Below are 57,671 nucleotides of genomic sequence, written 5' to 3' on the forward strand. Positions count from 1 at the left end.
ATTCTAAAGCTGCCTTAAACGCAACTAAACCTTCTAACTTAGCCATGTCAATCCCGTAACAATCAGGATATCTTATTTGTGGCGCCGAGGAAACGATTACTATTCTTTTTGGATTTAAACGATCCATCATTTTAATAATACTCATTTTAAGCGTAGTTCCACGTACAATACTGTCGTCAATAATCACCAAATTATCTGTTGGTTTTATCACCCCATAAGTAACATCATATACGTGAGCCACTAAATCATCACGACTACTGTCTTCTGTGATAAACGTTCTGAGTTTTGCATCTTTAATGGCCACTTTCTCGGTACGGATTTTTACGGAAAGTAATTCTTGTAAAGAATCCTTGGTCAATGTATTCCTGTTTTCAAGAATGTAGTTGTTCTTTCTTTGGTTCAGGAAATCTTGAGCTGCTTCTACCAATCCGTAGAATGAAGTCTCGGCAGTATTAGGAATATAAGAAAAAACGGTGTTGTCTGTGTCTTCGTCAATCGATTTCAAAACAGCTGGCAAAATAAGTTTTCCTAATGTTTTTCTTTCCTGATATATTTCAGCGTCACTTCCTCTGGAAAAATAAATACGTTCAAACGAGCATGCTTTTTTAACCGTTGGCGGAAGGATTTCCTGCATAGAAACCGTTCCATTTTTCTTGATTATTAAGGCATTTCCTGGCTCTATTTCCTGTACTTTTTCAAAAGGCACATTGAATACGGTTTGTATCACCGGTCTTTCAGAAGCCACTACAACAATTTCATCATCTTGATAGAAATAAGCCGGACGTATTCCTGCAGGATCTCTGAATACAAAAGAATCACCATGTCCTAAAAGTCCTGCCATCGCATAACCACCATCTAGATTTTTAGAAGCTCTGGTCAAGATTCTCGCTACATCTAATTTTTCGGCTATTACTGCTGACGCATCTCTTTTAGTTAATCCGTCATTTTTACATTCCTGATATAGATCAGTTACCGCATCATCTAGAAAATGACCGATTTTTTCCATTACAGTAACTGTATCCGCCATTTCTTTTGGATGCTGGCCCAATTCTATTAAACTTTGAAAAAGTTCTTTTACATTAGTCATATTGAAATTACCCGCCAAGATCAGATTTCTGTGCATCCAGTTGTTCTGACGCAAAAATGGATGAACGCTTTCGATACTGTTTTTACCAAATGTTCCATAACGAACATGCCCCAAAAACAATTCGCCGATGTAAGGAATATTTTCTTTTTGAAGAGCGACATCATCCGCATATTCAGGATGAGCGGCCATTTCTTCATTTATTCTGTCATTTATTTGTGCAAAAACATCTTGAATAGGTTGCGCATGATTAGAACGTACTCTACTGATGTAACGTTCTCCCGGCTCCATGTCTAGTTTTATACTTGCAAAACCTGCCCCATCCTGTCCACGATTGTGTTGTTTTTCCATAAGGAGATACATTTTTTGTATTCCGTAGAAAGCAGTTCCGTATTTCTCCTTGTAAAATTCAAGCGGTTTGAGTAGTCTAACTAGTGCTATTCCACATTCGTGTTGTAAAGCGTCGCTCATTGTGTTGTTGTTTGTAGTTTTGTTGTAGTTTTCCTCTCCCATGCCCTCTCCAAAGGAGAGGGAAACGAGGCTTAATTACTTCGTTAATTTATCTTATTAACCAGAAAAACCTCGTTTCCGAGGTTTCAAAACATTATAATTCTATATCAAATTGTGTTAGAGATTTAAATTGTTGCAATCTTGACAACACTTCTTTTTTCTCTAAATCAACCATTCTTTCGGTTCCAAATTTCTCTACACAAAATGAAGCTAAATTCGAACCGTGTATAATTGCATTTTTCATGTTTTCGAATGAAACATTTTCACTCTGTGTAATAAATCCAGCGAATCCTCCTGCAAAAGTATCTCCTGCACCTGTTGGATCAAAAACTTCTTCTAACGGTAAAGCCGGAGCAAAGAACACTTCTTTGTTATGAAACAAAAGCGCACCATGTTCCCCTTTTTTAATAACCACGTATTTTGGTCCCATTCCTTGAATTATTGCAGCCGCTTTCACTAATGAATACTCTCCTGAAAGCTGTCTTGCTTCTTCGTCGTTTATTGTAATAACATCTATACGTTTTATTACTTCCAATAACTCTGCCAAAGCGCAATCCATCCAAAAATTCATAGTATCCAATACTACTAATTTGGGCTTAGTTTCCATTTGATCTAAAACACTGCTTTGTACTAATGGATGCAAGTTTCCTAACATTACTACATCAGCATTTTTAAAATTTTGAGGCACTTTTGGTTGAAAATCACCCAAAACATTAAGCTCAGTAGCCAATGTATCTCTTGAATTCAAGTCATTATGGTAAAGACCACTCCAAAAAAACGTTTTTCCGCCTTTAACTACTTCAAGTCCAGAAATATCAATATTTCTATCTGTTAATAAATCTAAATATTCTTGTGGAAAATCATCGCCAACTACAGAAACTATGGCAGATTGTAAATTAAAAAAAGAAGCCGAAAGTCCTATGTAAGGTGCAGCTCCACCTAAAATTTTATCAGTTTTGCCAAAAGGCGTTTCTATGGCATCAAAAGCAACGCTTCCAACAATCAATAATTTATTCATTTATATGAGTTTCGAATTAAGGCGCAAAGATAGTTTATAAGTTATAAAATTGCAAAGACTAATAATCGTAAAGTTTTGCCAATTTATATGCCTGAAAATTTGACACTTACAACAACTTATCGGCTTCTTTTTCATAAAATTCATCAACAGAAAGTTGCTTTTGCATCGAAGCCATAACGGCTAACTCGTCACACCTTTCGTTTTGAATATGGTTGTTATGCCCTTTTATCCATTTGAAGTTTACTTTATGCTTTCTGTAAATAACCAAAAAACGTTTCCACAAATCAGCGTTTTTCCGGTCAACAAACCCCTTTTTTTCCCAACCCAAAACCCACTTTTTCTCCACAGAATCGACCACATATTTCGAATCTGAAACCACTAAAACTCGAGTATTAGGATTTTTAAGCTTTTCTAATCCTACAATGACAGCTAATAATTCCATTCTGTTATTTGTGGTCAGACGAAAACCTTCGTAGAATTCCTTTTTATAGGGCTTTCCTACCCATTCCATAACAACGCCATAACCACCGCGTCCTGGATTTCCTTTGGCTGCGCCATCCGTATATATATGTACGTCGTGTTCCATTTTAGATTTTTAAACTAGATGCCCTTTTTGATTATTAGATTTTTTGTGATGCTATAGTAGCTTTTCTATGAAGTCTAATTTTCTAACAATCTCTCAATTACTTGCGGAAAATATTCTTGTTCTAATTCATGTATTTTATGAGCCACTTCCTCCGGAGTTTCATCTCCTGACAAAACAATATTTTTTTGAAAAAGAATATTCCCTTCATCATAATTTTCATTCACAAAATGAATGGTAATACCGGTCTCTTTTTCTTTGTTTTCAACTATTGTTCTGTGAATATTCATACCGTACATTCCCTTGCCTCCATATTTAGGTAACAATGCCGGATGTATATTTATTATTTTATCAGAGTATGCTTCAATGATATTCTGTGGGAATTTTAACAAAAAACCAGCCAAAACGATTAGATCAGGGCGAAATGCGTTTATCTTTTGTAATATTTTACTTTCAATTAAATCGTTTTTTGAAAAAATTACGACAGGAACTTGATAGTTTTGTGCTCTTTCAATTACTTTTGCATCTGGGCGGTTTGTAAATACAGCAACAACGGTTCCTATTTTTGTTTCAGTAAAATATTTTATAATATTTTCAGCATTAGTACCCGATCCAGAAGCAAAAATGACAATTTTTTTCATAATTCAACCCATTTATATTATGCAAAAAAAGGAATAAAAAATGAAATTAAATAACATTCAGAAGCCTTTGTCAAATATATTTTATAAATTAGTTGTCACATTTATTAACTTATTGGTTGTTTTAAAATAAAGTTTTTTATTTTTGCCAACAAATTAAATTCTAAAATTAAAGATTATGTCAGACATTGCATCAAGAGTAAAAGCGATTATCGTAGACAAATTAGGTGTTGACGAAAACGAAGTTGTAACAGAAGCAAGCTTCACTAATGATTTAGGAGCTGACTCATTAGACACTGTTGAGCTTATTATGGAATTCGAAAAAGAATTTGACATTCAAATTCCAGACGATCAAGCAGAAAACATCGCTACTGTAGGTCAAGCAATCTCTTATATCGAGGAAGCTAAAAAATAATAAAGTACACACCCGTTTGCAATCTTGTATACGGGTGTTATTATTTTTTTTAAAATTAAATTCGCGATTGAAATTCAATCAAAAATATATTTATTGTAATACCCATGGCTCTTTTGTAATAATAATACACTGAAGAAAGCGTGGGTTTTATTTGTTTAAAGATAACAAAATAAAAAATTATGGTATTAAGAAGAGTTGTTGTTACAGGTTTAGGTGCGCTTACTCCTATTGGAAATAACATTCAAGAATATTGGAATGGGCTTATTAACGGTGTTAGCGGTGCTGCACCAATTACTTATTTTGATGCTTCAAAGTTTAAAACACAATTTGCATGCGAATTGAAAAATTTTAATGCAGAAGATTTCTTAGATAGAAAAGAAGCCAGAAAAATGGACCGCTATGCACAATATGCCATGGTTTCATCCGATGAAGCGGTACTTGATGCTGGTTTTAATTTCGAAAAATTAGATAAAGACAGAGTTGGAGTTATCTGGGGATCGGGAATTGGTGGATTAGAAACGTTTCAAATCGAAATGTTGAACTTTGCAGCCGGTGATGGAACACCAAAATTTAATCCTTTCTTTATACCAAAAATGATTTCCGATATTGCCGGTGGTCATATTTCAATAAAATACGGATTTAGAGGTCCAAACTTCACAACTGTTTCAGCCTGTGCTTCTTCTACAAATGCTATTATTGATGCTTTCAATTATATTAGATTAGGTCATGCTGATGCAATGGTAACCGGCGGCTCTGAAGCTGCGGTGACAATAGCGGGTATGGGTGGCTTCAATGCCATGCATGCTTTATCTACCAGAAATGACGACCCTAAAACTGCTTCAAGACCAATGGATAAAGACCGAGATGGCTTTATTTTAGGTGAAGGAGCTGGCGCATTAGTACTTGAAGAGTACGAGCATGCCATAGCCCGTGGAGCTAAAATTTATTGCGAAATAGGCGGTGGCGGAATGTCTGCTGATGCTTACCATATTACTGCACCACATCCTGATGGATTAGGCGCTAAAAATGTAATGTTAAACTGTTTGAGAGACGCTGGCTTACAGGCAACCGATGTGGATGGTGTAAATATGCACGGAACTTCCACACCTCTTGGCGACTTGGCAGAATCTAAAGCAATATTGCATGTTTTTGGAGAACATGCTTATACTATGAATTTAAATTCAACTAAATCCATGACTGGTCATTTACTTGGAGCAGCTGGAGCGGTAGAAACAATTTCTTCAATTCTTTCGTTGAAACATGGAATAGTACCACCTACAATCAATCATTTTACCGATGATGAAAACATCGATTCTAAATTAAACTTCACGTTTAATAAAGCTCAGAAAAGAGACATGAATGTAGTTATGAGTAATACTTTCGGTTTTGGAGGTCATAATGCTTGTGTATTGGTAAAAAAATTAGAAATCTAATTATATGCGTATAATTAGAAAAATATTTTCAAAATCCCGTTCTCTAGAAGACGGGATTTTTTTTGATTCTATCCAGAAAATCTTGGGTTTTGCTCCAATAAACCTAGATTATTACAAAAAGGCATTCACCCACCGTTCCTCTAATCGCTTGGATGTTTTAGGAAATCCGATTAATTACGAACGTTTAGAATTTTTGGGAGATGCCATGCTAAGTTCTGTTATTGCTGCCCATTTATTCAGCAAAGCACCTGCAGGAGACGAGGGTTACCTAACCAAAATGCGTTCTAAAATTGTAAGCAGAGAACACCTGAACGAATTAGGAAAGGATCTGAATTTAATCCAGTATATTGAAAGCAAAGTGCCATTACAACATTTTGGAGAAAACATACACGGAAACATATTTGAATCATTAGTTGGAGCAATCTACCTCGACCGAGGTTATGTTTATTGTGAAAAATTTATTCAAAAAAGAGTTGTCGTTCCTTATGTTGATATTGCCAGACTCGAAGGAAAAGTGATCAGTTATAAAAGCTTAGTTATAGAATGGTGTCAAAAAGAGAAAAAAATATTTCATTTTGATATTTTTGAGGACAATGCGATTGATGGACAACGTTTGTTTGGTGTTAAACTGAGCATCGATGATAAAGTAATTGCAAAAGCCAGAGCCACTTCTAAAAAGAAAGCAGAAGAAAAAGCATCCCAACGCGCCTATTTTGCATTCCAAGAAAAGATGGATAGAAAATAATATCAATTTTATTAAAACTATAACGTTTTCGTTTATAAATTAACGCAAACATCTCATTTGAAGAGGATAAAACTTCAATAGAAATACTATATTTACATCATATTTTGCACGAAATGGGTATTCATAAATTGGATCTTGGCGAATTTGACGAAATAGATTATTATCTTATTGCTATTCACACTTCATTAGAAGACTATCGTTTGGCTTATCTTATTAATCAAAATCTTCCGATTAATCTAAGTAAAAGCGAGAATGAAATTCAAATTAATATAAAAGAAGGAGAAACAAATTTCTCAAGATTTTATTATTATGATATTGAAAATGCAATATCCTGGAATTTGATTCAAAATAAAAGCGAGGTCATCCAACAGAGAGAAGGAAATAGCCCCAATTTATTTTCAAATATAATCATGGAGGTGGCAACAAAAGTCTTTTTACTTCCTGAGTTGAAAAAAGTAGATTATTTCTTAAAAATAGAAAATACCGACGGTATTATAGACGTATCTAAAATACAAACTATACTAAACAAAATTGATCCTATTTCGGCCATTTATACGGTTGAACCGAATCAAATCAAATCAAAAAACAATTTAATTTTTTAAAACAAATGCTTACAAACAAAAAAACGAAAATTGTAGCCACACTGGGGCCTGCCTGTAGTACAAGAGAAATCATAAAAGACATGATTGACGCAGGTGTAAATGTTTTTAGAGTGAATTTTTCCCATGCTGACTATGAAGATGTAAAAGAGAAGATTAATTTAATACGAGGTTTAAATGAAGAGTTTGGGTACACCACTGCAATTCTTGGAGATTTACAAGGTCCTAAACTTCGAGTAGGTGTTATGGAAGAGGGCGTTGTAGTTCATGATGGGGATTTAATCACATTCACTACTGCCGAAGACATTATAGGAACTGCCAAAAAAGTATTCATGAAATACCAAAACTTTCCAAATGATGTGAATCCAGGGGAAAGAATTTTGCTGGATGATGGAAAACTTATTTTCGAAATCATTGAAACTGATAAAAAATCAGAGGTTATCGCAAAAGTAATTCAAGGTGGGGAATTGAAATCTAAAAAAGGAGTTAATCTTCCTAACACAAAAATATCTTTGCCTGCAATGACCGAGAAAGATATTGCGGATGCTATTTTTGCCATTGGACAAAATGTAGATTGGATTGCACTTTCATTTGTTAAAACACCACAAGATTTGCAAGAATTACAGGATTTAATTGCCAAACATTCTGATTATAAAATTCCAATTATTGCCAAAATCGAAATGCCAGAAGCATTAGAAAATATCGACAAAATTGTTGCTTACTGTGATGGTTTGATGGTAGCTCGTGGTGATTTAGGTGTTGAACTTCCTGCACATGAAGTGCCCCTTGTTCAAAAGGAATTGATTCGCAGAGCAAAAACAGCAAGAATACCGGTAATTGTAGCTACGCAAATGATGGAAACAATGATTACCAGCTTAACACCAACTCGTGCAGAGGTAAATGATGTTGCCAATTCAGTTATGGATGGCGCAGATGCAGTGATGCTATCTGGTGAAACCGCTACAGGGAATTATCCGGTTCAGGTAATCCAGAAAATGACTCAAATCATTGAAGCTGTTGAGGATTCTCCGTTAATTCACGTTCCACAAAATACGCCACAAATCAAAACAAAACGTTTTATTACAAAAACAATTTGTCATCATGCTGCAACTATGGCCAATGTGATCAAAGCAAAAGCGATTTGTACCTTGACCAATAGTGGCTATACGGCATTTCAAATCTCAGCTTGGAGACCAAATGCACATATTTTAGTATTTACATCGAATAAAAGAATCCTTACCCAACTGAATTTATTATGGGGAGTGAAATCTTTCATGTACACCAAAGATGTTAGTACAGATGATACCGTAACGGACATAAACGAAATTGTGAAACAAAAAGGTTTTGTAAAAAAAGGAGATTTCCTTATCAACTTAGCAGCAATGCCAATTAAAGATAAAGGAATGGTAAACACCTTAAGAGTTTCTGAAATAGAATAGTAAAACTATCTAAACAAATATAAAACCCGTCTCGTTAGATAAATGAGACGGGTTTTTTTTCAGAAAAAAATTAAGAATAAATAAACATTCTTCTGTAAAATAAAATTTATATTTGATGCATAAAAATCTTATCAACTATGAGTTTCAATTCGCAAAATCCATTTTTAAATAATAAATCTTTTTCATCAGCAGTATCCAGAAAAGACGAAGTTCACAATGCCACATTAATTGATCACAATCAAGAAATGACTCTGGCAGGAACAATCAACAAAAGTATCATCCTTTTTTTACTTCTTACTGCCTCCGCGTTGGTGATTTGGTGGATGGCTTTTAATGGTATGAACCCAATAGTTCCAGCAATAGGCGGTGCCGTTGTAGGTCTTGTTTTGGTTCTTATATCTGCTTTCAAACCACAATATTCCCCTTATTTGGCTCCAGGATATGCTCTGTTTGAAGGATTATTTATTGGCGGAATTTCAGCAATTTTCGAGACCATGTATCCCGGAATCGTAATACAAGCGGTTGGAGCAACTTTTGTAACTTTTATGGTTTGCCTGGGATTGTATAAATATAAAATTGTAAAAGTTACGGAGCAATTCAAATCGGTAGTGGTTGCAGCTACACTTGCCATTGCCACTTATTACCTGATCTCTTGGTTATTTTCTATGTTTACCAGCTTTGTACCCGTTCATCATGGTAATTCGATGATGAGTATTGGAATCAGTGTTTTTGTGATTGTAATCGCTGCTTTAAATCTATTTCTAGATTTTGACAGAATCGAAAAAGGAACAGAACAAAAAATGCCAAAATACATGGAATGGTATGGCGCAATGGGCTTGATGATAACCTTAGTTTGGTTGTATATTGAGTTTTTAAGATTACTGTCAAAACTGAACAGCAAAAACTAGTTGCAATAATAAAATACTAAAACCTTTCTCTACAGAAAGGTTTTTTTATGCTGCTTTCTCAAAAGCAATATAATGAGTGAGTTGTCCTTTTAAATTAAAAATTGGATATCCTTTTATCAGACAAGCGTATATATCTCCGTTCTTTTTATAATTTAAAACTGTTTTTTCAAAAGCCTGCTGTGACTGTATTGCAAGATTTATTTCATTTGAAACAATTCTATCGGTGACTTGACCCTGAAACATTTTAGGGCTTTTACCCAAAACCTCCTTCACTAAATAGCCATTCATTTTAACCATGTTATGTGAAGCAAAGACGATCGTTAATTTAGCATCTGTAACTACTATTACTTCCTCTTTTATTGTGGCATTAATATCCCAATCCGAAGAAAGTCTCCATCTATTTTTAACCGCCATTTCTTTGAGACTGTTTAAGTCTAGAAACGATTCTTTTACTTCTTTTAAAAATTCATAATGAAAATTAGAAGAAAAAATTGGAAGCGATTTAATTCTTAAACCGCTGTTATAGTACACAATAGCTTCTTCATATTGTTTTAAATTGCTCATGATCTTTTTATTATATAGATCAAATGTAATTTTTTTTACAAAAAGAAAAACACAATTATGAAGTTTTAACCATTGTTGAACGAGCCCTTTATAGAATTAAAAAGCAAATTTCAACTGTACTACGAGGAATTTTTTTTCTTCGGTATTCAAATTACTGAGAGAAATTCCCAATAATCGTACGGAATCTTTCATTCGTTCCTGAAACAATAGTTCTTTTATGATTTCTAAAATAAGCCCTTTGTCAGAAATAAAATAAGGTAAGGTTTTACTGCGGGTTTGTTGGGTAAAATCACTATATTTAATTTTTAATGTGACTGTTTTACCGGAGATATTATATTTTTTCAATCGTTTTTCAAGCGCAATCGCAATGCTTTCTAATTTTTCCATCATGAATATTTCTGAGGAAAGATTGACATCAAAAGTATGTTCGGCAGCAACTGATTTGGTTATCCGGTCTGATTTAACCTCACTGTCGTGAATTCCTCGCACTACATTAAAGTAGAAATTTCCTGATTTTCCAAAATGTTTCTCAAGAAATTCCAATGGCTTACTTTTTAAATCCACTCCGGTAAAAATCCCTAATTGATACATTTTTTCGGTAGTGACTTTCCCCACTCCATAAAATTTTCTAATGGGTAATTCTTCCAGAAAAGAAATGACTTCATCCGGATTAACTGTTTTTTGGCCGTTGGGTTTGTTATAATCACTGGCTATTTTTGCCACAAACTTATTGACCGATATTCCTGCAGATGCCGTTAATCCTGTTTCATTAAGTATTCGCAATCGGATTTCTTGTGCCAATAAAGATGCACTTGGATTCCCTTTCTTGTTTTTGGTAACGTCCAAATAGGCTTCGTCAAGGGAAAGCGGTTCCACCAAATCCGTATATTCATGAAAAATCTCTCGGATCTTATTTGAAATTTCCTTATACCTTTCAAATCGTGGTTTGACGAAAATAAGTTCCGGGCAGTACTTTTTTGCCAATACCCCGCTTATAGCACTCCGAACACCAAATTTCCTTGCTTCATAACTTGCCGCAGCAACAACCCCTCGGTTTTCAGAACCACCAACAGCAACAGGTTTGCCTCTCAATAAAGGATTATCCATTTGCTCTACCGAAGCATAGAAAGCATCCATATCGATGTGTATGATTTTTCTATTTGGATTTAAACCTCGCATAGGATAACAATTGTATAAATAGTCTCTTAAAAAATGATTTACAAAATACCTAAAATTATTCTTTTTCCTCTACAATCAGATAGTTTTCAACTGTTACTGATTTATTTTTCTTTTCTGTCGGAAAAAAGAAACTGATTGGTCTTGATTTGAAATGGTTCCAAATGGAGACTGTAACAAATTTCAACTCGAATAATGAAATGGCTCTTGAACGGAATGCCAAACCCAAAGATAGGCTAAAACTTACCATGAAATTGACCAATCCAATAATACCGATTCCAAAAATTCCCCAAAATAACATAGTATCACTAACCGCATAATTTGCTCCATACAAACCTAAAGCCAAATTTCCGCTGGCAAAAGTAATATGTCTGATATCCAGATTCAATCCTAAAAACAAACCAATTGAACCAATACTTCCCATAAAAATACCAAACCAGAAATTAGATATAATTCCTGCCCACCTTTTTTCATACAGCTTTGCCAATTTCAGCGCGCGCACTTTCCCTAAACTCCTTTTCAGTCCAGGATGTTCCGCTATTCGAAAATAAACCTGATTGTGTTTATCCCTGTTAGCAACACTTCCCGAAATGATTCCGGATAAAAATAAAAAAACCCCTGCAATAGCAGAGTGAAGAATCGCTAGGGAATGAACAGGACTTAAATCAACGAGCAAATTTTCCCATTTAGTTGCTGCAATATTATAATCTAGAGTATAGTCAATCACCCAGATTCCGAGTAATGAAATAGGAAAAGCCATAATCACATTGCCCACAAATGCTATAAACTGAGACCCTAAAACACGCGCAAAAAGAATGGCAAAAGCTTGATATTTTTCAGAATCTTTACCTTGTTTTATCTCTCCTTCTTCCAGCGCTTTTATTAAAGCAGAAGCAGTCATGGCTGGCTGCTTAGTTGCCAAAGTAAATCCCAAAAGATAAATGGCGATAAATCCAATAGCATAGTTCATACTATACAAAAAGGCATGCCCAAAGAAACTAGTATCCGCTTTAGACAGTAATACCTTAATGATACACAATATTCCCACAATAAACCCTCCTCCTAATGCGGTTCGAAACATTTTAAAATATTCGCTTCGTGTTTCTGTAATGTAATGTTCCCCTGTCTTTGCAGTATGTTGCGTTATTTCATAAGAAATCAACTGGGTACTTTCACCAATAAATTTTCGAACATTGTTTTTGTAACAATTGTAACTGATTAATTGCAAAGCTAAGGCAATTCCGTTGGTTTTTTTATCTCCTTCTTTTTCAATAATCAATAACGGAATTAAATGTTTTAATCTGTTTAATTGTTGTCTGATTTTTAATAAATTCTGATTTACTCGAAGTGAAATCCCGTATTTAGAACTATTGTGAAATGCTTTATCAACAAACTCTTCACACTGTTTATGCAAAACCAATACCTGCGCATAGCACAAATCATCCGGTTGTATGAAATGTGATTCGGAATTTCTAATTTTGGATTCTATTTGAAACAATTCTTTTTCAAAAGCTCCAAAGGGACTTTCAAAATCATCAAATTCGGGCACCATTTTAAGGACATCGGTTTCCATGGCACGACCGCTGATCCGTTGTGTAATTAAAGACATTGCTATCAACAGTTCAGACAAACTAGAATTAGGTTCTACGGTTTCATAAATTGATTTAAATTCTAAAAGAACATATAATTCATCTAACTGATTGTATTCTATTCTATTAATCCAAAGTGCATCATTAGCTTTATAAAACACTTGATTTAGAATGTATTCCAAGGTGTTTTTTTGTGGCTGATAAGGCAGGAATTTGGAGAAAATTCTTTTTCTGACTTCAAAAATAAAATCGACATCTTGTAATATTGCCGCGTCAGAAAGAATCTTATTAAATTTTTTATCGTTTAAAATTTCTTTAATGTAAATGGAAAATTGCTTTCGACAAGAATCATTTTCTTTCAAAAAAGAAATAAATCCCTGTAAGTTTATAGTCTGTAGTTTCCTGATTTTTGATGGTCTAATGAGTTGGACTAACCTAACCAAGACTTCTAAATCATCTTCTTTTTTACGCCAAGACTGATTATCGTCAAAATAATAAGATAATAATTCCGACAGTCTGGGTTTGGGTTTTGTTTTGAAAAATAATCTCATTATAGTAGTCTCCTTTTTTGTAAAAGTACAATTTGGCCTATTAACTTTCATTAACTTAATCATAAAAAACGATTCTCTAAGTTGCAACAGAAAATTAAAAAATTACTAGAATCAATCTGGCAAAAGCGACTTTATACTAAATATGGATATTATCACTAATCAGCGCAAAAATATTTGATACCTTTGAAATACGAAATTAGCTGGAACAGGAGTTAAAATCTCAGATCTAAAAACTGTTTTGTTTGAATCCGATAATTATCGGGATTATAATCAATAGCGGGAATAGTTCTAAATATCAAAATAAGTTTAGCATGAAAATGATCGAAATAGAAAAGAAATTCCTGGTTTTAAACAATTCGTTTAAGGCAGCCGCTTTTACTCAAAATCATATTGCGCAAGGTTATTTATGTTCGGTTCCTGAACGTACGGTAAGAGTGCGTCTTAAAGGAGACAAAGGCTATCTAACCATAAAAGGCATATCTAACGACACCGGTATGTCCCGTTTTGAATGGGAAAAAGAAATTCCTGTTGACGAAGCCAAAAAACTACTGCTTTTGTGTGAAAAAGGAGTTATAGACAAAACTCGCTATGAAGTAAAAATAGGCAACCACATTTTTGAAATCGATGAATTTTATGGTAAAAACGAAGGCCTGATTATGGCAGAAATCGAACTTGATTTTGAAACTGAAACTTTCGAAAAACCCAATTGGTTAGGCGAAGAGGTTACAAATGATAGACGATATTATAATTCCTACTTAAGTAATCATCCTTATAAAAAGTGGTGATCTAATTATTCAAAACTGCAATTGTCACTTGCATTGCCCCATCGTCTCTACGAGAAGCAATATCCTTGAAAGCTCTTTTCGACAGGTCAATTTCCCTTGACTTTACAAATGGACCTCTGTCGGTGATTTCTACAATTACTGACTTACCATTAGCTTCATTGGTCACTTTCACTTTTGTTCCGAAAGGTAATTTTTTGTGTGCTGCAGTATATTTATTATTATCGAATCTTCTGCCGCTTGTTGTTCTTCTTCCATTAAATTTATCAGCATAATAGGAAGCGTGAGCGTTCGTTTTATAAATTTTAAATTTCCCGTTTTCTATTAGTAAAGTATCTGAAATAATTTCTTGACGACCAAGAGCCATTTTACTTTTATTAATCGAGTCCTTTTGTACTGCAGCTTTTTGTTTATTTAAACCACGGCTTTGACTGCTGACTAAACCTATAATTGCTAGTAAAAAAAACAATGTAATTAATTTTCTCATATAATCTTCTTTTAGTTAATCCTATTTTACAAAAACCATACCTAGATAAAAAAAAGCTCCATTTCTAGAGCTTTAATAGATTTTTAAAACCACATAGACCATGGAATTCTACTCAAAATAAGGAGCAATCCTAAACCATAAAAAATAGAAACCGTTTTAAATTTTGATTCGCTTGTCATCAATTTTTTATGTTTAGACCATCCGATTGTAATCAAGGCAATCCCAATAATATTGATTAATGGATGTTCTAATGAAGTTAATCGCAATGCTTTATCTGACATTTGCCCGAAAGATGCGAAACCCAATGGAGAAACAAAATACAGAATTAATCCAATCAATAATTGCATGTGTATTCCTATTAATCCAAACAAAGCGATTTTTCTATCCTTTGCAGTAAATTCTTTTTTGGAAAACATTCCAATAAGTGAATTAACCACTGCAACCACTAATACTAAAAGTGCTAAATAAGCCCACCCAGAATGAAATTTTTGAATAAATTCGTACATATAACTTGTTTTTGTTTTAACAAATATAAGAAAAAAAGGCATAAAAAAAACCACTTATTGCTAAAAGCTAAAGTGGTTGAATAATTAATATTTATAAAAAAACTGCCCAAAACTTATTTTGGGCAGTTAATAAAATTTAGATTATAGTCTTACAAAAATGGTTGTAATACTTTATCGATTACTTGGATTACACCATTAGTTCCCTGAATATTGGTTACTTTGATTGTAGCATTAGTTGTTCCCACAATATCTTTAATCTTTACTGTTCCCAACAAGATTGTAAATCTATTATTAGTAAACAACGTTGCCACTGAAACATCAGCTGTAGCGGTAGATGCAGTGAATGAAGTTGCTGAACTTGAAGTTCTATTTCCATTTTCTAAATGATATCTCAAGATAGTAGTTACTTGAGCATCCGTTTTACCTACTAAATAACCACCTGTTGCAGTCGCAGCTGTAAATGCACCATTATCTGGAGCATAAACTGTGATAGGAGCGGCAGCAGTAGCACCATTAAGTGTAGTTAAAACTGAAGCCTGCGGAGTAGAAGATACTACAGTTAATAATGAAGACAAATTTGGGTTTGCTTTAATATGGCTAACAATTGTTGGCAATAAAATAACACCATCAACAACATGTACAAATCCATTACTTGCAACTATGTTAGCAGTAGTAACTTTAGCACCTCCATTAGCAACACCTCCATTTACTAAAACGTCAGTACCAACAGTATTTACAAAAACGTTTAAGTTTACTGATGTAGTTCCTGATGATGGAACTCTTACAGAGGCAAAAGTTCTTGTGTACCCAGCAGCTAATAGATCGACTGAATTTGTACCGATACCAACTACATGATTTTGCAAAATTAATCTAAGAGTTGCAATGTCAGTATTATTTGCAGGAACTATCCAATTATTAATCCTTGTGCTAGTATAACCTGCAGCGATAAAAGCAGCATTAGTAGGTGCAAACACCGTATAAGATCCAGCACTAGTTAAAGTGGTTTCTAATCCGGTTTTCTTCAAAGCATCTACTAAAATACTAAAATTTGCTGGATCTGCTTTTGCTATTTCCACAATAGATTTTAAAGGAGTAACCTCTTTAGGCTCATCAGTTGAACATGAGAAAGTCGCAAGAGCGACAGCTAAAATGGCTACAAAAGACAGAATTTGATTTTTTATTTTCATGATTTTTTTTATTAAATGTTTTGTGTTTTGTGTGATTGTAATAGTACTATTTTTAATTTCCAAAAGTATATCTTAATGTAAATTGAGCTTGCCAAACATCAGATACAGATGCATTTTTTTGATAAGTATCTTTTGCTAAAAATCTTCTTCCTTGATTATCAGTTTGAAAAGCCATTTGATATCCTGGTATGAAATTATTAGCAGCACTTGGCGCTTGTGCTACAACTAACAAAGCACCATTTGATACTGTAGTTCTTTGTGAAACTCCCCAAGTACGATCTATTAAATTTGTAAAGTTTAAGATATCAGCTCTGAACTGGAAACTATTCTTTTTACCTCCAATTGTAATAAAGAAGTCCTGCGTTACAGATAAATCAACTCTGTGTAACATAGGTAATAAATTCTCATTTCTATCTACGTACTGACCTCTTTTTGAAGACAAATACTTGTTTTGATTAACGTATTTTTCAAAAGCCTCTTCTTGCTCTGCTACAGTGTATAAAACAATAGAAGAACCTCCTAAAGTTTGAGTAATTGGTACAAAACGCAAATCACTAGCTTTATTAGGCACGAATAACAAATCATTCTGATTTCCACGGTCTCCGTTTAAATCACCTCCGTATGTATAACTAAAAGAACTAGATTGCTCACCAATATATCCTAAGTTGATTGACGTTGCAGCGCCAAATTTACCACCATACTGAATTTTGTACCCTAAAATACCCACCATTCTGTGTGGTGTGTTGTTGTTAGACAAACTTAATTGTTGATCATTATTACCGTTGATGGAACGAACTCCATTCCAACTTCCTGATGCTGTTGATCCTGGAGACAATAAATCTTTAGCTTCTGAATGCGTATAAGCAAATGAACCCCATAATCCTTTTTTATAAGGATACTCTAACTTAACAGTAGTAGAATAAAAATACCCTTTATCCGTATTGCTCAATAGAATACCATTGATCACATTATTATTGATACGTAATCCATTATCATTTCCAGCAAACAATGGTCTTTTATCAGGACCATTAAGCGTTCCTACTGGATTTTCAAAATTTACGTTAGAATATGCAGTTTCATTAATGTTCTTACTAAAAATCCCTTCAATAGTACCTGTAAAACCTAAAGGTAATTTCTGATCTAAAGCAACCGTAGTTTTCCAAACTTGTGGAAATTTGTAATTTTTATCGGTGAATGCCAAATCTATTGTAGCAGGTAAAGTAGGAGTTGCTGGTGTAAAGTACTGACTTGGATTTACAGTAAAACCATATCCTCCAGAACCAACATTAGAATCTGTTGCATCAACTAAACCAGTAAGAACTCCGTTATTACCAATTGCATTAGATAAAAACACTAATGGTGGTCTTCCTGAGAATAATCCTGAACCTCCACGAACTATTGTTTTTGCATCACCAGTAACATCTAAATTGAAACCAACTCTTGGCTCAAAAAGATACTGAGAGTTCGGCATGTCACCTGTATTGAATTTTGCTCCGTCAGCAAAAGTTAAACCAGTAACGATAGGATTCTCTAACGCAGTGTCTTGAAAAGAAACTCTTGTTGCTCTTATACCCATAGTCACTTTTAATTGATCGCTAACTTTAAAATCATCTTGAAAATATAAATCAATTTTGTCCGATTTTAAGATTTGGAATGGATCAACTCCGCCTGGAACAGCAGAATATCTAAACTGAGTTCGTACAGGCAAGTTATTTACCGAAGGAGCTCCGTTCAGGGCAATAGATTCTTTTGCAGCAAGATAAAATTCATCTAGTGAATTGAAAATAAAAACTCCATTAGAACCAGAGAAAAACAAATTACTTGACTTAAAATGCTCATAATTTGCTCCAAATAATAAAGAGTGCTTTCCTATGGTCTTAGTCAAATTATTGGTAAAGTGTAATGTTGAATAGTTCAATAAATTTCCTTGTGTGAAAGGATCCAAACCTGCTGAAATAAAGTTTAAGTTACCTACTGCACCTCCAGCTGCAGGAGCTGTACCGTTTTTAATATCAATAGTTGGAAACAAACCTCCTCCTATTAAACCTCTATCTTCAATTTGTTTGTCATACCCTCCAATAAAGTTGTTACTCCATGAATTAGACAATTTACTATCTAATTGCACAACAATAGATCGTGTGTTATCTTGTATTGTATATCCAGAATTTTTGAAAGACATAGAGTTTACATTCGTTCTTCTATTACCAAATCCTAAAGTATTTGAATTAGAAGTTAATTCATCAGAAGAAGAATCATGATGAACATAACGAATCGAAAATTTGTTGTTGTCATTAATGTTCCAGTCAATTTTAGCTAAGAATTTTTTAGATATTCTTTCAGCATCATAATTTTCCCATGGACCAGTAGTATAATTAAATTTCTCTTGTAGAAAATTAGAAAGATCCTGCATTTGTTGAAAATTAGGAGCAGATACTTGTCCACTTGGTTGCGTAGAACCTGTAGAAGTCCATGTTGTCGCTGGGCTAATATTGTTTATTGTTTCGAAGTTTCCAAAGAAAAACAATTTATCTTTTATGATTGGCGCACCAACTCTAGCTCCCCAAATATTCTCATCAAATTTAGCAGGTACAATTCTAATTTGCCCAGCTTTAGTTCCTACAAACTCTTTTTTATTGCTTCTTGTAGATGTATAAACAGAACCTTCAATTTCATTTGTACCACTTTTAGTTACACCGTTGATTCCAGTTCCTGTAAAACCAGATTGGCGAACATCAAAAGGCGCTACACTAACTTGTAATTGCTCAATTGCATCTAATGAAATCGCAGTAGAACCTGTTCTTCCTCCAGCCTGAGCATCAGATCCAAGTCCAAAACCATTGTTAAAAACAGATCCGTCAATTGTAAAATTATTTAATCTTGAATCTTGCCCTCCAAAAGAACCTCCACCACCAGCATTTGCGTTATACTTTGTGATTGAATTAATTGATCTTGATCCTGTCACAGGAATAGCAGTAAGCTCTCTGTTAGAAAATTGTTGCGATGCTCCAGTTTTTCCTTTATTGAAAGCTCCGTTTGACTTAGTCGAAACGACGATCACTTCCTGTAATGTATTTGATTGCTCTTGAACTACAACATTAACCGTTAAATTACTTCCTAGGGGAGCATTAATTTCTGTGATTTCAGTTGTTTTATAACCAAGGTAAGTTACTTTTACAGTATAAGGCCCCCCTGGTCTAAGTCCCTGAACTGCATACCCTCCATCATAATCTGTAGTCGAAAAGTATTTAGTTCCAGTTGGCTTGTGAACAACCTCAACCGAAGCTCCCGGCAGGGTTTCACCAGCGCTAGATTTAACAGTCCCAGACATAGCGGAAGTAGTAACCTGCGCATGACCAACAACTGATAAAAAAATAATCAAAATAAAAATAATTCTTTTCATTTTTGTTTTTTGTTTAATTTATTAATTATTGGCAAAAATATAACATTTTTACTTTGAAAAGTTAACACAACGTTAAGAAAGTATGTTTTTAGCCTAGTTATATTACTAATAAATTGTTTTCTTATTTAAATTGTTAAAAAAATATATTTAATTTATATATATTTAATTTATACTAATAATTTCATAAAAAAATAACACTTGGAAAAAATTAAAAAATCAAGAAAACAGCTATTCAAAAAACTATCATTTAGACACTTATATAGAGAAACCCCTGATTTTCTAATGAAATCAGGGGTTTCTGGTAAATTCCTTCAAAATAAAAAATAGAGCCTATTTATTCCTCAAAAAATGATTCAATAAAAAAGCAGTTGAACTATCGTGATCTTTCACTTCTTTTGTACTGATTTCTTCTAAAATAGAGTTTGCTAATTGTTTTCCAAGTTCAACTCCCCATTGATCAAAACTAAAAATATTCCAGATGATTCCCTGCACAAAAATCTTGTGTTCATATAATGCGATTAAAGAACCTAAGGTTTTGGGGGTCAATTTTTGTATTAAGATAGTATTCGTTGGTTTGTTGCCTGTAAAAACTTTGAATGGCAAAAGAAATTTTGCTTTATCAGCGGGCAGTCCTTGTTTGTCAAATTCAGCCTGAACTTGTTCTTTTGATTTTCCGTGTAATAATGCTTCCGTTTGAGCAAAAAAGTTAGACATCAACTTATCATGATGATCTTCGTCTCCATACAATGGTTTTATAAATCCAATAAAATCAGTTGGAATCAACTTAGTTCCCTGATGAATCAATTGAAAAAAGGCATGCTGGGAATTAGTTCCCGGCTCCCCCCAAATAATAGTTCCCGTTTGATAGTTTACCGGCTTGCCATCTCTACCCACGCTTTTACCATTGCTTTCCATTGTACCCTGCTGTAAGTAAGGTGCTAATTTTTGTAAATATTGTGTATACGGAATCAAGGCTTCGCTTTCGGCTCCAAAAAAATTATTGTACCAAACACTTAATAAAGCCAAAACTACAGGTGCATTTTGATTGAAATCAGCCGTTTTAAAATGCTCATCCATTTCATTTGCACCGCTCAATAATTCGTCAAAATTTTCAAATCCTACCGCTAAGCTAATAGAAAGACCAACTGCACTCCATAAAGAAAAACGTCCACCAACCCAATCCCACATAGGAAATACATTGTCCGGATTTATTCCGAATTCAGTTACTTTTTCAATATTGGTAGAAACCGCAACAAAATGCTTAGCAACATCTTCTTGTTTTGTCCCGAAGTCTCGGGATAAAAACCATTTTCTGATCGTTTCAGAATTAGTCAATGTTTCTTGTGTTGTAAATGTTTTGGAAACAATAACAAAAAGAGTGGTTTCAGGATTTAATTTTTTGATAATTTCATTTACATGATCCCCATCAACATTTGATACAAAATGAACGTTAAGTTGATTTTTATAAAATTGCAATGCTTCAACCGCCATAGCAGGTCCTAAATCCGATCCACCAATACCTATATTTACAATATCCGTAAAAGGTTTTCCCGTAAATCCGGTTCTTTTGCAAGAAGCAACTTCATTTGTAAAAGCTTTTATTTTGTTTTTAACCTCATAAATTTCAGGAACAACATTTTTACCGCCAACATTTATAACCGCTGATTCTTTGGCTCTTAAAGCCGTATGAAGTACCGCTCTATTTTCTGTTTGGTTGATAATCCCTCCATCAAAATAATCTTTGATTGCGTTTTTAAGTCCAACTTCATCCGCCAATTCCAGCAACAATGCAATCGTTTCCGGAGTGATTATGTTTTTTGAATAATCAATTAAAAAATCATTCCATTTCAAGTTAAATTTTTCTGTTCTTGAAGTATCGGATTGAAACATTTCTTGCATGGACACTTTTTGCATTTCGTTATAATGCAATTCAAGTTTTTGCCAAGCAACTGTTTCTGTTGGGTTTATCGTATTTAAAGCCATTTCTGTTTGGATTGTAGTTTTATTTAGTTTTTGGCAAAAATACTGAAATTAGTTTTAATGAAAAATGCGTTTACAATTATATAACAATATATCACAAAAACGCTGAATACATAAAGTTCTGTATTGCAATCCAAGATTTTCCATAAAACACTGTAATCAATAGATTTAACTAAATTACAAATTAGAAACGCTGTCTAATTCCCATTTCAAAGGAGCAATCGCCTTTAAAAATCGACTTTTATCGCTACCGTTCATCGGTTCACCATTAGGTAATTTAAGTCTTAAAGCATCAACCTGAACCCCATTTTTCCAAAAACGATAACACACGTGCGGACCTGTTGCTAAGCCGGTGCTCCCAACCCGGCCTATGACTTGTCCTTGATTAACATGTTGACCACGTCGAACCAAAATTCTCGACATGTGCAAATACTGGGTTGAATAGGTGCCATTGTGTTTTACTTTGACAAAATTTCCGTTACCCGCAGTAAAACCCGTTTGTTCTACAGTCCCGGCAGCTGTGGTAGCAATAGGCGTCCCGTATGATGCAGCGTAATCTGTTCCTTTATGTGCCTTCCACCTATGTTGCACGGGATGAAATCGATTAGTTGAAAATCGAGAAGAAATTCTACTGAATTTTATAGGTGTTTTAAGAAAGAAATTTTTAAGTGTTTTTCCATCTTCATCATAATATTCCATTTTACCCGATGACGGATTTTGAGCATAGGGAAAGGCATAAATAATTTTTCCTTTGTATTCAAAAAATGCCGCTTCAAGCCCTTCAACACCATCATATACCGTGTCATTTATAAATCGTTCTTTAAAAGTAATTCCAAATCGATCCCCTTTTTTAAGTTTAAAAAAGTCTATTGACCACGCATAAATTTTAGATATTTTACTTGCCAATGAACCTTCTACTTTAGCATTTTCTAAAGTCTCAGACAAAGAACCTTTTAACAATCCACCAATGGTACGACGCTTAAAAGTAAGAGGGTAGGTTTTTTTATAAGCAACTACGGCTGTATCCCGTAAATCAACAACATAATAATGCAATGCATCGGGCTGATAAATAAAAACCTGTAATTTATTAGTTTTATTTTTGGATCTAAGTAAAGTGTAATGTTTGTCAATTCTAATAGTTCTCACATCAAATGAGTCCTTTACTTTTTTAACAATATCAAATACTTCTCTATTGCCAATATTTTGATTTTGTATAATAGTACCAAAAGTGTCTCCCTTTTTTATCGTATCCTGAATCACATTAAAATCAGAATATTTAAATCCAAATTCAACTTTTTTGGATGCTGGCTTTATAACTTCATCTTCAAATGTAACCTCGGTTTTCTTGCACGATACTAATGAAAATAATACTATGATGATAGTTAATACTTTTTTCAAACTGTAATTCATTTTGTAATTTATTTTTCTTCTCCCCAAGTCGCCAACTCATCAGCTGACCATAATTCAGGGAAAAATATTCTTCTTTGGTATTTTGGATGCATGTATTTTTTCCAGTCGCTTCCACCAGTCGCTTCTCCGCTTCCTTTGCCACTTTGATCAATATATTTCTTTGCCGTATTCAGATGTTGCATCACCCAAGTAATATTTACGGTATGATCATAATGACGCATGGCTTTAATTAATTCTGGATTTCTTTGATCTGCATCCGGAAGTTGCTTGAATTTTTGCCAAATATTTATGGTGTTGTATTCTTCCATATGGCCTAAGAACATCTTTTTGTATTTTCTTTCAAACTCCTCCAACAAAAATGATTTTTTCCCAGTGTGGTAATCTTTACCGGCAGCTTGCCAATACAAATGTTCGAAAGCAAATTCAAAAGGAGTGTTTCTGTCAATCGTCTCTCTAAAACGGTGATCAATCAGATTTATTAGATCTGTAGAAGAAAATTCTATTAATCGGTATTGCGCACTTTGAAAACCACTTGCCGGTGTAAGCGTATTTCTAAATTTCATGTATTGCTCTACTTCCATTCCGTCTCCCATAATACTGAAAGAAGTGGTCAGCATATCAAAATACCGACTGATTCTCATTAACCTTTCGGTAAAGAAATCAGTTTCAATGTTTTGTGCGTATGAAATTTGGTTCATTTCCCAAAGTATCATTTTAAATATCAGTTCGTTTACCTGATGATACATGATGAAAACCATTTCGTCCGGAAGAGTTGTTCTTTGAGTTTGAAGATTTAATAATGCATCCGTTTGAATATAATCCCAATAAGTAATTGGTTTAGACCAAAGTAATCCTTCTAGTTGCGTCTCCGTTTTTTGATTTATTGCTTGGTATTTAAGCTCAATTTCTTTTAAAATTTCTTCCGTAATACTGTTACTAATCATTATTTTTTTATTTTAAACGGACTCTTCAATCCTTTGAATGCGTCCAAATCTGCTTTGATTGATCCTACAGCAAGACTTGCTTTAATTCGCAATGGTAATTTATTATCGTCGTCTGAAACCCAAACGGTTAGGCTTTCCTGTTCTTTAAAAACACGTCCTGATTGAACTAAAGGTCTAAAAACAATAGCTGGAACATCGCCAAATTTAGTTGTAATTACCTCACGTCCAATAAATTTTAACTTAAACTTTGTAGTTTCATTATCAAAAAACATATCAATCGCTATTGATTCCCCAACCTTTAATTTATCAATACTTGGGTAATTTCTTAAATAATAAAAGGCGGATAATATATCCTGGGTGTTTTTTGGAATGATAAGCGTTTTCTCCTCTTTATGTTTATAATCTTTAACCAGAATTCGATTTGTGACTTGGTCAAAAAAACCTTCTTGATTTTTAGTATAACCTCCTTCGTTTATCTTTCTTACAAATTGATGCGGGTTTCCTGTTTCTTTATCTATGTAGCTTTCATATAAATCATCCACTTTGAAGAAAAATCGAGACATTCCGGTGGTGTATCCTTTCCCGATCACATGAAAAGATTTTTTGCTCTTTACAGTTGCGTCTTTAACTTCCAAAGTTGCGTAGCCAGCATTCACAATACCGTAATGGATTCTGAATTTAAACCATTCACCCACATCGTAGGCATCTTTTTTAGGAGAGTCAAAACTTACAGTTGTAACAAGTATTAGAAGTATTAGTATTTTTTTCATTGCTTTTTTTGTCAGATTATTGACCGTAACTGCAAATTTTGTTCCAAATATATTAAAACAAAAAAACTCAGTCAAATAATGACTGAGTTTTTATGCTATTAACTAACCAAAAAACTATAAATTATGAAATTTATATCAATTTAGGAAGGAAACCACCCCTTCCTGTTTTGCGAGTGCAAAGGTAATTAACAAACCCAGTATTTTTTAGTAAAAAATACACTTTAACACAAATTACACAAACAAACAGGTCGTTCGTCGGTTAAAATTTCATATTATATAAAAAAAATGCGTTTCTATAGCGTTCCTCGCAATGCTTGTTCTCTTTCAATTGACTCAAAAAGTGCTTTAAAATTACCCGCACCAAAACCTTTGGCTCCCATTCGCTGAATAATTTCAAAAAACAACGTTGGTCTGTCTTGTACTGGTTTCGTAAATATTTGTAATAAATACCCCTCTTCATCAGCATCGACCATTATCGCTAGTTTCTCGATTTCCTTCAAATCTTCTTTCATCATTTTCATATGCTCTCCCAATCGTTCCGGAATAGCCTCGTAATAAGTATGCGGAGGGGCAGATAAGAATTCAATTCCTCTTGCTTTCAATTGCGATACCGTTTTAATAATATCATCTGTTGCAATGGCGATATGCTGAATTCCAGGTCCACCATAAAAGTCCAAATATTCCTCGATTTGTGATTTTTTCTTTCCTTCGGCTGGTTCGTTGATTGGGAATTTAATTCTTCCGTTTCCATTAGACATCACTTTACTCATCAAGGCTGAATATTCGGTATTAATTTGTTTATCATCAAAAGAAAGGAAATTTACGAATCCCATTACATCTTCATAAAACTTAACCCACGTATTCATTTCATTCCAGCCAACATTACCCACCATGTGGTCAATATATTTTAATCCTGTTGGTTCCGGATTGTAATCGGATTTCCATTCTTTGTATCCTGGCAGGAAAACGCCATTGTAATTTTTGCGTTCTACAAAAATATGAACGGTTTCGCCGTAGGTATAAATTCCAGAACGTACTACTTCTCCAAATTCATCTTTCTCCATTGTTGGCTCCATAAAAGAGCGCGCACCACGTTTCATCGTTTCTTCGTAAGCGCTTGTTGCATCTTCTACCCAAAGTGCTGCCACTTTCACACCGTCTCCATGTTTTCTTAAATGCTCGTGTATTGGCGAATCCTGCGTCAAGGGCGTGGTTAATACGATGCGAATCTTATCTTGTTTTAGCACATAAGATGTTCTGTCTCGTACTCCAGTCTCTAATCCTGCATAAGCTAATGATTGGTAACCAAAAGCGGTTTTATAATAATGTGCGGATTGTTTTGCGTTTCCTACGTAGAATTCCACATAATCGGTTCCTAATAAAGGAAGGAAATCTTGCGCTCCTTCAAATATTTTTTCTAGTCCGTATTCTACTGATTTTATTTCTTTTGACATGGTATTTATTTGTTTTTTGAATTGCCTCCAGATTTATCTGGAGGCAAAATATTTGTTATTGAATTGGCTTTAGCCAAATTTTAATTTTTTAATTTTTGAAACCCACATTTATCAATAAACTCATCATATTCTTCTTGAAAAGATTTTTTACTATGGTGGACTTCCTGATTTTTTATATAATTCCTAACCTTATCAACTATAGATTCTGAAACTGACACAGCAAAATACTCATCTTGCCATTCAAATTTTTTCTCTTTTAAAATTGGTTTAAATTCTTCTTGTTTATTTATCCAAAAAGATGATTCTCCTTTTATTAACTGCATTACTTTCTGAATTGATTGATCCAATCCTAACGAAACTAAACAATGACAATGATCCTCATAACCATTTACAAAATCCATAAAAATTCCTTTTTCTCTTGCATTTTCTAAAATGTGATTCCAAACCTTTTCCCTAAATTCCTTCGTTGCTAGAAACGGCTCTCTATTTTTTGTACTCCAAACAAAATGAATATATACCTTTATAAATGACATATATTGTTGTTTTTTAAAAATCTATAATGAATGGGTTAAAACCCATTCCTAGTCTACCCAAGATTTATAATATTGTCCGTCGTCAAGTCCCATAGCTTCTTCGGTTACCATTAATGGACGGAAAGTATCCACCATTACGGCTAATTCATGGGTTATGGTTTGACCAATGCTGCGTTCCATAGCTCCTGGCGCCGGTCCGTGAGGAATTCCTTTTGGGTGCAATGTGATATGACCTTGCTCGATATTATTGCGTGACATAAAATCACCGTCTACGTAATACAAAACCTCATCACTGTCTATATTACTGTGATTATAAGGCGCCGGAATGGCTTTTGGATGGTAATCGTACAACCTTGGAACGAAAGAACAAACCACGAAAGTCGAAGTTTCGAAAGTTTGGTGTACTGGTGGCGGCTGATGAACGCGCCCTGTTATTGGTTCGAAATTGTGAATGCTAAATCCATAAGGAAAATTGTAGCCGTCCCAACCCACAACGTCGAAAGGATGTGTTGCATAGATTATTTCATGAATCATTCCCTCTTTTTTGATTTTGATCAGGAAATCGCCCTTTTCATCATGCGTTTCTAACTCTGTTGGCAAAATAAAATCACGTTCGCAAAACGGAGCATGCTCTAAGTGCTGTCCTGAATCATTTTTATACCTTTTTGGCGTATAAAATGGAGCGAAAGATTCGACATAGAAAAGTCTGTTTTCTGATGTTTCAAAATCAATCTGATAAATCATTCCGCGTGGAATAATAAGGTAATCTCCGTACTGAAAAGGAATATTTCCCATCATGGTACGCAATTTTCCTTTCCCTTTGTGAATGAAAATCATTTCATCGGCATCGGCATTTTTATAGAAATAATTCCGCAAAGATTGTCTTGGCGCAGCGAGTCCTATCGTACAGTCCTTGTTAACAAGCATTGGTTTGCGACTGTCCAGGAAATCATCTTCGGGTTTTAACTCAAAGCCTTTGAGTAATAAAGATTTTATATTCTTGCCAATGGCGATTTTTGGTTCAACCGAATACGATTTTGTAATTTCTTTTATTTGGGTTGGTCTATGAACATGGTAAAGTAAAGAGGAATGGCCATGAAAACCCTCTGTTCCAAATAGTTGTTCGTAATACAAACCGCCATTTGGTTTTTCGAATTGTGTGTGTCTTTTTTGGGGGAAATTTCCCAATTTATGATATAAAGGCATGATCTGATAATTTGATAATTAGAAAATAAGTCCATTAGAAAATGAGATAATTAAAAACTTCAGAAATTAAACTTATTCCTATTTCAGGAATTGCCTAATTATCTCATTTTCTAATTATCTAGTTGATTTCTTATTCAGGATTTCTCTTGATAAGAAATTGCAGATATCCTAATAAACCGGTCCAAGTTGTTTTCATAATAACAAATATCGGAATTATTATTGAAATAAATTACAATTAAAACACAAACCCAACACTAAACCACGTATATCCTTTTCCTGTTTCAGGCGACCAGGAATGTTTAATTTCTACTGGACCAATTATCGTTTCTAATCCGTATCCTACTGCGTAGCCCGTGTATTTGGGAATTGAGATCCAATCGACAGTTTCAAAAAGCCTGTCCCCAATGTTGGCGACATTTAACGAAAAATTGACATGATTATTTTTATAAAACTCATAATCTATGGTTCCTGTGGATTTAATATAACTATTTCCAGCAATACTTAAAAAATCATATCCATAGAAATGCCTGAAATTATTTATCATATTGTAGCCATATCCCCCTAAAATAAAATCAAAAAAAGCAACACTGTCACTACCAAAAGAAAAACCTGCTTCCGTTTGAAATTTAAATGTGGCGTTTTTGAAAAGGGTTGCCGCTATCCCGAAATCTCCTTTCGCGATAGAAAAAGGTTTGAAATTCCCGGTATAATTTGAGGAAAACAAATAGGACTGGATGTCACCCGAAAAATACCATCCTTTTTTAGGGAAATATTTATTGTCAAAAGAATCGTACTTCATGTATCCAAAAACACTGGTGTAATTACTCTTGTCAATTATAGGATTAATATTTGATAAAGTTTCCGAGTTGATTTTCAAAAACTTGTATTCAATCCCTCCACCTATTAAAAATTTCTGGACAAATAAAGATTGAAAATAAGCTTGATTGGTAACATCTAAAAAGTCCACATTGATAGAATTAATCCCCAAAGAGGCTAAATCTATGCTGCTTATATCACTCGTTACGTTTCTATTGAACTGATTGAATTGTGATTTAAAACCAAGGCTTAAATTAAATCCATTTTCAATATAATAATCAAAATTATATCTAAAGTTATCACCCAAAACCACATCCAATGATGCAATGTCATTTTTGAACAACGTTTTTTTACGGCTCAAATTAACTAATACACCGCTTTTAAATAAACCATCATAATGCAGTCCAAATTTCAGATAGGATTTAGTGGTATTTTCTTTTAAGCTTATATTTAAGTCGTCCCCATTTTTACTAGGATCCAATGAATACGATATTGCACTGAAATTTTGAGTTGCATTAATGTTATTTATCCCCATTAGCAAACCTTTATAATCGGTTGTTGCTCCTGGCTTAAATCTTAATTTTCCAATGACGTAGGCTTTTGTATAATTGTCCAAATCATTACAATTTATGTCGTTAATTTGCAAACTATCGGTTTCCGTTTTTAGTTTCGGTTTTTTATATGGATTAGACTCATCAACAAGAACTTTTATCTTTTCATAAACAGAAAATGTTGCATCTTCCCCTGTTCTAATAATATCTTTCCCTTTGTCAAAGGAAATAACGCCGAATCCTTTAATATCTGGTTTTATGTAAATGTCAGTTTCTTTTATATTTTGCTTCATTCTTTCAATTGAATGAAGGTTTGTAACTTGGACTAAAATTCGTGTCGCGTTTTTAAGTTGCGTTCTGTCTAATAAATCATCCTGAACATCTACACCAATTATAATATCAGCGCCCAATTCTCTTACCTGTTCAATAGGATAATTATTAGAAACACCTCCGTCAACCAGCAATTTTCCATCAATTTCTACCGGAGAAAACAAAGACGGAAATGCGGAACTGGCGATCATAGCTTGCGCCAAATTGCCTTTATCTAATAAAACTTCTTCTCCCGTTTCTATATTGGTCGCTATGCATAAAAAAGGAATTGGAAGCTGGTTAAAATCCCTGACATGCCTTACGTGTTTTGTCAGTCTGGTCAATAAATTATAATTGTACATACCCTTTGATAAGGCTTCGGGGATTCCAATTTTAAATTTATTAAAAGGCAATACTAATGCGTATAATTCATCGTTCCGTTTTTCGTAGAAATTTTTGGATGACCGTGGAATGAAGTCGTTTAATAATTCATCAAAATTTGTTGACTGAAAAATAGAATCTATCTGGCTTGCATTGTATCCTGAAGCATACAATCCCCCAACAATCGCTCCCATACTGGTTCCTCCTATATAATCAATCTTGATTCCTGATTCTTCCAAAACTTTCAAAACTCCAATATGTGCAAACCCTTTGGCACCTCCACCACTTAAAACCAACCCTATTTTAGGTTTTTTTTGTTCTTGTGCAAACAAAGTCAAACTCATAGAAAAAATAATGAATAATAGAGCAATCTTCTTCATAAGCAGCAATTTGGTATATTATGAATGGTATTAATTAGTCATTTGTTGCCTTGTAAAATTCGACAATTTTTTTGGCTTTTGATATACCTATAACGTCAGAAATTTCTTTTTCTGTAGCCAACTTCAATCTTTTAACACTTTTAAAGTGCTGAATTAAAATGAGCATTGTTTTTTCCCCAATGCCAGGAATGCTTTCTATGGAAGAATTCAGTGCCGCTTTACTTCTTTTATCTCTGTGATGTGTGATCCCAAAACGATGTGCCTCGTTGCGTAATTGCTGGATTATTTTCAAGGTTTCTGATCTTTTATCCAAATACAATGGAATGGAATCACCCGGATAAAATAACTCTTCCAATCGTTTTGCAATTCCTATTATCGTAATCTTTCCTCGCAAGCCTAATTCATCTATACTTTTCAACGCCGATGATAATTGTCCTTTACCACCATCAATAATAATTAAATCCGGAAGCGGTTCATTTTCATCGAGCAATCGTTTGTATCTTCTGTAAACAACTTCAGTCATCGAAGCAAAATCGTCCGGCCCTTCGACCGTTTTTATATTAAAATGACGGTAATCCTTTTTGCTTGGTTTTCCATCTTTAAAAACTACACAAGCCGCCACTGGATTCGTTCCTTGAATATTCGAATTGTCAAAACATTCAATATGTCTCGGCTCCACCGGCAATCGCAAGTCTTTTTGCATTTGCGCCATAATCCTTTTGGTATGGCGATCAGGATCTACAATTTGTAATTGTTTTAATTGTTCGATTCGGTAAAACTTAGCATTTCGAATCGACAAATCCAATATTTGCTTTTTATCCCCCAATTGTGGAATGGTAATTTTTATGTTTTCTCCCAAGTCAACATGAAATGGAACGATAACTTCTCGCGACAGCAAGTGAAAACGCTCTCTCAATTCGATAATTGCCAATTCTAATAATTCTTCATCGGTTTCATCGAGTTTCTTTTTGATTTCCATCGTATGCGAACGAATTATCGAACCATGTGAAATTTGAAGAAAATTCACATAAGCCGCACTTTCATCAGAAACTATCGAAAACACATCAATATTGGTGATTTTAGGGTTTACAATCGTGGAACGGGATTGGTAATTTTCCAGCACTTCTATTTTCTCTTTGATTTTTTGCGCTTCTTCAAAATGCATTTCGGCTGCAAGATTCGTCATGACACGCTTAAAATCTTTCATGCTTTCCTTGAAATTCCCTTTTAGGATTTCTCGAATCGCATCCACTTGCTTTTGGTAATTTTCTAAACTTTCATAACCTTCACAAGGCCCCATGCAATTCCCAATATGATATTCGAGACAAACTTTGAATTTCCCGCTTTCGATATTGCTTTTACTCAAATCATAATTGCAGGTTCTAAGCGGATACAATTCTTTGATAAGTTCCAGAATCGTACTCACCGTCCTGAAACTGGTATAAGGTCCAAAATATTCCGACCCGTCTTTTACCATTCTACGAGTTGCAAAAATGCGCGAAAAAGGTTCTTTCTTGATACACAACCACGGGTAACTTTTATCATCCCGCAACAACACATTGTATCGTGGCTGCAAGGTTTTTATCAGGTTATTTTCCAATAAAAGGGCATCGGTTTCTGTGGGAACAACAATGTGTTTTATGGTTACAATCTTCTTTACAAGCACATTGGTTTTGGCTGTATCGTGAATTTTGTTAAAATAAGAAGAGACTCTCTTTTTTAAATTTTTGGCTTTGCCAACATACAAGATTTTCCCTTCCTTGTCATAATATTGGTAAACACCGGGACTATCGGGCAAGGTTTGGATTTGAAGGGATAAAGTTGCTAAAATCATGTAACAAAGTTAATCTCAAAAATCCCGAAATACAAATCAATACGCTCGAAATCTTCCTGATGAAAGTTTTATCAGAATTTTTGTTTCTAATTGGTTATTATCCTTATTTTTATGATTTCAAGAACTTATGATAAAAAATAATTCCGCCCCAATAGTAATTTTTGGCGAAAGCATTATTCCAGGCGAAAGCAAGACCATCAATGTGGAAATCGCCCGATTGCATACCACAACCAAATTAAACATCCCAGTTATTGTTCGTCGTTCTAAAATTGATGGACCTGTCGTGCTTTTTTCAGCAGGAATTCATGGTGACGAGATCAACGGCGTAGAAATCGTTCGCCAACTTATCAGCAAAAAAATAAACAGACCCAAAAAAGGAACCATTATCTGCATTCCAATTATAAACGTATATGGATTTGTTAATAAATCAAGAGAATTTCCTGACGGTCGAGATTTAAACCGAGTATTTCCAGGAAGCAAAACCGGTTCCTTAGCCAGCCGATTTGCTTTTCATATTTTGACTGAAATCATGCCAATTGTACATTACGCAGTAGATTTTCATGCCGGTGGAGCCAGCCGATTCAATGCGCCACAAATTCGCCTTACACAACATAATGAAGAACTAAAAGTACTGGCTGATGTTTTCAACGCCCCATTTACTTTGTATTCCAAAAATATTTCGGGTTCATTTAGGAATGCCAGCGAAAAATTAAATGTGAAAATGCTGCTTTTTGAAGGTGGAAAATCCCTGGATATCAATAATCATATAGCAGATGAAGGTGTTAATGGAGTGAAACGATTGCTTTCCCATCTTGACATGTTAGATCCAAAACATAATGTGATCCAACAAAAAACGCCAACCATCTATATTGAGAAATCGGGATGGGTCAGAGCCAAATGTTCCGGTTTATTACACGATTACAATACCATAGGCACCTTTCTGAAGAAAGGTTCAGTCCTGGCAACCATAACGGATCCTTATGGAAAATTTGAACGAAAGGTAAAAGCACCAAATGATGGCTACGTAATAAACGCCAATCTTTCGCCTATTGTATATGAAGGCGATGCCATTTATCACATGTCAAATACTGCGGAAAATGGAGAGGAATAAAATCCGTTTTCAGTGAACACTCCTTTTAGTAATCAAAACCATTTTAGAAAAACAAAAACCTAACATTTATCATATTTTTTATCGTTTTATCCCGGTAGTTTTGACTAAAACTACTACGTATGCTATTCTGGAAAAAATTATCCCAAAAAGAAAGACAAGAGCGCATTCAAAAAGCGTTGAACGAAAACGTGAATTTTGCCCATGATGCTTCTTTGGGTTATCCTGCGTCTAAATTAGACGGAAAAGTATTCAATAGTGATGCGCCTTTCCTGAAAGATGCTCCTACTATCCAATCCTATGTTGCCAATCCCAACCATATTGGATGCCACACCCTTGGTACTTCCGAAAAAGCATTCAAAGGAACTCAGGAAATGGAACGGGAAGTCTTAAATGTTCTTGCCGTGGATATTTTCAAAGCACAACCCGATTCTTTTGACGGCTACATTGCTCCCGGCGGAACGGAAGCAAACATACAAGCCATCTGGATGTATCGCAATTATTTTATGTATAAACTGAATGCAAAACCCGATGAAATAGCAATTATTGCTTCAGAAGATACGCATTATTCCATTCCGAAAGCGGCCAATTTATTAATGCTCGATTGGTTAAAAATCCCTATTGATTTTAAAACTCGTGTCATTGATGTTTTTTCACTTGAAAATATCATTATCAATGCAAAAGAACGAGGGAAAAAATATTTCATCGTAGTTTCAAACATGGGAACAACCATGTTTGGTGCCGTAGATAATCCGGACGATTATATCCAGATACTGGAAAAACACCAGCTGACATACAAATTGCACATTGATGGAGCTTATGGCGGATTCGTATATCCGTTTAGCAATAAAAATTGCAATATCAATTTTGAGAATCCAAAAATCAGCTCCATAACCATTGACGCACACAAAATGCTTCAGGCTCCATATGGAACCGGCGTGTTTATTTGCCGAAAAGGTTTGATCGAAAACGTACTGACCAAAGAAGCTGAATATGTCGAAGGAATGGATTTGACGCTTTGTGGAAGTCGCTCCGGGGCAAATGCAATAGCAGTATGGATGATATTGTTTACCTACGGTCCTTTTGGATGGTGTGAAAAAATACGCGTTTTACAAATGCGAACCGAGTGGTTATGTCAACAGTTAGATGAATTAAATCTGGCTTATTTCAGGGAACCGTATATGAACATTGTAACCATTCCTTCAGAACACATCACTAAAGCATTGGAAGAAAAATACGATTTGGTCCCTCAAAAACACGGTAATGGCAATCAATGGTATAAAATTGTGATTATGGACCACGTTGAAGTGGATCATTTATGTACTTTTATAATCGATTTAAAAGCTACCATTCATGCTAAAAAAGGAATTACGACTAAAATACAAAACATTACGGAAGCAACTTTCTGAAAATGAGTTGGAGGAAATGAGTTTGGCAATTGCCAATAAACTGCTGAAACTTCCTGTTTGGGAGAAAAACTATTTTCATATTTTTTTGCCCATAACGGAACATCAGGAAGTAAATACCGAATTTATGCTGCATCTGCTTTCCGGTAAAGACAAGGAAATCATTATTTCTAAAAGTGATTTTGACTCTAGAAAAATGACCCATTTTTTGCTTACGGACAATACCAAAATCAAGAAAAACGAATACAACATCCCGGAACCTGTTGACGGAATTAAAGTTCCTTCCAATCAAATTGATGTCGTTTTTGTCCCGCTTTTGGCTTTCGATAAAAAAGGACATCGTGTGGGTTACGGAAAGGGCTTTTATGACAAATTTTTGTCTGAATGCAAACCGGATACAATCAAAATTGGGCTTTCCTATTTTGAAGCCGAAGAATCAATCACAGATATTTTTGAAGATGATATTCAATTGAATTTTTGCGTTACGCCAAATTCAATTTATTCGTTTTAGTTTTTTATCCGTACTTTCGCAGCGGATAAAACCAAATTAAACTATGAAAATATTTAAAAATTCTAGATTCGCAATAACTATTCTAGTTGCCGTATTTGCGATTTCATTATCAAACTGTTCTATTCACACAAGAACGGGCACGAACAGAACTTCTTATAAGGCCAAAAAACTTCCACCAGGACAAGCAAAAAAAATATATGGTGGAAAAAGCGCTAAACGGTATGCACCTGGACACAACAAATAAAAAAAAGACCTATTTCAAGTTATGAAATAGGTCTTTTTTATTTTTATGAAAGTTAAATCTATTTGTGATGAAATGCTTTTTTATTGAAAAAAATCAAGATTCCTACACCAGTGGAAATCGCCATATCGGCAATGTTGAAAATCGCGTTGAAAAAAGTAAAATTTCTTCCTCCCCAAATTGGTACCCAATTAGGTAAATCTCCCTGCCAAAAAGGAAAATAAAACATATCGACTACTTTGCCGTGAAACCATGTTCCGTAAGGTCTGTCTGTAAACAATGTGGCCAGTTGCTGTTGACTGTCATCAAATATAACTCCGTAAAAAACAGAATCAATTATATTTCCAAAAGCTCCTGCAAGGATTAATGCAATTGCTACAATTAAGTAATTAGAGCTGTGTTTTCTTTCCACAGAATCCCACAACCAGTATCCAATTCCACCAACGGCTACTAATCTAAAAAGAGTCAGAAATAATTTCCCGTAAACTCCGGGAATTACGGTACCCCAAGCCATTCCTTCATTTTCGATGAAAAGAATTTTAAACCATTTGAATACTTCAACTTCCTCGCCTAAAATAAAATTAGTTTTGATGTATATTTTTGAAACTTGATCAACAAGTAATATAATAAAAATAAGTAGATACGCTTTTCGTAATGACATTTTATAAATTTTAATGGCGCAAAAGTAACAATTTAATCAAAAAAAACGCTCCCTTAGGAGCGTTAAATATTACACAACAAGTGGTTTATCTTTGCAAATTTTTTGCTTCGATGCTCATTGTAGCGTGAGGAACGATTTTCAATCTTTCTTTCCCAATTAATTTACCTGTAACTTTACATACACCGTATGTTTTATTTTCTACACGGAAGAGTGCATTCTTCAAATCACGAATAAACTTTTCCTGACGAATCGCCAGTTGTGAGTTTGCTTCTTTGGACATGGATTCACTTCCCTCTTCGAATGCTTTGAAAGTTGGCGATGTATCGTCAGTACCATTATTCAAATCATTCATGTAAGCACTTTTTATCAAATCTAAATCTGCTTGTGCTTTTTGTATTTTGTTAAGTATTATCACTTTGAACTCCGCTAAATCAGCGTCAGAGTACCTTGTAGCTTCATCTACCATTTTGTGTTATTTTGAAATTAATATCATTGTTTTTATTTCGTCAAATTCAATTTCCGTACCGTTTTCTATTTCATCTACAAAAACCAATTCACTGGTTAATGTTTCCGATTTAATATAGTCTACATTTTTAAGAATTGCTTGTTCCAAAAGTCCATTTCTTTTCAATTGAACTTTAATTTTATCAGTAACTTCAAATCCTGAATCTTTACGGATATTCTGAATTCTGTTTACCAATTCTCTTGCAATCCCCTCTTGTTTCAACTCCTCAGAAATTGTAATATCAAGCGCAACCGTTATTCCGTTAGCGTTGGCAACAAGCCAACCTTCAATATCTTGTGATGTTATTTCTACATCTTCTAAAGTTAAAATTACGTTATTTCCTGCAATAACAATATTTAGACTTCCTTCCTTATCCAATTGAGCAATCTGTTCCTTAGAAAATCCCTGTATTTCTTTGGAAATCAATCCCATATCTTTTCCAAAACGAGGTCCAAGTGCCTTAAAATTAGGCTTAATTTGTTTCACCAAAACACCCGAAGCATCGTCCAAAAGTACGATTTCTTTTACGTTTACCTCTGCTTTTATAAGGTCAGAAACGGCCTCGATTTCAGCTCTCTGATTCTCGTCAAGTACTGGTATCATTACCTTTTGCAACGGTTGACGGACCTTTATCATTTCCTTTTTTCGGAGTGACAAAACCAATGATGAGATGGTCTGTGCCTTCTGCATTTTGCTTTCTAACATTTTATTAACATAGTTTTCAACCGAAATTGGGAACTCTGCCAAATGTACACTCTCGTATTTTTCCGACTGTGTTGCTACTGTTAAATCTCTGTAAAGTTTATCCATAAAGAATGGAGCAATAGGTGCGCCTAGTTTACTTATGGTCAACAAGCAAGTATATAAGGTTTGATAAGCTGCGATTTTGTCCTGCGCATATTCCCCTTTCCAGAAGCGTCTTCTGCACAAACGTACGTACCAGTTACTCAAGTTTTCCTGTACAAATTCAGAGATGGCACGAGCTGCTTTCGTTGGTTCATAATCCGCATAAAAACCATCCACATCTTTCACCAAAGTATTCAATTCTGAAATAATCCATTGGTCAATTTCAGGTCTTTCATTTACTGGAATTTCAGCTTCCGCAAAAGTAAAACCATCAATATTGGCATATAAACTAAAGAACGAATACGTGTTGTATAAAGTTCCGAAGAATTTACGTCGAACCTCAGCGATTCCCTCTAGGTCAAACTTCAAGTTATCCCAAGGATTCGCATTCGATATCATATACCAACGCGTAGCATCAGGACCGTATTCTTTTAATGTTTCGAATGGATCTGCCGCATTTCCTAAACGTTTAGACATTTTTTGTCCGTTTTTGTCCAAAACCAATCCGTTAGAAACTACATTTTTGTACGCTACTTTATCGAAAACCAAGGTTCCAATAGCATGCAACGTATAAAACCAACCACGCGTTTGATCCACTCCTTCTGCAATGAAATCAGCTGGGAAATCTTTGTTTTGGTCAATTTTATCTTTGTTTTCAAATGGATAATGCCATTGTGCATAAGGCATTGAACCCGAATCAAACCAAACGTCAATCAAATCAGCTTCCCGTTTCATCGGTTTGCCAGAAGCAGAAACCAAAGTAATTTCATCAACTACATTTTTATGCAAATCAACTAAATCGTAATTTGTTTCCGCCATATTCCCAATTTCAAAACCTTTGAAAGGATTTTCTTTTTGGAAACCTGCAGCGATAGATTTTTCAATTTCGTTGTATAATTCTTCTACAGAACCAATCAGAATCTCTTCTCCCGAAGCGTCGGGACCGACTTCGGTTCTCCAGATTGGCAAAGGAATTCCCCAATATCTTGAGCGCGATAAATTCCAGTCATTGGCATTTTTCAACCAATTCCCAAAACGTCCTTCTCCAGTAGCTTTTGGCTTCCAGTTGATGGTTTCGTTCAAGTCAAACATTCTGTCTCGAACCTCTGTGATTTTTATAAACCAAGAATCCAAAGGATAATACAAAATAGGCTTATCTGTTCTCCAGCAATGTGGATAACTGTGGACATATTTCTCTACTTTAAACGCTTTATTTTCTTCTTTTAATCGAATGGCGATTTCAACATCTACCGAACGTTCCGGTGCTTCACCTTCGTTATAATATTCGTTTTTTACATATTTACCGGCATATTCTCCCACGTGCGAAGTAAATTTTCCTTGTAAATCTACTAACGGAACCGGAGTTCCATTTTCGTCCAAAACTAACATTGGCGGAACTTCTGGTGTAGCTTCTTTGGCTACCTTTGCATCATCAGCACCAAAAGTAGGCGAAGTATGCACGATTCCTGTTCCATCTTCTGTAGTCACAAAATCCCCTGAAATTACTCTAAAAGCATTTTCTGGATTTTGATAAGGCAATGCAAATTGCAGCAATTGTTCGTATTTTATTCCAACTAAATCAGCTCCTTTACATTCTGCCAAAACCTGATACGGAATTTTCTTGTCGCCTTCTTTGAAATTTTCAAAATCAGCTGGTTCACTACTTTCGAAGAAACCTTTCCCAAATTGTTTTCCAACTAAATTCTTAGCCAAAATCAATGTTGCCGGACGGAACGTATATTGATTGAATGTTTTCACTAAAGCATATTCGATTCTTGGACCTACAGTCAAAGCTGTATTACTTGGCAAAGTCCAAGGTGTAGTCGTCCAAGCCAAGAAATAGATTTCATCTAAATCTAAAGCTTCTAATTTGTAATGCTGCAAGTTTTTTGAAGTGATATAATCGTAAAACTTAGAGAACAATAATTCTTTATGTTCCTCAATCACTTTAAATTGCGCCACAACAGTTGTATCTGTTACATCTCTATAACTTCCCGGCTGATTCACTTCATGCGAAGATAATCCTGTTCCTGCTTTTGGAGAATACGGTTGAATGGTGTAACCTTTGTACATCAAATCCTTGTTGTAGATTTGTTTCAAAATCCACCAAACCGTTTCCATATATTTGGATTTATAGGTCACATACGGATCTTCCATATCAACCCAATATCCCATTTTTTCGGTCAAATCATTCCATACGTCCGTATAACGCATCACGGTTTTTTTACACGCTTCGTTGTATTCTTCGATGGAAATGGTTTTTCCTATATCTTCTTTGGTAATCCCTAATTCTTTTTCAGTACCTAATTCCACAGGCAAACCGTGAGTATCCCAACCTGCTTTACGCTTCACTTGAAACCCTTTTTGAGTTTTATATCTGCAAAAAATATCTTTAATAGCACGCGCCATTACGTGATGAATTCCCGGTAATCCATTTGCCGAAGGCGGACCTTCAAAAAATACGAATGGTGGGTTACCCTCGCGAGTGGTTACGCTTTTCTCGAATATGTTTTCTTTCTTCCAAAAATCCAGAACTTCTGACGCCACAGATGGTAAGTCAAGTCCTTTGTATTCAGTAAATTTTGTGCTCATTTTATCCTTTTCTAAATCGAGGTGCGAAAGTAAGGAATTTTGAATAAAAGAAAGAAAAGATGAGAGAAAATAGACAAAATTGAGAAGAGAATTCGATAAAACTCTACATAAAACCGACAATAGTCCATTTTAGGAGAAAACTTCTCTTAAAACGTCCAAAGATTTTGGTTTTTTAATTTCTTAATTTCTATCAAATTTTATAAAGTGTCTTTGTTTTTAAAGACTTTGTATTCACTTCAAATTCTTATGAAATTAAAGCATTTAACCCCTATTTATCATCATCATCCAGTTCGAAAAAATCATTAACTGATTTTCCAAACACCCTTGATAATTTTAGCGCCAGAACTGATGATGGAACAAAACGATTGGTTTCTATTGAATTTATAGTTTGCCTGGAAACTCCTATTTTTACTGCTAATTCCTCTTGTGTTAAATTTAAAATGGCGCGTTCTACTTTTAGTCTATTCTTCACTATACGCTTTTTTTAACTTCCTGAAAGCAAGAATCTGAATAGTTAGCAAAAGTCCTAAAACTGCAACATCTTTACTTCCATCCATTTTAGGAATTGAAGAGAAACTAGCTACAATAGCCAAGTTAATAAAAGGCATCGTTAAATAAACTATCACTGCTCCTAGAACTGCATAATTGTAGGATTGCATTCGGAGTTTTAAAATTAACTCATCTTCAATTTTTTCTTTTGAAATTGAAATTATGAGCAATCCTACAATTGCTGTTGAAATAGCTATTCTTTTAATTAAATCGTTGTATTTATATTCCTCTAAATAAATCTCAAGCAGGATTGATGAAATCATTGAAACAATGAATACTACCAAACCATAAATTTTAAATTTATAAGGCAGCTGGAAACCTGTAATGTTATTAATACTTTCGATATCTCCTTGTGTTTTTGATTTTAGTTCCATAAAGTTAATTAGTTAAAGCCTGCTTTCCATAAAGAACAGCAAACTAGATTAAAAGACAAATATACTTTACTTTTTGATGCGAAATTAAATTTTAATAGAAAATTTAATCTTTAAGAGAAAACTTCTTTTAAAACGTCCAGAGATTTTGGTTTTTTGAATCCGTCAAGGTGATAACTATAATAATCAATTAATATCTTCAAAACAATTTGCCTTTCAATGACATGAAATATTTTTTGATCATTATCGAATTTTAAATCGATCAATTTTTTAAACAAATTAGTTTCATGTTCGGTAAGTGAACTGATGGCGTGGAAAGGCGTAAAAACACCTTCGGTCATTTCGAAAAAAGGCATATCAATATCGGAAATATCGGGATAGAAACCGAGGTATTTTGTGGTTTCCAACATTAAAATCAAATGAAAATTAGCAATTTCGTCGTGATTATCCAACCAATGCAAGGCGGTTTCTAAAAACGTAAATAAGTGTTCGTTTTTTTCTTCTTCGTGAATAGAATGGTGCAGAATTTCGGAAATAAACATCACGATTGTGCTTTTGTAAATATCCGAATGTATCGCATGAAAAGAAGACGCAATTTTAATCTCCTTGAAATTTTCTAAGGTACCTTTGTTTTTATGAACAGCTTCTATTTCAAGAATAGTCATCGGTTGAAAATACGCAATTTTTTGATTGGATTTTCGACTTGAGAAAGCATCCCGAACAAAATAGGATTTCAAACCATGGGAAAGTGTAAAGCATTTCACAATCAAGCTTTTCTCTTGGAATTTTAAGGACGAAATGACGATGGCTTTGGTTTTAACTAACACAATTTTAATTTAAAGATTGAAAAATTAAAGATTGAAAAATTCATTCTTCTTAATTACCTGATTATCATTACTTTTTTAACTTTGGTTTCCACCCCGTCTTGCGCCGAAATAAAAATCATATACACTCCTGAAGCCACTTTGTATTTTCCAAAAGCAGTAGTATCCCATTCTATTGTTCCTCCTTCTGATATTTTTTCGAAAACAAGATTTCCTTCAATATCCGTGATTTTTATATTGGCTTTATCGAGTAATCCCGAAATTTTAACGGTTCCTTGATAATCAGGCCGTACAGGATTTGGATACACAAAAGCATTGCTTAAATCATCATTTGCAGCAGTCGAGACTCCTTTGAAAGAAACTAAACCTTTAGCAGTTGCTATAAAAACTTCGCCTGTCACGCTGTTTATATCAATGTCATTTATAACATTACTAGGCAAAGGCGAATTGTTTGTTGTAAAATGATATTTGGTTTCCTGTCCGCTTGGTGAGACTAAAAACACACCCGAATCCGCGGTTCCAATCCATTTGTTATTGGATCCGTCAACAACAATATCCGTAATAAATTGTTCGTAAAGTAACTCTTGCGCCAGATTATCTTCTAAAATAATGATGGGACTAGTAGTTAATTTATCATCCGTCAAGAAGCTTCCAACATTAGGCAAAATTCGCAAGCCTTTTGTAGTTCCTATCCAAAGTTGGTTTCTGGTATCTACAGCAACGACCCTTGCATCAGCAATTGGCAAATTGCCAGTATCAGCTCCCGATGTGATTTTTTTAAATCTATTGTTGTTTTCGTTAAAACCTATAACTCCATCTTTATTAGTGGTTAGCCATTTAGTCCCATTTTTATCGATTGTCATTCTCCCATAACTGCATTTTTCAGGATCAATTAGTATTGGTTTTGTAGAGAAACTTTGCCATGCTCCATCTGCCTTTAAAACTTTTATACCGTTATTGACCAAACTATTATTGACCCATAAATTTCCCGATTTGTCAAACACAGCTCCGTTTATTCTCACATCATTAAAATAATTTGGTATAAATGAAATCTGCTCTAGCCCACTATTTTTTTGGTTATATAAAACTGATGGCGTATCATTTTCCATCTTTAACAAACCAGAGTAAGAGGAGCCAATATAAACTTCATTCTCATCATTAGGATTCACGATAATTCTCACTAATGATTTTGCTCCAAGAACTTTCTCATAAGGAATATTTAACCATCCCGAAGCATTGTATTTACTTATGCCAAAATCATCTAAATCGTACGGATTATAATCCACATTATAATCGCCATAAACTGTCCAAAGTGAATTTGATGTAGCTTGGATTGCAAATATATTATTCCTTAAAGGTCCAATTGGAGTATTATTTTCAAAAATTGCAGTTGAAGAAAGAGAAGTCGTAATCATCCCGTCTTCTTTTGTCCCAATAAAAATCGTGTCCCCTATAATTGTCGAACAAGTAAAAGTCGGATTACTTTCGGTAATTTGGTTCGTATTTATTTGGCGAATGAGCATCATTTGACTATTGTAAATATAAATGCTATTTACAGTTGTTACCAACAAATAATTAGCTTTGGCTCTCATGTCTAATGAAGGTTGCGCAAGAGCTGTATATCCTAAAAAAGTATTGAAATTAGAATCGTATTTGTGAATGTATCCTGCAGTATTAACAGCAAATAAATCCATACCAAAAATTGTTATACCCGACCAACTTCCTGTCCCAATCAACTCCCATTGCTTATAATCCACTAAGTTTTTATTGGAAATAGCGGCTCTTCTTATCCCTGTATTTGACGCGGCATATATAAACCCATTGTGTATTGTAGTTTGTGATATGCTTATTTCTGCACCATTAGTACCAATGAAATAAGTGTCGCCAAACTGCAAAGTGGCCAAGTTGAACTGAACAATTCCAAAATCACAAGAGACATAAACAATGCCTTCAAATTCCATGAAATGATTGATTTTTTTTATGTTTGGAGGAAGTTGTTTGTTAATAATATCAACTACATTCAGCATACTGCCATCCGCTTCATTTATGACAATCATCAAGCCATTTTCATAACCAACTACTGTTTTATTGAAGATCTCGCTATGATATACCGATGAAATTGTCTCCCCAGAAAGGCCGTCGACAGTATTGGTGGTTTTAATTTGACCTGTTGCAGTATTTTTAGAAAATAATGCATTTTCAGAAGCCGCATAAATTGTAGTCGAAGATGCAGAAAGATCCGTGATTTCATTATAAGAAAAATAGCCCTGCCACAAGAAATTGTTCTGGGCAAAACCCAACTGTAATGTAAGTAATACTACAAAATGTAAAAGCCTATTTTTCATTATTTGCCTAAATATTGGTATACAAATATAACATAAAGGATTTTAGATTGCAGATTTCATCTCACAAGAGAATTTAAAAAAACCTTCTCCCGAACAAACGGAAGAAGGTTTTGAAATGATTTTAGATTGCAAATTTCACAAATCATAAATCGTTGCCCGAGCCAGAATGGCGAACAGGCGAAGCAATCAATAATCTAAAATCAAAAACAATATTATACCACCCCTTGAGCTAGCATAGCATCAGCTACTTTTACAAATCCTGCAATGTTTGCTCCTTTTACATAGTCAACATATCCAGTTTCATCAGAACCATATTTCACACAAGAAGCGTGAATATTCAACATAATTCCTTTCAATCTTTCGTCTACTTCTTCAGAACTCCAGCTCAATCTTAATGAGTTTTGAGACATTTCTAAACCTGAAGTTGCAACTCCACCAGCATTTGATGCTTTTCCTGGAGCAAATAATAATTTTGCTTTTTGAAATACAATTACTGCATCCGGTGTAGTTGGCATATTTGCTCCTTCAGCAACACAGATACATCCTTGAGCTACTAAAGCTTTTGCTTCCTCTTCATTCAATTCGTTTTGAGTGGCACATGGTAATGCAATATCACATTTCACATCCCAAGGACGTTTCCCCGCAACATATTTTGCATTTGGATATTTAGTTACATAATCACTGATTCTACCTCTTAACTCATTTTTGATTACCATTACGTGAGCTAGTTTTTCTGCATCAATTCCATCAGCATCATAAATATATCCTGCAGAATCTGACATAGTAACTACTTTTCCACCTAATTGAGTTGCTTTTTCAGTAGCATATTGCGCCACATTTCCTGAACCAGAAACTGCAACTGTTTTTCCTGTAAAGCTATCTCCTTTTGTAGCCAACATACTTTGTGCAAAATATACCGCTCCGTAACCTGTAGCTTCTGGTCTGATTAATGATCCCCCAAAAGAAATTCCTTTACCAGTTAAAACACCTGTAAATTCATTTCTGATTCTTTTGTATTGACCAAACATATAACCTACTTCTCTTCCTCCAACACCAATATCTCCAGCAGGAACATCTGTATCAGCACCAATATGTTTACACAATTCTGTCATGAAACTTTGGCAAAAACGCATTACTTCATTATCCGATTTTCCTTTTGGATCAAAATCAGCTCCTCCTTTTCCACCACCCATTGGCAATGTAGTCAAACTGTTTTTGAACGTTTGTTCAAAAGCTAAAAACTTCAAAATACTTAAATTTACTGAAGGGTGAAAACGAAGCCCTCCTTTATATGGTCCAATAGCTGAATTCATCTGAATACGATACCCTCTATTTACTTGAGTTTCACCTTTATCATCAATCCAAGTTACGCGGAACATAATGATTCGATCTGACTCGACCATTCTTTCCAAAAGCATTTTGTTTTGGTATTTTTTATTTTGTTCTATAAAAGGAATTACTGTTTCAGCAACTTCTAAAACTGCCTGCATAAATTCCGGCTCGTTCGGATTCTTTTTAGCAACCGATTCGATAAAAGTAGTAATACTTTGTGACATGATTAATAGATTATTAACGTTTAAGAAAACGTTTTCGTTAGTGACCACAAATATACGTCTTCTATGAATATTGCATCCATTTTTTTTATTTTATCAATAGAATTATCTTTTTATTAAGCAAATAACAAGAAATCCTCTTCTTAAACGTTATTAATCCAGAAAACGGTATAGTTTTCGTAATCAAACAAGAATTTGTTTACTTATTTTTAAATTTTATTTTTTTTATTTAATGAGTGATGTTTTTATATATTTGTGAAGATTTGAAAATTTAAATCATAATGATTAAACACTTACTAATACTTTTATTCATCCTATTGAGTTTTTCTCATCATTCAAATGCACAATTTGGATTCTCCCATGAGATAGGTGTTATTGCTGGGCCTATAGCCTTTCAATCTGACTATGGAGAACGCCACGATTTAAAAACTAATGCAGGAAATACAGGAATTGGAGTTGGTATTATTCATTATATAAATTTTTCTTACAGAGCTGATTGTAATTGTTACACTCCGGAAACTTATTTTAACGATCATTTCAAATTAAGAACTGAACTATCTTATAACCAAACCGAATTGAAACATTTTGGACGATGGGTAGAAGGTAAGCCCTCATCAGGCAAAGAGCAACTAAAAGCAATGTACGGAAGCACTGCCATTACCAATGTAGGAATGCAATTAGAATATTTCCCTTTAAGCATCCGTGATTTTACAGCAACAATTGGAAAATTAGGACCGTTCGTAAGTCTTGGAGCTCAATTCAGTTATTATAATGCCAAAGCATCTTCAACTATGGGACCTTTAGGAATTCCAAGGACTACCTTCCCTAAATATTTAACCCCGACTGATGGTCGCCCATACGGTTTTTCTACCGAGGGAGGCTCGGTTTGGTCAGTGATTTCAAGTGTGGGAACCCGTTATAAATTAAGCCCATTAAGGGATTTGATGGTCGATTTAAGATTTCAGTATTTTTTCTCCAATTGGGTTGACGGTTTAAATCCTAATCCAGCTATTTACAAAGAAAACAAAGCTAATGACTGGTTAGTTTGGTTTAATTTTGGTTACATTTATTATTTACAATAGTGGAAATACAATTAATATAAAAAACAAAATCCCAATTCTAATACCGACACTTCGGGATAGAATTGGGATTTTTTATTCTCTCCAAAACATATCTGAAGGAGAGAAAAATATTTTAATAAATTAAGCCAAAGCTTGTTTCAAATCCTCAATTAGATCTTCCGCATCTTCTATACCTACGCTCAATCGAACCAGATCATCTGTAATTCCAATTTCTTTTCTTTTTTCTTCCGGAATCGAGGCGTGAGTCATCAAAGCGGGATGATTTGCTAACGATTCTACTCCGCCTAAAGATTCTGCCAAAGTGAAAACTTTCAGATTCTCTAAAAATTTAATGGCATCCTCTTTTTTGCCTGAAGCAAAAGTAAAGGAAACCATTCCTCCAAAACCACTCATTTGCTTTTTTGCAATTTCATGATACGGATGACTTGGCAATCCTGGATAATATACCCTTTTTATTTTTGGATGATTGTCTAAAAATTCTACCACTTTTTCTCCATTTTCACAATGTCTTTGCACGCGTAAATGCAGTGTTTTTATTCCTCTAAGAACCAAAAAACTATCCATTGGCCCAAGAGTAGCACCTGTAGCAAATTGTTGAAAATGCAATTGTTCGCCCAGCGCTTCGTCTTTTACAATCAACGCACCAGCAATAACATCAGAATGCCCGCCAAGATATTTCGTTGCGGAATGCATCACAACATCAGCTCCTAAGTCTAAAGGTTTTTGCAAATATGGAGTCGCAAAAGTATTATCTACAGCAAAAAGGATTTTCTTTTCTTTTGTGATTTTGGCGATTTCTTGAATATCTGCCAATTTCATTAGCGGGTTTGTTGGTGTTTCTACCCAAACTAACTTTGTGTTTTCGTTGATTAATGACTGGAACTTCTCCATATCATTCATATCAACAAAGTGGAATTTAATTCCCGAATCTTTATAAATACGGGTAAACATTCTGTAAGTACCGCCATATAAATCATCCATGGCTATGATTTCATCACCGGATTTAAAAGAACGTAAAAGACAATCTGTGGCAGCTAATCCAGACGAAAAAGCTAAACCTCGTGTTCCGTTTTCAATACTTGCTAATGCATTTTCAAGTGCCGATCTTGTAGGATTTGCAGCCCTGCTATATTCATAATCTGGATTTAATGGTTTACCGGGACTTGTCTGTACAAATGTTGAAGTTTGATACACCGGAGGCATAACGGCTCCTGTACTTGGATCATGATGCTGACCACCGTGAATGGCTTTTGTATTGAATTTCATATGTGTTAAATTTTAAAGTGCGAAATTGTTTCACAAATTTACCCTTTAATTTATTCTATCCAAGCCGCAAGTTGATACCTTTGTATTTAATTAACATTTTTGAGATGAAACACATTATAATTTTTGCCGTACTGCTTATTTCAATGACTCGTTGCTCTAAAGAATTAACTTTTGAAGACCAATTTTTTCAGAAAAAAACAATTTTGCCTTGCAAAAAAGAGTGTCCTCAAATCAGTGTGCGGATTCCGGTCGCAAAAGACGTTCCGGTCGTAGCTGACAGCATCAATAAAAAAGTATTTTCTGTTTTGAAAGAGATTATTTATTTTGGCGAAAAGCCTTATACATCGACTGATTACAAAGGACTGCTTGCTTCGTTTATTGGCTCCTACGAAAAACTGCAGAAAGAATACCCAAAGGATGTTTTTGGATGGGAAGCAAAAATTGAAGGAAGTGTAAAATATCAGTCCGACAGTATTTTAAATATCGAAATCAAGCATTACACTTATACTGGTGGTGCTCATGGCTATCAAGGTTTACGTTCTTTGATTTTTGATCCGGAAACGGGAAAATCGATTCCAACCAATAAATTATTTAAAGGCAGAAATGCGTTCAAGGCTTTCGCCGAAAAGAAATTCAGAGCCAAATATAAAATTCCTGAAAACCAACCCATAAACGCAACGGGATATCAATTTGAAAACGAAAAATTCGAACTTCCCCAAAACATTTTTTACACAGACAAAGGCCTGCTTTTACATTACAACCCTTATGAAGTAGCCTCTTATTCTGATGGACCGAAGGAACTATTGTTGTCTTATAATGAAGTGAACGAATATTTGGCAATTAAATAGTGAATGGTCTTTAAAAAATATTTTAAAGACCAAACAGTATTTTTATAAGGATTGCCTAGCCCCCGTTAACAGTGAAAACCCTTTTACTTTTTTCTTTAAAAAGTAAAAGATTGCAACGAATAGCGGGACACGAGCGAACCGACCTGACGAAGTAAAATAGCTCCTAAATAAATTTTCGAATATTCATCATAATCCCAATGTGGAGTCCTTCATGGAAATTACTGAAAGCCATAGCATCCTCAGCATTTCTCAAAACATGATCGCCGGTTGAAGTGGTATATTCCATGTAGTTTTTAAAAATTTTATTGTCATAATCCACTTTGGTTTGATTAATGGTTTCAAACAATAAAGATTTAATTTCATCCACTTCAGCTTGTGTAGCGATATGTTCCGGCTTGGTTCCCTTTTTGTATTTCTCAACCAAATCATCAGAAATCATCATGGGCAAACCAGAAAGCTTATACACTAACATTTGTTGTGCCACGATAATGTGTCCAATATTCCAAATCAAATTATTGCTGAATCCTTCCGGAATCGTGTTGAGTTGGTCAAGATTATATCCCGATAGAAATTTTGAAACCATATTTCTGCTTGTGGCACTGACGTCGAATAATTGATTCATTTTTTATTTTTTTGATAAAAATAATCATTTTCAGTGTCAAATGAATTTTCTTTGCACAAAGAAATCGCTATTTACATGGACATAATATACTATCTCGCTTCTTGCGACACCTGCAGAAAAATTATAAAATCATTACCTAAAGAACATGATTTTAAATTTCACGACATCAAACAAGACCCAATTACTGTAAAAGAACTGGAACAAATGCGCGAGCTTTCGGGCAGTTACGAAGCTCTTTTCAGCAAAAAAGCAGTGCTATATAAATCGATGGATTTAAAAAATAAATCCTTGACCGAAGAGGATTATAAAAAATATATTCTGGAACATTATACGTTCCTGAGCCGCCCAGTTTTTATCATCAAAAACAAAATTTATATTGGCAACACCCAGCAAAATATGTTGCAGGTAATGAAAGCTTTGGCATAATGTCCAAAAGAAATCTAGCCCTTATTGGCGCCACCATTGTCTCCATAATTTACGGCGTTACGTTTACCATTGCCAAAGATGTCATGCCGTTGTATATTGACGCCTATGGTTTCATACTATTACGCGTAGGCGGTTCAGTGATTTTATTTTGGCTGGCATGGCTTTTTATGCCGAAGGAAAAAATCGCACTCAATGATTTTCCTAGAATTATTGCTGCGGCTTTCTTTGGTGTGGCTTTGAATATGCTAACTTTTTTCAAAGGATTGAGCCTTACTTCTCCCATTAGTGCTGCGGTAATCATGGTCTCGACGCCTATGATTGTCCTAACACTTTCGGCCATTATCATGAAAGAGCGCATGAAAAACCGCATGGTTCTGGGAATCGTTTTGGGTTTAATAGGAACCGCTTTTCTTATTCTTTACGGAAAATCAATTGGTAGTGCCACCAATGCCGGTATGGGAAATTTTCTGGTTTTGGTCAACGCCATTTCGTATGGATTTTATCTAATTATCGTCAAGAAATTAATGGATAAATACAATGCTTTTACGTTTGTAAAATGGATTTATTTGTTCGGTTTTATCATGGTTTTGCCTTTTGGCTGGAGCCAATTTCAAACCGTGAACTGGGCTTTGGTTCCAATTGATATTTGCTGGAAAATCGGCTTTGTGGTGGTTTTTTCGACTTTTCTGACCTATTTACTGAATTTGCTTTCGATGAAAGAATTAAAACCAACCACGGTTGCCGTTTTTATTTATTTACAACCTGTATTTGCTACCATTTTCGCAATTGGTTTAGGCAAAGACGAATTGAGTTTGGTGAAAATTGGTTCCGCAGTTTTGATATTTGTGGGTGTTTATTTGGTGACACAAAAAAAGAGTGTTCAGTAATCAGTGTTCAGTCGTTGATTTAGAATCTTATAATTTCAATCCATTTACAAGTCTAAACCTGTTTATAAAAAAAGCACTGAATACTAAAAACTGACCACTGACTACTTTTTTATTATCTTTGACCTCTTTTAGAAAATTATATGATACAATCAATGACGGGTTTTGGTAAAGCCACTTTGCAATTACCAACCAAAAAAATAACGGTAGAAGTAAAATCCTTAAACAGTAAAGGTTTGGATTTGAATGTGAGAATGCCTTCGCTGTACCGCGAAATGGAATTGGGTTTACGCAACCAAATTGCACTTAAACTGGAAAGAGGAAAAGTAGATTTTTCTATTTTTATCGAAAGCACCGCGGAACAAACTTCTACGAAAGTAAATGTGCCCATTGTAAAAGCATATATCAATCAGTTAAGAGAAGTTTATGCTGATGCTGATGAAACCGAACTAATGAAAATGGCGGTTCGCATGCCGGATACCATGAAAATAGAACGTGATGAAATCGACGAAAACGACTGGATTCAAATCCAAACTGTTATCGAAGAGGCGGTACAAAACATCTTGAACTTTAGAAGAGATGAAGGAATGTCTCTAGAAAAAGAGTTTCAATTGCGAATTGGCAATATTCGTCAGTATATGACCGAAGCTTTGGCACTTGATCCAGAACGCGTTCAAGCCATAAAAGACCGTTTGCAAACTGCAATTGCGGAACTAAAAGTAAATGTAGACGAGAACCGTTTCGAGCAGGAATTGATTTATTATTTAGAGAAATTAGATATCACCGAAGAAAAAGTACGTTTGACGAATCACCTGGATTATTTCCTGGAAACCATCAACGGAACCGAAGCTAACGGTAGAAAATTAGGTTTTATCACCCAAGAAATGGGACGCGAAATCAATACGATGGGTTCTAAATCGAATCATGCACAAATGCAAAAATTAGTCGTTCAGATGAAAGACGAATTGGAAAAAATCAAAGAACAGGTTTTAAATGTTTTATAAAAAATAGTAAGTAGCGACGCGATTCATCGCGTCTTTTTGCATAAAAATTAGAAGTGATTGCACATCTAAAACAACAACAATATAATGAGCACAGGAGGAAAATTAATAGTGTTTTCGGCACCTTCGGGGTCTGGAAAGACGACAATCGTTAGACATTTACTAGGAAAAGAAGATTTGAATCTGGAATTTTCGATCTCGGCCGCTTCTCGTGAGCCAAGAGGCGAGGAAGTAAACGGAAAAGATTATTATTTCATGTCGACCAAAGAATTTAAAAAACACATCAAAAACGAAGATTTTCTGGAATGGGAAGAAGTGTATCGTGATAATTTTTACGGAACGCTAAAAAGCGAAGTAGAACGCATCTGGGCCAAAGGAAAAAATGTGATTTTTGATATTGATGTTTCTGGCGGCTTGCGAATTAAACATAAGTTCCCAAATGAAACGTTAGCCGTTTTTGTAAAACCACCCAGTATTGACGAATTGAAAATCCGTTTGAAAAAACGATCTACCGAAAGTGACGATAAAATCAACATGCGCATTGCAAAAGCCTCTGTAGAGCTGGCTACTGCACCACAGTTTGATGTTGTTATAAAAAATTATGATTTAGACATTGCTTTGGAAGAAGCCTATCAATTGGTAAAAGATTTTGTAAAAGATTAAATTCATGAAAATAGGATTGTATTTCGGAACATTTAACCCCATTCATGTTGGCCATCTCATCATTGCTAATCATATGGCAGAGCATGCGGATTTAGACCAAGTTTGGATGGTAGTTACGCCTCACAATCCTTTGAAGAAAAAAAACACTTTGCTTGATGATTACCATCGCTTGCAGATGGTACATCTTGCCACAGAGGATTTTCCAAAAATAAAACCTTCGGATATTGAATTTAAATTGTCGCAACCTAATTATACGGTGAACACTTTAGTTCATTTACAGGAAAAATATCCCAATTATGAATTCTCTTTAATCATGGGAGAAGACAATCTCAAGTCTTTGCGCAAATGGAAAAACTACGAAGCAATCCTCGAAAATCATGAGATTTATGTCTATCCAAGACTGGAGGCCAAAGACCAACCAGGCGAAGCAGTTTCTTCAGAAGTAGCGAATTTAGAACTAAGAAACCATCCAAAAATTCATATGATTGATGCTCCTGTGGTCGAAATATCGGCTACTTTTATTCGGGAAAATATTAAGAAAGGAAAAAATGTTCAGCCGTTATTGCCTGCAAATGTTTGGGAATACATCGATCATAATAATTTTTACAAGAAGTAATTACCTCAAAACGGTTTTCAATTCCAGTTCAATTTTCTCAAAAATAGCACTCAAATTGTCATTTTTACCAGATAATAAAAACACTTCTGTACTTGGCATTTGCTTGCTATTCCATAACAACTCTATTCTTTTTTCTTCTATATAAATCTTTGCGTTTATATTCCAAACAACGGCTATTCCGGTATTTTTAGAAAGCATTTCGATCATTTCATATTCGGAAGGAATGATATAATTGGGAATCATTGAAGGTCTTTTTTTATTAAAAACATGGAGCCAAAATAATTTGATATGCGGAATTTGAGCATTATGGCTGAACCATTTCTGGTCGTTTAACCAATGTTCAATTGAGTCAAAATCTTCACTCTTAATCTTTGATTTTAATTCGGAAGCGTCAATATTTGTGGAACCCACAATAATCTGTTTGATTTCGCCCAGCTTCTTCTGAATCGTGTCAAACGTATCGTATTGTTTGGTAACAACTGCAAAATCGAGTTTTTTAGAATCGACCAATTCAAAAAGCACATCATTTTCATGAAAACTAAAATCGATGAATTCAAATTTTGAAAGTAGTGGCCTTCCCAAACTGCTCATCAAATGTTTGGAGATTCCTATAGAAATTAATCGATTGGCATTGAATGCTTTGGCTCGAAAACCATTTTCAACATTTTCTAATCGATCCAGTGCTTCAATGATTAAATTATTGAGTAACTTAGCATATTCGGTTGGTTCCACGCCTTTAGACTTTCTATTAAAAAGTTTATAACCTACATGCGCCTCTAACATTGATATTTGCTGACTTACAGCCGGTTGACTGATAAATAATTCTTTGGCAGCCAGAGAAAAATTACCATTTTTATAAACGGATTTAAACGTTCTGTACCATTCCAGATTGACCATGATATAAATATATTTATCACAAACATAATTTAAATTATTTTTACTAATAGCATATTCGCCGTAGATTTGTATAAAGAAAATTCAAGATGAAAAAAATCGCATTATTTGCATTACTAGTATTAACTGTGGGTTGCTTATCAGCAACGGCACAAAAAACAAAAAAAACTAAGATGAAAAAAGTATTATTCGTTCTAACTAGTCATGATAAATTAGGGAACACAGGAGAAAAAACAGGTTTTTGGATTGAAGAATTTGCTGCTCCCTATTATGAGTTAGCAGATAAAGGAGTGATGATTGATATTGCATCTCCGCTAGGAGGACAGCCACCAATTGATCCAAAAAGTTCAGATCCCTCTTCGGCTACTGAAGACACCAAAAGATTTGACAAAGATATTGAACTACAAGCTAAACTAAGTAAAACACACAAACTAGCCGATGTTAAACAAGCTGATTATGATGCTGTTTTTTATCCAGGAGGTCACGGTCCGCTTTGGGATTTAGCCGAAGATAAAAATTCAATTGATTTGATTGAGGCTTTTTACACCAATAAAAAACCAGTCGCTTTTGTATGTCATTCCCCTGGAGCTTTGAAAAATGTGAAAGTAAATGGTGAATATTTAGTAAAAGGTAAAAAAGTAACCGGATTCTCTAATACCGAAGAAGAAGCTGTAGGTTTAACTAAAGTAGTTCCCTTTTTATTAGAAGATGCTTTACAAACAAATGGAGCAACTTATTCAAAAGTAGGCGATTGGCAACCTTATGCAGTTGAAGATGGTTTATTAATTACAGGTCAAAATCCAGCTTCCTCTAAACTAGTAGCTGAAAAACTATTAAATCAATTAAATTCAAAAAAATAAAAGCATGTTAAATTTCGAATTATACAATCCTACCAATTTAGTTTTTGGGAAAGGGCAAATTGAAAAATTATCAACTTTAGTTCCAGAAGGAGCAAAAATCCTTTTGGCATATGGCGGAGGAAGCATTTTTAAAAATGGAATCCACGAACAAGTAATTAACAATTTAAAAGGTTTCGAAATCGTGGAATTCAGCGGAATTGAAGCGAATCCTCATTTTGAAACATTAATGAAAGCCGTTGCAATAGTCAAAGAACAAAACATTGATTTTATTCTAGCTGTTGGTGGTGGATCTGTAATTGATGGCGTTAAATTTATTTCGGCAGCAGCTAATTTTGATGGTAATCCAATTGATATTCTTCAAAAAAGGTTGTTGATTAAAGATCTATCTAAAGTAATTCCTTTTGGAACCGTTCTAACTTTGCCAGCAACAGGAAGCGAAATGAATTCAGGAGCAGTAGTTACTATCGAAGCCACTCAGGAGAAATTAGCGTTTGGCGGAAGCGCCTTATTCCCTAAATTCTCTATTTGTGATCCAACGGTGATTGCTTCTTTGCCAAAGAGACAATTACAGAATGGCGTTGTAGATGCTTACACCCACGTTTTAGAGCAGTATTTAACTTATCCGCACGAAGGTTATCTTCAAGATCGAATTGCAGAAGGTATTTTACAAACTTTAATCCAAGTAGGTCCTGACGTAGTTGAGAATCCTAAAGATTATGCTTTGGCTTCTAATTTTATGTGGAGCTGTACGATGGCTTTAAATGGATTAATCCAAAAAGGAGTCCCTTCGGATTGGGCAACACACATGATTGGCCACGAATTGACTGCATTATACGGAATTGATCATGCCAGAACTTTGGCCGTTGTTGGTCCAAATTTATACCGAGTAATGTTCGAAACCAAAAAAGGAAAATTAGCACAGTACGGAAAACGTATTTTTAATTTGACCGGAACTGATGACGAAATTGCAAATGAAGCAATTAACAAAACAGTTGAATTCTTCCACACAATGGGAATGGATACCAAATTATCTGATTACACGAAAGACTTCGAAAAAACTGCCGATTTTATCGTAAAACGTTTTGAAGAAAGAGAATGGAAAGCACTAGGTGAAAAACAGAATATTACTTTAGAAAAAGTAAAGGAAATTGTAGAAATGAGTTATTAATTTAATTGAATAAAGGCTAATTTAGCAGCCCGACTCCAAAAAATAAAAGGCGTTCTCATACTTGTTATGGGAGCGCCTTTTTAAATACTAAAACATAACTAACTAATTCAATTCGCACTATATTTGTTAAATATTTAATTTATAATTATTTAAAACGCAAAACCAATACACATATTGTGTTAAAAAATAAAATAGTTTAGATTAATTATCGATTATTGTGAATGATCTACACTAAAACCCTTTAAACTCAAGGATTCCAGATAAATTTTATCTGTTTAATTAATTTTTAAGTACTTTTGATTAAATTTAATAAAAAAATGGCCGAAAGTATAAAATTCGCAGTGATTGGTGGTGGAAGTTGGGCAACAGCGATTGCAAAAATGTTATGTGTAAATCTTTCCGAAATTTCTTGGTACATGCGTAATGACGCTGCTATTGAACACATTAAAACCTACAAACACAATCCAAATTACTTAAGTTCGGTTGAATTTGATACCAAAAAACTTAAACTTACCAATGACATAAATGAGGCTGTTGCTTATGCTGATTATATCATTTTTGCAATTCCATCTGCTTTCTTAGATGGTGAATTAAAAAAACTGACTGTTTCCTTAGAGGATAAAATCATTTTTTCAGCAATTAAAGGAATTGTTCCCGAAACGAGTCTGATCGTAGGCGAACATTTTCATGTAAAATACGACATCCCTTATTATAATATAGGCGTAATTACAGGACCTTGCCATGCAGAAGAGGTAGCGATGGAACGATTGTCTTATCTTACTATTGCTTGTGGCGATGAAGAAAAAGCAAAAGTTGTAGCTAAAAATCTATCCGGGAATTACATAAAAACTAAAATCACAGATGACATTATAGGAACCGAATATGCAGCAATGCTAAAAAATATTTATGCTATTGCAGCAGGAATGGCGCATGGATTGGGTTACGGCGACAATTTTCAGTCGGTTTTGATGAGTAATGGGATTAGGGAAATGAAAAAATTCATCAAAAAAGTCCATAAAATGAAACGTAATATCAATGATTCCGCCTATTTAGGTGATTTATTGGTAACCGGTTATTCTGTGTTTTCAAGAAATAGAATGTTTGGAAATATGATTGGCAAAGGCTACACCGTGAAAGCGGCAATGATGGAAATGAGCATGGTTGCCGAAGGATATTATGCCGTAAAAAGTGCCTATAAACTGAACCAGGGTTATGGTGCCAAAACACCAATTATAGATGCTGTTTATAATATTCTTTACGATGGACAAGATGCCAAGGCTGTATTTAAACAATTAACGGACAAACTGGATTAATACTTTTTTGTTCTTTCGACACAGGAGAAATCTCATGATCTGAATCACTTGATGGGATTCGCCAGGCCTCTTCGCTGTCCCTCGGGACTTCTGCGTCGAAATGACAAGATTACAAATATATTCTTATGAGCGAAAGATGGAAATATCAGATTAAGACTGGCGGTGGTTGGGGAATTTTTATGACTGTTTTTATGATTCTGTTTGAGATAAAACAGACTCCTTTTTTAGAGCAAGTTTCAAAACCAAGCTTTTATATTCGTGCTGTCGCTTATATTTCGGTTGGAATATTTATTTTAGGTTATTTCAACTGGAAAGCCAAAAACAAAAGACTCAA

General features: G+C 34.5%; 52 protein-coding genes (2 of these 52 running past the window's edge). 21 read left to right on the forward strand and 31 right to left on the reverse strand.

Annotated features, from left to right (window positions below; translation table 11 throughout):
• The 4 genes from ACFX5E_RS05985 to purN form a co-directional block, all read right to left on the reverse strand.
• A protein-coding gene (locus ACFX5E_RS05985) for an amidophosphoribosyltransferase (RefSeq protein WP_379854274.1) crosses the window boundary here: on the reverse strand, positions 1-1,555 show its 5' portion. The gene continues 344 nt to the left of window position 1, outside the view; only the first 1,555 of its 1,899 coding nucleotides appear in the window; the start codon lies at positions 1,553-1,555; its stop codon lies beyond the left edge, outside the window.
• Between the two features lie 133 nt (positions 1,556-1,688).
• Positions 1,689-2,612 carry a PfkB family carbohydrate kinase gene (locus ACFX5E_RS05990; protein WP_379854275.1) on the reverse strand — a complete coding sequence of 308 codons (924 nt, stop codon included), beginning with the start codon at positions 2,610-2,612 and terminating at the stop codon, positions 1,689-1,691.
• 106 nt (positions 2,613-2,718) lie between these two features.
• The gene (gene rnhA / locus ACFX5E_RS05995; protein WP_379854276.1) at positions 2,719-3,198 is read right to left on the reverse strand and encodes a ribonuclease HI; all 480 of its coding nucleotides are present in this window, start codon (positions 3,196-3,198) and stop codon (positions 2,719-2,721) included.
• A gap of 74 nt (positions 3,199-3,272) precedes the next feature.
• The gene (gene purN, locus ACFX5E_RS06000) at positions 3,273-3,836 is read right to left on the reverse strand and encodes a phosphoribosylglycinamide formyltransferase (RefSeq protein ID WP_379854277.1); all 564 of its coding nucleotides are present in this window, start codon (positions 3,834-3,836) and stop codon (positions 3,273-3,275) included.
• A 175-nt stretch (positions 3,837-4,011) separates the two neighbouring features.
• Between purN and ACFX5E_RS06005 the strand changes: the two genes are divergently transcribed.
• From ACFX5E_RS06005 to ACFX5E_RS06030, 6 genes are all read left to right on the forward strand, one after another.
• A complete protein-coding gene (locus tag ACFX5E_RS06005; protein WP_007137004.1) occupies positions 4,012-4,248 on the forward strand; it encodes an acyl carrier protein in 237 nt (78 codons plus the stop codon).
• A gap of 179 nt (positions 4,249-4,427) precedes the next feature.
• A complete protein-coding gene (gene fabF / locus ACFX5E_RS06010) occupies positions 4,428-5,681 on the forward strand; it encodes a beta-ketoacyl-ACP synthase II (RefSeq protein WP_379854279.1) in 1,254 nt (417 codons plus the stop codon).
• A gap of 4 nt (positions 5,682-5,685) precedes the next feature.
• Entirely contained in the window at positions 5,686-6,426 is a 741-nt protein-coding gene (locus ACFX5E_RS06015; protein ID WP_379854280.1) for a ribonuclease III family protein, read from the forward strand.
• 113 nt (positions 6,427-6,539) lie between these two features.
• A complete protein-coding gene (locus tag ACFX5E_RS06020; RefSeq protein ID WP_379854281.1) occupies positions 6,540-7,028 on the forward strand; it encodes an IPExxxVDY family protein in 489 nt (162 codons plus the stop codon).
• A gap of 5 nt (positions 7,029-7,033) precedes the next feature.
• A complete protein-coding gene (gene pyk, locus ACFX5E_RS06025) occupies positions 7,034-8,464 on the forward strand; it encodes a pyruvate kinase (protein ID WP_379854282.1) in 1,431 nt (476 codons plus the stop codon).
• A 137-nt stretch (positions 8,465-8,601) separates the two neighbouring features.
• Positions 8,602-9,372, forward strand: a complete 771-nt coding sequence (locus tag ACFX5E_RS06030; RefSeq protein WP_379854283.1) for a Bax inhibitor-1/YccA family protein — start codon at positions 8,602-8,604, stop codon at positions 9,370-9,372.
• A 45-nt stretch (positions 9,373-9,417) separates the two neighbouring features.
• On the opposite strand, the gene ACFX5E_RS06035 is transcribed toward ACFX5E_RS06030, so the two are convergent.
• The 3 genes from ACFX5E_RS06035 to ACFX5E_RS06045 form a co-directional block, all read right to left on the reverse strand.
• Positions 9,418-9,936, reverse strand: a complete 519-nt coding sequence (locus ACFX5E_RS06035) for a PAS domain-containing protein (RefSeq protein ID WP_379854284.1) — start codon at positions 9,934-9,936, stop codon at positions 9,418-9,420.
• A gap of 96 nt (positions 9,937-10,032) precedes the next feature.
• Positions 10,033-11,115 (reverse strand): DNA polymerase IV, encoded by a 1,083-nt coding sequence (gene dinB / locus ACFX5E_RS06040; protein ID WP_379854285.1) that lies wholly within the window; start codon positions 11,113-11,115, stop codon positions 10,033-10,035.
• A gap of 55 nt (positions 11,116-11,170) precedes the next feature.
• Positions 11,171-13,252, reverse strand: coding sequence for a recombinase (locus ACFX5E_RS06045; protein WP_379854286.1), 2,082 nt, complete (start codon positions 13,250-13,252; stop codon positions 11,171-11,173).
• Between the two features lie 317 nt (positions 13,253-13,569).
• Here ACFX5E_RS06045 and ACFX5E_RS06050 point away from each other — a divergent pair, with 317 nt between their 5' ends.
• Positions 13,570-14,037, forward strand: coding sequence for a CYTH domain-containing protein (locus ACFX5E_RS06050; RefSeq protein ID WP_379854352.1), 468 nt, complete (start codon positions 13,570-13,572; stop codon positions 14,035-14,037).
• Position 14,038: 1 nt separating this feature from the next.
• Here the strand turns inward: ACFX5E_RS06050 and ACFX5E_RS06055 are convergent, their stop codons facing one another.
• From ACFX5E_RS06055 to uvrC, 13 genes are all read right to left on the reverse strand, one after another.
• Positions 14,039-14,521, reverse strand: coding sequence for a septal ring lytic transglycosylase RlpA family protein (locus tag ACFX5E_RS06055; RefSeq protein WP_379854287.1), 483 nt, complete (start codon positions 14,519-14,521; stop codon positions 14,039-14,041).
• Positions 14,522-14,604: 83 nt separating this feature from the next.
• Positions 14,605-15,027, reverse strand: a complete 423-nt coding sequence (locus ACFX5E_RS06060) for a hypothetical protein (protein ID WP_379854288.1) — start codon at positions 15,025-15,027, stop codon at positions 14,605-14,607.
• A 149-nt stretch (positions 15,028-15,176) separates the two neighbouring features.
• Positions 15,177-16,214, reverse strand: a complete 1,038-nt coding sequence (locus tag ACFX5E_RS06065) for a fasciclin domain-containing protein (protein ID WP_379854289.1) — start codon at positions 16,212-16,214, stop codon at positions 15,177-15,179.
• A 52-nt stretch (positions 16,215-16,266) separates the two neighbouring features.
• Complete coding sequence (locus ACFX5E_RS06070; protein WP_379854290.1) at positions 16,267-19,614, reverse strand: TonB-dependent receptor; 3,348 nt, start codon at positions 19,612-19,614, stop codon at positions 16,267-16,269.
• A gap of 330 nt (positions 19,615-19,944) precedes the next feature.
• Positions 19,945-21,597 carry a glucose-6-phosphate isomerase gene (gene pgi / locus ACFX5E_RS06075; RefSeq protein WP_379854291.1) on the reverse strand — a complete coding sequence of 551 codons (1,653 nt, stop codon included), beginning with the start codon at positions 21,595-21,597 and terminating at the stop codon, positions 19,945-19,947.
• Positions 21,598-21,771: 174 nt separating this feature from the next.
• A complete protein-coding gene (locus tag ACFX5E_RS06080) occupies positions 21,772-22,992 on the reverse strand; it encodes a M23 family metallopeptidase (protein ID WP_379854293.1) in 1,221 nt (406 codons plus the stop codon).
• Between the two features lie 20 nt (positions 22,993-23,012).
• Positions 23,013-23,948 (reverse strand): tryptophan 2,3-dioxygenase family protein, encoded by a 936-nt coding sequence (locus ACFX5E_RS06085; RefSeq protein WP_379854294.1) that lies wholly within the window; start codon positions 23,946-23,948, stop codon positions 23,013-23,015.
• Positions 23,948-24,718, reverse strand: coding sequence for a DUF3108 domain-containing protein (locus ACFX5E_RS06090; RefSeq protein ID WP_379854295.1), 771 nt, complete (start codon positions 24,716-24,718; stop codon positions 23,948-23,950). The genes ACFX5E_RS06085 and ACFX5E_RS06090 overlap by 1 nt, the downstream gene beginning before the upstream one ends.
• A 293-nt stretch (positions 24,719-25,011) precedes the next feature.
• The gene (gene hppD / locus ACFX5E_RS06095) at positions 25,012-26,172 is read right to left on the reverse strand and encodes a 4-hydroxyphenylpyruvate dioxygenase (RefSeq protein ID WP_379854296.1); all 1,161 of its coding nucleotides are present in this window, start codon (positions 26,170-26,172) and stop codon (positions 25,012-25,014) included.
• An 80-nt stretch (positions 26,173-26,252) separates the two neighbouring features.
• On the reverse strand, positions 26,253-26,705 hold the full coding sequence (tnpA, locus tag ACFX5E_RS06100; RefSeq protein ID WP_379854297.1) for an IS200/IS605 family transposase: 453 nt from the start codon (positions 26,703-26,705) through the stop codon (positions 26,253-26,255).
• Between the two features lie 48 nt (positions 26,706-26,753).
• Positions 26,754-27,911 carry a homogentisate 1,2-dioxygenase gene (locus ACFX5E_RS06105; RefSeq protein ID WP_379854298.1) on the reverse strand — a complete coding sequence of 386 codons (1,158 nt, stop codon included), beginning with the start codon at positions 27,909-27,911 and terminating at the stop codon, positions 26,754-26,756.
• 235 nt (positions 27,912-28,146) lie between these two features.
• Positions 28,147-30,348 carry a patatin-like phospholipase family protein gene (locus ACFX5E_RS06110; RefSeq protein ID WP_379854299.1) on the reverse strand — a complete coding sequence of 734 codons (2,202 nt, stop codon included), beginning with the start codon at positions 30,346-30,348 and terminating at the stop codon, positions 28,147-28,149.
• Positions 30,349-30,382: 34 nt separating this feature from the next.
• Positions 30,383-32,182, reverse strand: a complete 1,800-nt coding sequence (uvrC, locus tag ACFX5E_RS06115; RefSeq protein WP_379854300.1) for an excinuclease ABC subunit UvrC — start codon at positions 32,180-32,182, stop codon at positions 30,383-30,385.
• A 127-nt stretch (positions 32,183-32,309) separates the two neighbouring features.
• Here uvrC and ACFX5E_RS06120 point away from each other — a divergent pair, with 127 nt between their 5' ends.
• The 3 genes from ACFX5E_RS06120 (at position 32,310) to ACFX5E_RS06130 (ending at position 35,207) form a co-directional block, all read left to right on the forward strand.
• The gene (locus tag ACFX5E_RS06120; protein ID WP_379854301.1) at positions 32,310-33,293 is read left to right on the forward strand and encodes a succinylglutamate desuccinylase/aspartoacylase family protein; all 984 of its coding nucleotides are present in this window, start codon (positions 32,310-32,312) and stop codon (positions 33,291-33,293) included.
• A 119-nt stretch (positions 33,294-33,412) separates the two neighbouring features.
• Complete coding sequence (locus tag ACFX5E_RS06125; RefSeq protein WP_379854302.1) at positions 33,413-34,699, forward strand: pyridoxal phosphate-dependent decarboxylase family protein; 1,287 nt, start codon at positions 33,413-33,415, stop codon at positions 34,697-34,699.
• On the forward strand, positions 34,644-35,207 hold the full coding sequence (locus ACFX5E_RS06130; RefSeq protein WP_379854303.1) for a 5-formyltetrahydrofolate cyclo-ligase: 564 nt from the start codon (positions 34,644-34,646) through the stop codon (positions 35,205-35,207). Before ACFX5E_RS06125 ends, ACFX5E_RS06130 begins: the two co-directional genes overlap by 56 nt.
• 302 nt (positions 35,208-35,509) lie before the next feature.
• Here the strand turns inward: ACFX5E_RS06130 and ACFX5E_RS06135 are convergent, their stop codons facing one another.
• The 8 genes from ACFX5E_RS06135 to gdhA all read right to left on the reverse strand — a co-directional run bounded on the left by ACFX5E_RS06135 (position 35,510) and on the right by gdhA (position 45,697).
• On the reverse strand, positions 35,510-36,109 hold the full coding sequence (locus ACFX5E_RS06135) for a lipoprotein signal peptidase (protein ID WP_379854304.1): 600 nt from the start codon (positions 36,107-36,109) through the stop codon (positions 35,510-35,512).
• An 85-nt stretch (positions 36,110-36,194) separates the two neighbouring features.
• Positions 36,195-36,575: a TraR/DksA family transcriptional regulator gene (locus tag ACFX5E_RS06140; protein WP_379854305.1), complete on the reverse strand. Its 381-nt coding sequence runs from the start codon at positions 36,573-36,575 to the stop codon at positions 36,195-36,197.
• A gap of 6 nt (positions 36,576-36,581) precedes the next feature.
• The gene (gene ileS, locus ACFX5E_RS06145) at positions 36,582-40,052 is read right to left on the reverse strand and encodes an isoleucine--tRNA ligase (RefSeq protein WP_379854306.1); all 3,471 of its coding nucleotides are present in this window, start codon (positions 40,050-40,052) and stop codon (positions 36,582-36,584) included.
• 268 nt (positions 40,053-40,320) lie between these two features.
• Entirely contained in the window at positions 40,321-40,524 is a 204-nt protein-coding gene (locus ACFX5E_RS06150; protein WP_379854307.1) for a helix-turn-helix transcriptional regulator, read from the reverse strand.
• Entirely contained in the window at positions 40,514-40,975 is a 462-nt protein-coding gene (locus ACFX5E_RS06155) for a hypothetical protein (RefSeq protein ID WP_379854308.1), read from the reverse strand. The genes ACFX5E_RS06150 and ACFX5E_RS06155 overlap by 11 nt, the downstream gene beginning before the upstream one ends.
• Positions 40,976-41,085: 110 nt before the next feature.
• Positions 41,086-41,799: a DNA repair protein RecO gene (gene recO / locus ACFX5E_RS06160; protein WP_379854309.1), complete on the reverse strand. Its 714-nt coding sequence runs from the start codon at positions 41,797-41,799 to the stop codon at positions 41,086-41,088.
• Between the two features lie 53 nt (positions 41,800-41,852).
• Positions 41,853-44,141 (reverse strand): type IX secretion system anionic LPS delivery protein PorZ, encoded by a 2,289-nt coding sequence (gene porZ / locus ACFX5E_RS06165; protein WP_379854310.1) that lies wholly within the window; start codon positions 44,139-44,141, stop codon positions 41,853-41,855.
• Between the two features lie 212 nt (positions 44,142-44,353).
• The gene (gene gdhA, locus ACFX5E_RS06170) at positions 44,354-45,697 is read right to left on the reverse strand and encodes an NADP-specific glutamate dehydrogenase (RefSeq protein WP_379854311.1); all 1,344 of its coding nucleotides are present in this window, start codon (positions 45,695-45,697) and stop codon (positions 44,354-44,356) included.
• A 278-nt stretch (positions 45,698-45,975) separates the two neighbouring features.
• On the opposite strand from gdhA, the gene ACFX5E_RS06175 reads away from it, so the two are divergent.
• Positions 45,976-46,776, forward strand: coding sequence for a THC0290_0291 family protein (locus tag ACFX5E_RS06175; protein ID WP_379854312.1), 801 nt, complete (start codon positions 45,976-45,978; stop codon positions 46,774-46,776).
• 120 nt (positions 46,777-46,896) lie between these two features.
• On the opposite strand, the gene ACFX5E_RS06180 is transcribed toward ACFX5E_RS06175, so the two are convergent.
• The gene (locus ACFX5E_RS06180; protein ID WP_379854313.1) at positions 46,897-48,042 is read right to left on the reverse strand and encodes a cystathionine gamma-synthase; all 1,146 of its coding nucleotides are present in this window, start codon (positions 48,040-48,042) and stop codon (positions 46,897-46,899) included.
• Between the two features lie 104 nt (positions 48,043-48,146).
• Between ACFX5E_RS06180 and ACFX5E_RS06185 the strand changes: the two genes are divergently transcribed.
• The gene (locus ACFX5E_RS06185) at positions 48,147-48,890 is read left to right on the forward strand and encodes a DUF3298 and DUF4163 domain-containing protein (protein WP_379854314.1); all 744 of its coding nucleotides are present in this window, start codon (positions 48,147-48,149) and stop codon (positions 48,888-48,890) included.
• 163 nt (positions 48,891-49,053) lie between these two features.
• On the opposite strand, the gene ACFX5E_RS06190 is transcribed toward ACFX5E_RS06185, so the two are convergent.
• Positions 49,054-49,512, reverse strand: a complete 459-nt coding sequence (locus tag ACFX5E_RS06190) for a DinB family protein (RefSeq protein WP_379854315.1) — start codon at positions 49,510-49,512, stop codon at positions 49,054-49,056.
• 75 nt (positions 49,513-49,587) lie between these two features.
• On the opposite strand from ACFX5E_RS06190, the gene ACFX5E_RS06195 reads away from it, so the two are divergent.
• The 5 genes from ACFX5E_RS06195 to nadD all read left to right on the forward strand — a co-directional run bounded on the left by ACFX5E_RS06195 (position 49,588) and on the right by nadD (position 53,102).
• Entirely contained in the window at positions 49,588-49,938 is a 351-nt protein-coding gene (locus ACFX5E_RS06195) for an arsenate reductase family protein (RefSeq protein ID WP_379854316.1), read from the forward strand.
• A complete protein-coding gene (locus ACFX5E_RS06200; protein WP_379854317.1) occupies positions 49,938-50,825 on the forward strand; it encodes a DMT family transporter in 888 nt (295 codons plus the stop codon). The genes ACFX5E_RS06195 and ACFX5E_RS06200 overlap by 1 nt, the downstream gene beginning before the upstream one ends.
• A gap of 140 nt (positions 50,826-50,965) precedes the next feature.
• Positions 50,966-51,826 carry a YicC/YloC family endoribonuclease gene (locus ACFX5E_RS06205; RefSeq protein WP_379854319.1) on the forward strand — a complete coding sequence of 287 codons (861 nt, stop codon included), beginning with the start codon at positions 50,966-50,968 and terminating at the stop codon, positions 51,824-51,826.
• An 84-nt stretch (positions 51,827-51,910) separates the two neighbouring features.
• Positions 51,911-52,486, forward strand: coding sequence for a guanylate kinase (gmk, locus tag ACFX5E_RS06210; protein ID WP_379854320.1), 576 nt, complete (start codon positions 51,911-51,913; stop codon positions 52,484-52,486).
• Between the two features lie 4 nt (positions 52,487-52,490).
• Positions 52,491-53,102 (forward strand): nicotinate (nicotinamide) nucleotide adenylyltransferase, encoded by a 612-nt coding sequence (gene nadD, locus ACFX5E_RS06215; RefSeq protein WP_379854322.1) that lies wholly within the window; start codon positions 52,491-52,493, stop codon positions 53,100-53,102.
• Here the strand turns inward: nadD and ACFX5E_RS06220 are convergent, their stop codons facing one another.
• Positions 53,103-53,999, reverse strand: a complete 897-nt coding sequence (locus tag ACFX5E_RS06220; RefSeq protein WP_379854323.1) for a LysR family transcriptional regulator — start codon at positions 53,997-53,999, stop codon at positions 53,103-53,105.
• Between the two features lie 86 nt (positions 54,000-54,085).
• On the opposite strand from ACFX5E_RS06220, the gene ACFX5E_RS06225 reads away from it, so the two are divergent.
• The 4 genes from ACFX5E_RS06225 to ACFX5E_RS06240 form a co-directional block, all read left to right on the forward strand.
• Positions 54,086-54,856: a type 1 glutamine amidotransferase domain-containing protein gene (locus ACFX5E_RS06225; protein ID WP_379854324.1), complete on the forward strand. Its 771-nt coding sequence runs from the start codon at positions 54,086-54,088 to the stop codon at positions 54,854-54,856.
• Between the two features lie 4 nt (positions 54,857-54,860).
• Positions 54,861-56,024: an iron-containing alcohol dehydrogenase gene (locus ACFX5E_RS06230; protein WP_379854325.1), complete on the forward strand. Its 1,164-nt coding sequence runs from the start codon at positions 54,861-54,863 to the stop codon at positions 56,022-56,024.
• Between the two features lie 317 nt (positions 56,025-56,341).
• A complete protein-coding gene (locus tag ACFX5E_RS06235; protein ID WP_379854326.1) occupies positions 56,342-57,337 on the forward strand; it encodes an NAD(P)H-dependent glycerol-3-phosphate dehydrogenase in 996 nt (331 codons plus the stop codon).
• Between the two features lie 125 nt (positions 57,338-57,462).
• On the forward strand, positions 57,463-57,671 hold the 5' portion of the coding sequence (locus ACFX5E_RS06240; protein ID WP_379854327.1) for a hypothetical protein. It continues 7 nt past the right edge of the window; the window shows 209 of its 216 coding nt (coding positions 1-209); the start codon lies at positions 57,463-57,465; the stop codon falls past the right edge of the window.

This window comes from Flavobacterium xylosi (assembly GCF_042787345.1).
In the GTDB taxonomy this organism is placed as follows: domain Bacteria; phylum Bacteroidota; class Bacteroidia; order Flavobacteriales; family Flavobacteriaceae; genus Flavobacterium; species Flavobacterium xylosi.

Excerpts from the sequence above, each read along its gene's own strand:
- ACFX5E_RS05990 (WP_379854275.1), bottom strand. The coding sequence starts at position 2,612 with ATGAATAAATTATTGATTGTTGGAAGCGTTGCTTTTGATGCCATAGAA.
- rnhA (WP_379854276.1), bottom strand. The coding sequence starts at position 3,198 with ATGGAACACGACGTACATATATATACGGATGGCGCAGCCAAAGGAAAT.
- purN (WP_379854277.1), bottom strand. The coding sequence starts at position 3,836 with ATGAAAAAAATTGTCATTTTTGCTTCTGGATCGGGTACTAATGCTGAA.
- ACFX5E_RS06005 (WP_007137004.1), top strand. The coding sequence starts at position 4,012 with ATGTCAGACATTGCATCAAGAGTAAAAGCGATTATCGTAGACAAATTA.
- fabF (WP_379854279.1), top strand. The coding sequence starts at position 4,428 with ATGGTATTAAGAAGAGTTGTTGTTACAGGTTTAGGTGCGCTTACTCCT.
- ACFX5E_RS06015 (WP_379854280.1), top strand. The coding sequence starts at position 5,686 with ATGCGTATAATTAGAAAAATATTTTCAAAATCCCGTTCTCTAGAAGAC.
- ACFX5E_RS06020 (WP_379854281.1), top strand. The coding sequence starts at position 6,540 with ATGGGTATTCATAAATTGGATCTTGGCGAATTTGACGAAATAGATTAT.
- pyk (WP_379854282.1), top strand. The coding sequence starts at position 7,034 with ATGCTTACAAACAAAAAAACGAAAATTGTAGCCACACTGGGGCCTGCC.
- ACFX5E_RS06030 (WP_379854283.1), top strand. The coding sequence starts at position 8,602 with ATGAGTTTCAATTCGCAAAATCCATTTTTAAATAATAAATCTTTTTCA.
- ACFX5E_RS06035 (WP_379854284.1), bottom strand. The coding sequence starts at position 9,936 with ATGAGCAATTTAAAACAATATGAAGAAGCTATTGTGTACTATAACAGC.
- dinB (WP_379854285.1), bottom strand. The coding sequence starts at position 11,115 with ATGCGAGGTTTAAATCCAAATAGAAAAATCATACACATCGATATGGAT.
- ACFX5E_RS06045 (WP_379854286.1), bottom strand. The coding sequence starts at position 13,252 with ATGAGATTATTTTTCAAAACAAAACCCAAACCCAGACTGTCGGAATTA.
- ACFX5E_RS06050 (WP_379854352.1), top strand. The coding sequence starts at position 13,570 with ATGATCGAAATAGAAAAGAAATTCCTGGTTTTAAACAATTCGTTTAAG.
- ACFX5E_RS06055 (WP_379854287.1), bottom strand. The coding sequence starts at position 14,521 with ATGAGAAAATTAATTACATTGTTTTTTTTACTAGCAATTATAGGTTTA.
- ACFX5E_RS06060 (WP_379854288.1), bottom strand. The coding sequence starts at position 15,027 with ATGTACGAATTTATTCAAAAATTTCATTCTGGGTGGGCTTATTTAGCA.
- ACFX5E_RS06065 (WP_379854289.1), bottom strand. The coding sequence starts at position 16,214 with ATGAAAATAAAAAATCAAATTCTGTCTTTTGTAGCCATTTTAGCTGTC.
- ACFX5E_RS06070 (WP_379854290.1), bottom strand. The coding sequence starts at position 19,614 with ATGAAAAGAATTATTTTTATTTTGATTATTTTTTTATCAGTTGTTGGT.
- pgi (WP_379854291.1), bottom strand. The coding sequence starts at position 21,597 with ATGGCTTTAAATACGATAAACCCAACAGAAACAGTTGCTTGGCAAAAA.
- ACFX5E_RS06085 (WP_379854294.1), bottom strand. The coding sequence starts at position 23,948 with ATGATTAGTAACAGTATTACGGAAGAAATTTTAAAAGAAATTGAGCTT.
- ACFX5E_RS06090 (WP_379854295.1), bottom strand. The coding sequence starts at position 24,718 with ATGAAAAAAATACTAATACTTCTAATACTTGTTACAACTGTAAGTTTT.
- hppD (WP_379854296.1), bottom strand. The coding sequence starts at position 26,172 with ATGTCAAAAGAAATAAAATCAGTAGAATACGGACTAGAAAAAATATTT.
- tnpA (WP_379854297.1), bottom strand. The coding sequence starts at position 26,705 with ATGTCATTTATAAAGGTATATATTCATTTTGTTTGGAGTACAAAAAAT.
- ACFX5E_RS06105 (WP_379854298.1), bottom strand. The coding sequence starts at position 27,911 with ATGCCTTTATATCATAAATTGGGAAATTTCCCCCAAAAAAGACACACA.
- ACFX5E_RS06110 (WP_379854299.1), bottom strand. The coding sequence starts at position 30,348 with ATGAAGAAGATTGCTCTATTATTCATTATTTTTTCTATGAGTTTGACT.
- uvrC (WP_379854300.1), bottom strand. The coding sequence starts at position 32,182 with ATGATTTTAGCAACTTTATCCCTTCAAATCCAAACCTTGCCCGATAGT.
- ACFX5E_RS06120 (WP_379854301.1), top strand. The coding sequence starts at position 32,310 with ATGATAAAAAATAATTCCGCCCCAATAGTAATTTTTGGCGAAAGCATT.
- ACFX5E_RS06125 (WP_379854302.1), top strand. The coding sequence starts at position 33,413 with ATGCTATTCTGGAAAAAATTATCCCAAAAAGAAAGACAAGAGCGCATT.
- ACFX5E_RS06130 (WP_379854303.1), top strand. The coding sequence starts at position 34,644 with ATGCTAAAAAAGGAATTACGACTAAAATACAAAACATTACGGAAGCAA.
- ACFX5E_RS06135 (WP_379854304.1), bottom strand. The coding sequence starts at position 36,109 with ATGTCATTACGAAAAGCGTATCTACTTATTTTTATTATATTACTTGTT.
- ACFX5E_RS06140 (WP_379854305.1), bottom strand. The coding sequence starts at position 36,575 with ATGGTAGATGAAGCTACAAGGTACTCTGACGCTGATTTAGCGGAGTTC.
- ileS (WP_379854306.1), bottom strand. The coding sequence starts at position 40,052 with ATGAGCACAAAATTTACTGAATACAAAGGACTTGACTTACCATCTGTG.
- ACFX5E_RS06155 (WP_379854308.1), bottom strand. The coding sequence starts at position 40,975 with ATGGAACTAAAATCAAAAACACAAGGAGATATCGAAAGTATTAATAAC.
- porZ (WP_379854310.1), bottom strand. The coding sequence starts at position 44,141 with ATGAAAAATAGGCTTTTACATTTTGTAGTATTACTTACATTACAGTTG.
- gdhA (WP_379854311.1), bottom strand. The coding sequence starts at position 45,697 with ATGTCACAAAGTATTACTACTTTTATCGAATCGGTTGCTAAAAAGAAT.
- ACFX5E_RS06175 (WP_379854312.1), top strand. The coding sequence starts at position 45,976 with ATGATTAAACACTTACTAATACTTTTATTCATCCTATTGAGTTTTTCT.
- ACFX5E_RS06180 (WP_379854313.1), bottom strand. The coding sequence starts at position 48,042 with ATGAAATTCAATACAAAAGCCATTCACGGTGGTCAGCATCATGATCCA.
- ACFX5E_RS06185 (WP_379854314.1), top strand. The coding sequence starts at position 48,147 with ATGAAACACATTATAATTTTTGCCGTACTGCTTATTTCAATGACTCGT.
- ACFX5E_RS06190 (WP_379854315.1), bottom strand. The coding sequence starts at position 49,512 with ATGAATCAATTATTCGACGTCAGTGCCACAAGCAGAAATATGGTTTCA.
- ACFX5E_RS06195 (WP_379854316.1), top strand. The coding sequence starts at position 49,588 with ATGGACATAATATACTATCTCGCTTCTTGCGACACCTGCAGAAAAATT.
- ACFX5E_RS06200 (WP_379854317.1), top strand. The coding sequence starts at position 49,938 with ATGTCCAAAAGAAATCTAGCCCTTATTGGCGCCACCATTGTCTCCATA.
- ACFX5E_RS06205 (WP_379854319.1), top strand. The coding sequence starts at position 50,966 with ATGATACAATCAATGACGGGTTTTGGTAAAGCCACTTTGCAATTACCA.
- gmk (WP_379854320.1), top strand. The coding sequence starts at position 51,911 with ATGAGCACAGGAGGAAAATTAATAGTGTTTTCGGCACCTTCGGGGTCT.
- nadD (WP_379854322.1), top strand. The coding sequence starts at position 52,491 with ATGAAAATAGGATTGTATTTCGGAACATTTAACCCCATTCATGTTGGC.
- ACFX5E_RS06220 (WP_379854323.1), bottom strand. The coding sequence starts at position 53,999 with ATGGTCAATCTGGAATGGTACAGAACGTTTAAATCCGTTTATAAAAAT.
- ACFX5E_RS06225 (WP_379854324.1), top strand. The coding sequence starts at position 54,086 with ATGAAAAAAATCGCATTATTTGCATTACTAGTATTAACTGTGGGTTGC.
- ACFX5E_RS06230 (WP_379854325.1), top strand. The coding sequence starts at position 54,861 with ATGTTAAATTTCGAATTATACAATCCTACCAATTTAGTTTTTGGGAAA.
- ACFX5E_RS06235 (WP_379854326.1), top strand. The coding sequence starts at position 56,342 with ATGGCCGAAAGTATAAAATTCGCAGTGATTGGTGGTGGAAGTTGGGCA.